Annotated in this window: 46 protein-coding genes, 4 tRNA genes and 2 riboswitches (1 of these 52 running past the window's edge); of the genes, 31 read left to right on the top strand and 19 right to left on the bottom strand. The window is 39.0% G+C overall.

Annotated elements, in window-relative coordinates:
- The 3 genes from pcnB to E0709_RS09320 all read left to right on the top strand — a co-directional run.
- Positions 1-159: the 3' end of a polynucleotide adenylyltransferase PcnB gene (gene pcnB, locus E0709_RS09330; protein ID WP_391540696.1), read on the top strand. Its footprint begins 1,263 nt before the window's first position; the window shows 159 of its 1,422 coding nt (coding positions 1,264-1,422); the start codon falls outside the window, past its left edge; its stop codon occupies positions 157-159.
- 3 nt (positions 160-162) lie between these two features.
- Positions 163-651: a 2-amino-4-hydroxy-6-hydroxymethyldihydropteridine diphosphokinase gene (folK, locus tag E0709_RS09325; protein WP_132300444.1), complete on the top strand. Its 489-nt coding sequence runs from the start codon at positions 163-165 to the stop codon at positions 649-651.
- Between the two features lie 280 nt (positions 652-931).
- A complete protein-coding gene (locus E0709_RS09320) occupies positions 932-2,851 on the top strand; it encodes an ABC transporter ATP-binding protein (protein WP_132300446.1) in 1,920 nt (639 codons plus the stop codon).
- Between the two features lie 48 nt (positions 2,852-2,899).
- On the opposite strand, the gene E0709_RS09315 is transcribed toward E0709_RS09320, so the two are convergent.
- Positions 2,900-3,283, bottom strand: a complete 384-nt coding sequence (locus tag E0709_RS09315; RefSeq protein WP_243640847.1) for a hypothetical protein — start codon at positions 3,281-3,283, stop codon at positions 2,900-2,902.
- 336 nt (positions 3,284-3,619) lie between these two features.
- Between E0709_RS09315 and E0709_RS09310 the strand changes: the two genes are divergently transcribed.
- From E0709_RS09310 to E0709_RS09280, 7 genes are all read left to right on the top strand, one after another.
- Positions 3,620-3,928: a helix-turn-helix domain-containing protein gene (locus tag E0709_RS09310; protein ID WP_132300448.1), complete on the top strand. Its 309-nt coding sequence runs from the start codon at positions 3,620-3,622 to the stop codon at positions 3,926-3,928.
- A gap of 120 nt (positions 3,929-4,048) precedes the next feature.
- Positions 4,049-5,968, top strand: a complete 1,920-nt coding sequence (gene parE / locus E0709_RS09305; RefSeq protein WP_132300450.1) for a DNA topoisomerase IV subunit B — start codon at positions 4,049-4,051, stop codon at positions 5,966-5,968.
- 104 nt (positions 5,969-6,072) lie between these two features.
- Positions 6,073-8,334, top strand: coding sequence for a DNA topoisomerase IV subunit A (gene parC, locus E0709_RS09300; protein ID WP_132300452.1), 2,262 nt, complete (start codon positions 6,073-6,075; stop codon positions 8,332-8,334).
- A gap of 101 nt (positions 8,335-8,435) precedes the next feature.
- Positions 8,436-8,996 carry a CDP-diacylglycerol--glycerol-3-phosphate 3-phosphatidyltransferase gene (pgsA, locus tag E0709_RS09295; protein WP_132300454.1) on the top strand — a complete coding sequence of 187 codons (561 nt, stop codon included), beginning with the start codon at positions 8,436-8,438 and terminating at the stop codon, positions 8,994-8,996.
- Between the two features lie 133 nt (positions 8,997-9,129).
- Positions 9,130-9,205: transfer RNA gene (locus E0709_RS09290), tRNA-Gly, on the top strand.
- A 31-nt stretch (positions 9,206-9,236) separates the two neighbouring features.
- Positions 9,237-9,323: transfer RNA gene (locus E0709_RS09285), tRNA-Leu, on the top strand.
- Positions 9,324-9,365: 42 nt separating this feature from the next.
- Positions 9,366-9,439: transfer RNA gene (locus E0709_RS09280), tRNA-Cys, on the top strand.
- A 151-nt stretch (positions 9,440-9,590) separates the two neighbouring features.
- On the opposite strand, the gene grxB is transcribed toward E0709_RS09280, so the two are convergent.
- From grxB to E0709_RS09255, 5 genes are read right to left on the bottom strand one after another with little or no spacing between them, the layout of a single operon-like run.
- Positions 9,591-10,241 carry a glutaredoxin 2 gene (gene grxB / locus E0709_RS09275; RefSeq protein ID WP_132300456.1) on the bottom strand — a complete coding sequence of 217 codons (651 nt, stop codon included), beginning with the start codon at positions 10,239-10,241 and terminating at the stop codon, positions 9,591-9,593.
- Positions 10,242-10,268: 27 nt separating this feature from the next.
- Positions 10,269-10,979 carry a tRNA pseudouridine(65) synthase TruC gene (gene truC, locus E0709_RS09270; RefSeq protein ID WP_132300458.1) on the bottom strand — a complete coding sequence of 237 codons (711 nt, stop codon included), beginning with the start codon at positions 10,977-10,979 and terminating at the stop codon, positions 10,269-10,271.
- The gene (locus E0709_RS09265; RefSeq protein WP_132300460.1) at positions 10,973-11,299 is read right to left on the bottom strand and encodes a YqcC family protein; all 327 of its coding nucleotides are present in this window, start codon (positions 11,297-11,299) and stop codon (positions 10,973-10,975) included. The genes truC and E0709_RS09265 overlap by 7 nt, the downstream gene beginning before the upstream one ends.
- A gap of 4 nt (positions 11,300-11,303) precedes the next feature.
- On the bottom strand, positions 11,304-11,660 hold the full coding sequence (locus tag E0709_RS09260) for a HepT-like ribonuclease domain-containing protein (protein WP_132300462.1): 357 nt from the start codon (positions 11,658-11,660) through the stop codon (positions 11,304-11,306).
- A complete protein-coding gene (locus E0709_RS09255; protein ID WP_132300464.1) occupies positions 11,657-11,950 on the bottom strand; it encodes a nucleotidyltransferase family protein in 294 nt (97 codons plus the stop codon). Before E0709_RS09255 ends, E0709_RS09260 begins: the two co-directional genes overlap by 4 nt.
- Positions 11,951-12,063: 113 nt before the next feature.
- On the opposite strand from E0709_RS09255, the gene E0709_RS09250 reads away from it, so the two are divergent.
- From E0709_RS09250 to cydC, 5 genes are all read left to right on the top strand, one after another.
- Positions 12,064-12,843, top strand: coding sequence for a Zn-ribbon-containing protein (locus E0709_RS09250; protein ID WP_132300466.1), 780 nt, complete (start codon positions 12,064-12,066; stop codon positions 12,841-12,843).
- Between the two features lie 9 nt (positions 12,844-12,852).
- Positions 12,853-13,701: a co-chaperone YbbN gene (locus E0709_RS09245; RefSeq protein WP_132300468.1), complete on the top strand. Its 849-nt coding sequence runs from the start codon at positions 12,853-12,855 to the stop codon at positions 13,699-13,701.
- Between the two features lie 46 nt (positions 13,702-13,747).
- Positions 13,748-14,701 (top strand): thioredoxin-disulfide reductase, encoded by a 954-nt coding sequence (gene trxB / locus E0709_RS09240; protein ID WP_132300470.1) that lies wholly within the window; start codon positions 13,748-13,750, stop codon positions 14,699-14,701.
- 81 nt (positions 14,702-14,782) lie between these two features.
- The gene (gene cydD / locus E0709_RS09235) at positions 14,783-16,552 is read left to right on the top strand and encodes a heme ABC transporter permease/ATP-binding protein CydD (protein ID WP_132300472.1); all 1,770 of its coding nucleotides are present in this window, start codon (positions 14,783-14,785) and stop codon (positions 16,550-16,552) included.
- Positions 16,553-16,562: 10 nt separating this feature from the next.
- Positions 16,563-18,284 carry a heme ABC transporter ATP-binding protein/permease CydC gene (gene cydC / locus E0709_RS09230; protein WP_132300474.1) on the top strand — a complete coding sequence of 574 codons (1,722 nt, stop codon included), beginning with the start codon at positions 16,563-16,565 and terminating at the stop codon, positions 18,282-18,284.
- A 62-nt stretch (positions 18,285-18,346) separates the two neighbouring features.
- Here cydC and pepT read toward each other — a convergent pair whose 3' ends face one another.
- Entirely contained in the window at positions 18,347-19,585 is a 1,239-nt protein-coding gene (gene pepT, locus E0709_RS09225) for a peptidase T (RefSeq protein WP_132300476.1), read from the bottom strand.
- Positions 19,586-19,868: 283 nt separating this feature from the next.
- Between pepT and potA the strand changes: the two genes are divergently transcribed.
- From potA to E0709_RS09205, 4 genes are all read left to right on the top strand, one after another.
- The gene (potA, locus tag E0709_RS09220; protein ID WP_165867202.1) at positions 19,869-20,984 is read left to right on the top strand and encodes a spermidine/putrescine ABC transporter ATP-binding protein PotA; all 1,116 of its coding nucleotides are present in this window, start codon (positions 19,869-19,871) and stop codon (positions 20,982-20,984) included.
- The gene (potB, locus tag E0709_RS09215; RefSeq protein WP_132301074.1) at positions 20,965-21,825 is read left to right on the top strand and encodes a spermidine/putrescine ABC transporter permease PotB; all 861 of its coding nucleotides are present in this window, start codon (positions 20,965-20,967) and stop codon (positions 21,823-21,825) included. Before potA ends, potB begins: the two co-directional genes overlap by 20 nt.
- The gene (gene potC / locus E0709_RS09210; RefSeq protein ID WP_132300479.1) at positions 21,825-22,595 is read left to right on the top strand and encodes a spermidine/putrescine ABC transporter permease PotC; all 771 of its coding nucleotides are present in this window, start codon (positions 21,825-21,827) and stop codon (positions 22,593-22,595) included. The genes potB and potC overlap by 1 nt, the downstream gene beginning before the upstream one ends.
- 141 nt (positions 22,596-22,736) lie before the next feature.
- Positions 22,737-23,840, top strand: a complete 1,104-nt coding sequence (locus E0709_RS09205; protein ID WP_132300481.1) for an extracellular solute-binding protein — start codon at positions 22,737-22,739, stop codon at positions 23,838-23,840.
- A 60-nt stretch (positions 23,841-23,900) separates the two neighbouring features.
- Here the strand turns inward: E0709_RS09205 and cpdB are convergent, their stop codons facing one another.
- On the bottom strand, positions 23,901-25,883 hold the full coding sequence (gene cpdB, locus E0709_RS09200; RefSeq protein ID WP_132300483.1) for a 2',3'-cyclic-nucleotide 2'-phosphodiesterase: 1,983 nt from the start codon (positions 25,881-25,883) through the stop codon (positions 23,901-23,903).
- 244 nt (positions 25,884-26,127) lie between these two features.
- Positions 26,128-27,312, bottom strand: a complete 1,185-nt coding sequence (locus E0709_RS09195) for a type III PLP-dependent enzyme (protein ID WP_207905220.1) — start codon at positions 27,310-27,312, stop codon at positions 26,128-26,130.
- Positions 27,313-27,462: 150 nt separating this feature from the next.
- Between E0709_RS09195 and argA the strand changes: the two genes are divergently transcribed.
- The gene (gene argA, locus E0709_RS09190; protein ID WP_132300487.1) at positions 27,463-28,779 is read left to right on the top strand and encodes an amino-acid N-acetyltransferase; all 1,317 of its coding nucleotides are present in this window, start codon (positions 27,463-27,465) and stop codon (positions 28,777-28,779) included.
- 65 nt (positions 28,780-28,844) lie between these two features.
- Here argA and rsgA read toward each other — a convergent pair whose 3' ends face one another.
- Positions 28,845-29,891, bottom strand: a complete 1,047-nt coding sequence (gene rsgA / locus E0709_RS09185; protein WP_132300489.1) for a small ribosomal subunit biogenesis GTPase RsgA — start codon at positions 29,889-29,891, stop codon at positions 28,845-28,847.
- A gap of 92 nt (positions 29,892-29,983) precedes the next feature.
- Between rsgA and orn the strand changes: the two genes are divergently transcribed.
- Positions 29,984-30,532, top strand: a complete 549-nt coding sequence (gene orn, locus E0709_RS09180; RefSeq protein WP_132300491.1) for an oligoribonuclease — start codon at positions 29,984-29,986, stop codon at positions 30,530-30,532.
- Positions 30,533-30,640: 108 nt separating this feature from the next.
- Positions 30,641-30,716, top strand: a tRNA-Gly gene (locus E0709_RS09175).
- A gap of 120 nt (positions 30,717-30,836) precedes the next feature.
- On the opposite strand, the gene thiP is transcribed toward E0709_RS09175, so the two are convergent.
- The 4 genes from thiP to uvrD all read right to left on the bottom strand — a co-directional run bounded on the left by thiP (position 30,837) and on the right by uvrD (position 36,821).
- Positions 30,837-32,522, bottom strand: a complete 1,686-nt coding sequence (gene thiP / locus E0709_RS09170; RefSeq protein WP_132300493.1) for a thiamine/thiamine pyrophosphate ABC transporter permease ThiP — start codon at positions 32,520-32,522, stop codon at positions 30,837-30,839.
- A complete protein-coding gene (gene thiB, locus E0709_RS09165; RefSeq protein WP_132300495.1) occupies positions 32,498-33,505 on the bottom strand; it encodes a thiamine ABC transporter substrate binding subunit in 1,008 nt (335 codons plus the stop codon). Before thiB ends, thiP begins: the two co-directional genes overlap by 25 nt.
- A gap of 54 nt (positions 33,506-33,559) precedes the next feature.
- Positions 33,560-33,675: riboswitch (TPP riboswitch) on the bottom strand.
- Between the two features lie 39 nt (positions 33,676-33,714).
- Positions 33,715-34,602, bottom strand: coding sequence for an EamA family transporter RarD (gene rarD, locus E0709_RS09160; RefSeq protein ID WP_132301076.1), 888 nt, complete (start codon positions 34,600-34,602; stop codon positions 33,715-33,717).
- Positions 34,603-34,622: 20 nt separating this feature from the next.
- Positions 34,623-36,821, bottom strand: a complete 2,199-nt coding sequence (uvrD, locus tag E0709_RS09155) for a DNA helicase II (protein ID WP_132300497.1) — start codon at positions 36,819-36,821, stop codon at positions 34,623-34,625.
- Positions 36,822-36,939: 118 nt separating this feature from the next.
- Positions 36,940-37,082: riboswitch (TPP riboswitch) on the top strand.
- A 90-nt stretch (positions 37,083-37,172) separates the two neighbouring features.
- Between uvrD and E0709_RS09150 the strand changes: the two genes are divergently transcribed.
- Complete coding sequence (locus tag E0709_RS09150) at positions 37,173-38,243, top strand: ABC transporter substrate-binding protein (RefSeq protein WP_132300499.1); 1,071 nt, start codon at positions 37,173-37,175, stop codon at positions 38,241-38,243.
- Positions 38,244-38,280: 37 nt separating this feature from the next.
- On the opposite strand, the gene fdhD is transcribed toward E0709_RS09150, so the two are convergent.
- Positions 38,281-39,111 carry a formate dehydrogenase accessory sulfurtransferase FdhD gene (gene fdhD, locus E0709_RS09145; protein ID WP_132300501.1) on the bottom strand — a complete coding sequence of 277 codons (831 nt, stop codon included), beginning with the start codon at positions 39,109-39,111 and terminating at the stop codon, positions 38,281-38,283.
- A 436-nt stretch (positions 39,112-39,547) separates the two neighbouring features.
- Here fdhD and fdnG point away from each other — a divergent pair, with 436 nt between their 5' ends.
- The 8 genes from fdnG (at position 39,548) to hemH (ending at position 50,807) form a co-directional block, all read left to right on the top strand.
- Positions 39,548-42,601, top strand: a complete 3,054-nt coding sequence (gene fdnG / locus E0709_RS09135) for a formate dehydrogenase-N subunit alpha (RefSeq protein ID WP_165867203.1) — start codon at positions 39,548-39,550, stop codon at positions 42,599-42,601.
- Between the two features lie 8 nt (positions 42,602-42,609).
- Positions 42,610-43,590, top strand: coding sequence for a formate dehydrogenase subunit beta (fdxH, locus tag E0709_RS09130; protein WP_132300507.1), 981 nt, complete (start codon positions 42,610-42,612; stop codon positions 43,588-43,590).
- The gene (locus tag E0709_RS09125; RefSeq protein ID WP_132300509.1) at positions 43,590-44,291 is read left to right on the top strand and encodes a formate dehydrogenase subunit gamma; all 702 of its coding nucleotides are present in this window, start codon (positions 43,590-43,592) and stop codon (positions 44,289-44,291) included. Before fdxH ends, E0709_RS09125 begins: the two co-directional genes overlap by 1 nt.
- A 67-nt stretch (positions 44,292-44,358) precedes the next feature.
- On the top strand, positions 44,359-45,258 hold the full coding sequence (gene fdhE, locus E0709_RS09120) for a formate dehydrogenase accessory protein FdhE (protein ID WP_132300511.1): 900 nt from the start codon (positions 44,359-44,361) through the stop codon (positions 45,256-45,258).
- A 26-nt stretch (positions 45,259-45,284) separates the two neighbouring features.
- Complete coding sequence (locus E0709_RS09115) at positions 45,285-46,100, top strand: pyridoxal phosphatase (RefSeq protein ID WP_132300513.1); 816 nt, start codon at positions 45,285-45,287, stop codon at positions 46,098-46,100.
- A gap of 223 nt (positions 46,101-46,323) precedes the next feature.
- The gene (gene ydiJ / locus E0709_RS09110; protein WP_132300515.1) at positions 46,324-49,416 is read left to right on the top strand and encodes a D-2-hydroxyglutarate dehydrogenase YdiJ; all 3,093 of its coding nucleotides are present in this window, start codon (positions 46,324-46,326) and stop codon (positions 49,414-49,416) included.
- A 7-nt stretch (positions 49,417-49,423) separates the two neighbouring features.
- Positions 49,424-49,849 carry a hotdog fold thioesterase gene (locus tag E0709_RS09105; protein WP_132300517.1) on the top strand — a complete coding sequence of 142 codons (426 nt, stop codon included), beginning with the start codon at positions 49,424-49,426 and terminating at the stop codon, positions 49,847-49,849.
- Positions 49,842-50,807 (top strand): ferrochelatase, encoded by a 966-nt coding sequence (gene hemH / locus E0709_RS09100; RefSeq protein WP_132300519.1) that lies wholly within the window; start codon positions 49,842-49,844, stop codon positions 50,805-50,807. Before E0709_RS09105 ends, hemH begins: the two co-directional genes overlap by 8 nt.
- A gap of 37 nt (positions 50,808-50,844) precedes the next feature.
- On the opposite strand, the gene E0709_RS09095 is transcribed toward hemH, so the two are convergent.
- The 4 genes from E0709_RS09095 to aceE form a co-directional block, all read right to left on the bottom strand.
- Positions 50,845-51,378 (bottom strand): NlpC/P60 family protein, encoded by a 534-nt coding sequence (locus tag E0709_RS09095; RefSeq protein ID WP_132300521.1) that lies wholly within the window; start codon positions 51,376-51,378, stop codon positions 50,845-50,847.
- A gap of 207 nt (positions 51,379-51,585) precedes the next feature.
- A complete protein-coding gene (gene lpdA / locus E0709_RS09090; RefSeq protein WP_132300523.1) occupies positions 51,586-53,010 on the bottom strand; it encodes a dihydrolipoyl dehydrogenase in 1,425 nt (474 codons plus the stop codon).
- A 56-nt stretch (positions 53,011-53,066) separates the two neighbouring features.
- Positions 53,067-54,668 (bottom strand): pyruvate dehydrogenase complex dihydrolipoyllysine-residue acetyltransferase, encoded by a 1,602-nt coding sequence (aceF, locus tag E0709_RS09085; protein WP_132300525.1) that lies wholly within the window; start codon positions 54,666-54,668, stop codon positions 53,067-53,069.
- 70 nt (positions 54,669-54,738) lie between these two features.
- A complete protein-coding gene (gene aceE, locus E0709_RS09080; protein WP_132300527.1) occupies positions 54,739-57,396 on the bottom strand; it encodes a pyruvate dehydrogenase (acetyl-transferring), homodimeric type in 2,658 nt (885 codons plus the stop codon).
- Positions 57,397-57,671 lie beyond the last annotated feature (275 nt).

The raw sequence follows: 57,671 nt of genomic DNA, 5'->3' as shown, positions 1-57,671 counted from the left end.
GAAATTGAAGGCGGTGAGAGCATTGAACTAGCCAAATGGTGGCATGAATATCAATTCAGTAATGCGGAACAACGAATCGCCTTGCTGAAAGAGCAAGATAAAAATGCACCAAAACCGAAAAAACGTTATTATCGGAAACGCTCGACTAAGAAGGATTAAATCATGGCTATTGCTTATATCGCCTTAGGTAGTAACTTAAATCAACCAGTACAACAACTTGATTCTGCACTAAATGCTATGGCTAATTTACCGCAAACACAAATATTAGCGGTCAGTTCTTTTTATTGTAGTAAACCGCTAGGACCGCAAGATCAACCTGATTATATCAATGCCGTTGCAAAAATTGAAACGACACTTGAACCTATTGCTTTATTAGATGCGTTACAACAAATTGAGCTAGAACAAGGTCGAGTACGTTTACGTCATTGGGGTGAGCGTACTTTAGATCTTGACATATTGCTTTATGATCAACTGGTGATAAAATCAGAAAGATTAACTATTCCCCATTATGATATGCACAATCGGGAATTTGTCATTGTGCCACTTTATGAAATCGCGCCAGAATTAACTTTATCATCAGGGGAAAAAATATCTGAACTAATAAATAATTTTAAAAATATTCAAATGGAGCTTGTAATTAAAACTAAATAAGTTATAATTGTGAGCATCTTAAGTAATCCCTAATGCTTAAGGTAATTTCACTTAATTGTGATTCCAAAATAAGTGAAAATTTTGTTCATAAATCCTAAACATCCCTAATGAAAATGCAACTGAGAGGTTGCATTTTTTTAATCCCTGAATAATAATATCATTAGTTTATATATTCGTTTATGCATCATAAACAAAATGAACGACTTAACTCAATCAAAGCTACAAATTCCTCCCAAAAACTGCTAAAATCTCTGCAATTTTTTCAATTTAATCAATCATTATGGCATTAATCAGTTTAACCAACGGCTATCTTTCCTTTAGCGATCATCCTTTGCTGGATCACTGCGATTTACATATTGAACCTAACGAGCGAGTTTGTTTGGTGGGACGAAATGGAGCAGGAAAATCCACTCTACTAAAAATTTTGGCTGGCGATGTGACAATGGACGATGGCAAATTGCTGTTGAGCCAAGATTTGGTGGTGTCTCGTTTGGAGCAAGATCCGCCACGTAATGCGTCGGGCAATGTGTTTGATTATGTCGCAGAAGGCATCGGGCATTTGGCGGATCTCTTAAAAGAATATCATCATCTTTCTATCCAATTTGAACAGAATTACAGCGATAATCTGTTAAACAAATTAGCTAGCGTACAAGCCCAATTAGAACACGCTAACGGTTGGCAATTTGATAATAAAATCAAGGAAGTATTGATAAAACTCAATCTGAATCCTGAAACCAAACTGGCGGATTTATCCGGCGGTTGGTTACGCAAAGCCGCATTAGCTCGAGCATTGGTATGTAATCCTGATGTGTTGCTATTAGACGAACCCACTAACCATTTAGACGTCGATGCCATTGAGTGGTTGGAAGACTTTCTGCTAGCGTTTAAAGGCAGTATTGTGTTTATCTCGCATGACCGTTCCTTTATCCGCAAAATGGCGACACGCATTGTGGATCTTGACCGTGGACAACTGGTGTCCTATTCGAGCGATTACGATAATTATCTCACCACCAAAGAAGAAAACCTTCGAGTGGAAGAATTGCAAAATGCCCTATTTGATAAAAAACTCGCCCAAGAAGAAGTGTGGATTCGGCAAGGCATTAAAGCTCGCCGAACCCGTAACGAAGGGCGTGTAAAAGCCTTAAAAGCTTTGCGAGAAGAACGCCGTCAACGCCGTGATCAACTGGGTACAGCCAAGTTACAACTGGATCAATCCAGCCGTTCGGGCAAAATTGTGTTTGAAGTGGAAAATGCCAGTTTTGATATTGACGGCAAAAAATTACTCACCAACTTTAGCACCATCATTTTGCGTGGCGATAAAATTGCTTTAGTGGGTGCCAATGGTTGTGGAAAAACGACTTTTATTAAACTATTACTCGAACAACTTAAACCCACTTCAGGAAAAATCCGTTGTGGCACCAAATTAGACATTGCCTATTTCGACCAATATCGGGTGGATCTTGATCCCGAAAAATCTGTTATGGATAATGTGGCAGACGGCAAGCAAGATATTGAAGTCAACGGCATTAAACGCCACGTGTTAGGCTATTTACAAGATTTCTTATTTCCACCCAAACGAGCCATGACCCCTGTCAAAGCCCTATCGGGCGGTGAACGTAATCGCTTATTGTTGGCAAAATTATTATTAAAGCCGAATAATTTATTAATTCTGGACGAACCAACTAACGATTTAGATGTGGAAACACTTGAATTATTGGAAGAAATTCTCGCTGATTATCAAGGCACGCTACTCATCGTCAGCCACGACCGTCAATTTATTGATAACGTTGCTACCGAATGTTATATGTTTGAAGGCGATGGTGTGTTGAATAAATATGTGGGTGGTTATTTTGATGCTAAACAGCAACAAGCCAATGTGTTGGCTCAAAAAGCCACAAACGCCCCCATTAAAACGGAAAAAAGTGCGGTAAAAAATGCCGAAATTTTAACAAAACCGAAAAAACAGGCGGTAAAACTTTCCTATAAAGAACAGCGTGAGCTGGAGCAATTACCAGAATTATTGGAAAACCTAGAACAACAAATCACTGCCCTTCAAGGGGAAGTGGGTAGCCCTGAGTTTTTTCAACAAGATCACAGTTATACCGCTGAAAAATTGCAACAATTAGCCGATCTTGAAACAGAATTGGAACAGGCGTTTGAACGGTGGGAAGCGTTGGAAGAGAAGAAGAATAATAGTTAATCGAAATTTTGAGAGCCTATAACAATCCTGATTATAGGCTCTAGAATGTTATTTTTTTGTATTACTTTGGATTTTATCTATATATTCTAGTGTTCGTTCTTGAGTTTTATCCAGCATTTCACCTGAATCTAATTTATCACCCCATTCCGTTACCTTATTATTTAATAAGGTAACAGACAAACGATCTTGAGATAACATTTGATTATCAACAACATTAAACCCAACCAATACAAGTCCCCAATAGCTTAAAACTTCTACTTGCCCCTTATTAGTACTTCTAGCAAATACTTTCTTTGGTTCGCCCAATAAGTTAATGACTTCCTGCTTAGTCATACCCATTTGTAAATTCATTGCCAATTGATTATATGATGGTTTATTTGCACAACCGACCAAAAAGCAAAATATGACCGTTATCATCCATTTCTTCAACATAAAAATATCCTATAGGTTAATTGTTAATGTTTATTTGGTTGTTATGTCAATAACAACCAAAAAGAGTATACTCTTTTGAAAAATTTGGCGATTCAGTACGTTCTTTCTTCTTATTTTTGTGATCTTGATTCCAAAATCTGCGGTGAAAAAATTCCAAAGGAATTTTCAACGTTGCGTAGCAACGGGGACGAAGCCCCGAACAATCCTATTAAGGATTGTGAGTAAAAATTGCTGAATTTTCTACATTGGTATAGATTTCCTGATACCCCCCCATACTTGTCTGTTGTGGAATGATAAACTATAATCTACGGAGAAATTTGTAATTGGAGAATAAGGATGAAAGGCTTTACGAATTTTAAAGATATCTTAGCTGAGTTACCTATTGAACGCCAAGAAAAAATAAAACAAGAAACCGAACGTATGTTGATAGATCTTACTCTTGATCAGATTCGTGAAGAATTGGAACGCTATCAACAACAACTTTCTAACGCTCTCAATATCAGTTCACCACGTGTGACGCCAATAGAAAGACAGGGTGATAATATTTACCTTTCATCAGTTAAGCGTTATGTGGAGGCAATGGGGGGACAGCTTAGTCTTTCAGTGGCGTTGCCAACAGGGAAGACGGTTTCTTTTGCGTTATAGAAGAAAATTAACGCTCCCTAATTGTAGGGGCGTATTGCATACGCCCAAATCTACGCTCCGTCAATCATAAGGGCGTATGCAATACGCCCCTACAATAAATCATAAAATATATTATACACTATGACCGAAAAACAATACGACTCAATAAACATTCAGGTTCTCAAAGGCTTAGAACCTGTGCAGGTTCGCCCAGGGATGTACACCGATACCACTCGCCCAAATCATTTAGGGCAAGAAGTCATTGATAACAGCGTAGATGAAGCTCTTGCAGGTTATGCCACTAAAATTGAAGTGATTTTACACAAAGATCAATCTTTAGAAGTCACCGATAATGGTCGAGGGATGCCAGTGGATATGCACCCAACCGAAAAAATGTCAGGGGTAGAAGTGATCTTGACTAAACTACACGCAGGCGGAAAATTTTCCAATAAAAATTATGAATTTTCTGGCGGTTTGCATGGTGTAGGAATTTCTGTAGTGAATGCCCTTTCCGAACGGGTGGACGTGACCATTAAACGTAACGGCGAAGTGCATCATATTGCCTTTGCTAATGGAGAAAAAGTCGAAGAACTTGAAGTTGTTGACAGTTGTGGACGGCGAAATACAGGAACAACCGTCCATTTCAAACCTAATCCCAAATATTTTGACAGCGATAAATTTTCCGTTTCTCGGTTGCGTCATTTATTGCGGGCAAAAGCTGTGTTGTGTTCGGGGTTGGAAATTAAATTTATTGATAAAGTCAACGGTACCGAAGATATTTGGCTTTATCAAGATGGTTTATCTGATTATTTAAGTGAAGCCGTCAATGGTTTTAATACTCTACCTGAAACGCCGTTTGTAGGCGAATTTAAGGCCAATTACGAAGCGGTTTCTTGGGCTTTATTATGGTTACCTGAGGGGGGCGAATTACTCGGTGAAAGCTATGTAAATTTAATTCCGACTGTTCTAGGAGGCACCCATGTCAATGGCTTGCGTCAAGGTTTGCTTGACGCTATGCGAGAGTTTTGTGAGTTCCACAATTTATTGCCACGCAATGTTAAACTTACGGCTGATGACCTGTGGGATCGTTGTGCCTATGTGTTGTCGCTAAAAATGCATGATCCGCAATTTTCAGGGCAAACCAAAGAACGCTTATCTTCTCGTCAAAGTGCGGTATTTATTAGCGGTGTGGTGAAAGATGCTTTCAGTCTTTGGCTGAATAATAACGTAGAACAAGCTAAAGCCTTGGCGGAAATGGCGATTAGTTCGGCACAAAAACGCTTAAATGCAGCGAAAAAAGTGGTGCGTAAAAAACTGACATCAGGTCCTGCACTACCCGGTAAATTGGCAGATTGTTCGCAGCAAGATTTGGATCGCACCGAGCTGTTTTTAGTGGAAGGGGATTCTGCGGGCGGTTCCGCCAAACAGGCTCGGAATCGAGATTATCAAGCGATTTTGCCATTACGAGGTAAAATTCTAAATACTTGGGAAGTGGCTTCTGATCAGGTGTTAGGCTCGGAAGAAGTGCATAATATTGCGGTGGCACTGGGGATTGACCCCGATAGTGATGATTTAAGTCAACTCCGCTATGGCAAAGTCTGTATTCTCGCTGATGCGGACAGCGATGGTTTACATATTGCTACCCTACTTTGTGCATTATTTTTACGCCATTTTCCAAAACTCGTACAACAAGGACATGTTTTTGTAGCAATGCCACCGTTGTATCGCATTGACTTAGGCAAAGAAGTTTATTATGCCCTTGACGAAAGCGAAAAAGAAGGGATTTTAGATCGTCTCAAAGGTAAACGTGGACAACTTAATGTACAACGTTTCAAAGGGTTAGGAGAAATGAATCCAAGCCAGTTACGGGAAACGACAATGGATCCAAATACTCGCCGTTTGGTACAATTAACTTATCAAGTAGAAAGCGCGGTAGAAAATAATAATGTTTTGCCAAACGACACCTTTGAGTTAATGGATATGTTACTCAATAAAAAGCGAGCAGATGACCGTAAAAACTGGTTGCAAGAGAAAGGAGATTTGGTAGATTTGACGGTCTAACACTCATATTATTGTAGGGGCGGACCTATGTGTCCGCCCGCCAAAAACGGAGCGTAATTTTCGGGCGGGACACATAGATCCGTCCCTACGGAATGAATAAAAATATGACAGAAAATAACTCAACAATCAACTATGAAGGCATTGAACAAATGCCACTTCGCACTTTTACCGAAAGTGCTTATTTAAATTATTCCATGTATGTAATCATGGATCGTGCCTTGCCGTTTATCGGTGACGGTCTTAAGCCTGTACAACGTCGCATTATTTATTCCATGTCGGAACTTGGTTTAAACGCCAGTGCAAAATATAAAAAATCTGCTCGTACCGTGGGTGATGTATTAGGTAAATTTCATCCACATGGTGACAGTGCTTGTTATGAAGCCATGGTATTAATGGCTCAATCTTTTTCTTATCGCTATCCATTAGTGGACGGACAAGGTAACTGGGGATCAGTGGACGATCCAAAATACTTTGCGGCAATGCGTTATACGGAATCACGACTTGCCAAAATATCTGAAGTATTACTTGGAGAATTAGGGCAAGGCACGGTAGATTATCAACCAAATTTTGATGGTACATTACAAGAACCGCAATATTTACCTGCTCGCCTACCGCATATTTTGTTAAATGGTACAACAGGCATTGCGGTGGGAATGGCAACAGATATTCCCCCCCATAATATCAATGAAATTGCCGATGCGTGCATTATGTTATTAGAGAATCCAAAGGCAACGCTAGATGATTTATTAACCATTGTACAAGGTCCTGACTTCCCAACCGAAGCCGAAATTATCACGCCGAAAACGGATATTCGCAAAATTTACCAGCAAGGGCGTGGTTCAATAAAAATGCGTGCAACATGGAAAAAAGAAGACGGCGAAATTATCATTACTGCCGTGCCACATCAATCGTCACCAACCAAAATTCAAGCGCAAATTGCCGAACAAATGAATAGCAAAAAGCTGCCAATGTTGGAAGATATGCGTGATGAGGCGGATCAAGATAACCCTGTACGAATCGTGTTGGTGCCACGTTCTAACCGTGTGGATGTGGATGCCGTAATGGCACATTTATTTGCGACCACCGATCTGGAGCGATCTTATCGCGTGAATATGAATATGATCGGTCTCGATCATAAACCTGCAGTGAAAGGCTTGTTGGCAATATTAACCGAATGGCTTCAATTCCGCCGCACTACCGTGACTCGTCGTTTACAACATCGGTTAGACAAGGTGTTGGCAAGATTACATATTTTAGCGGGGCTAATGATTGCTTATCTCAATATTGACGAAGTGATTGAGGTTATCCGCCACGAAGATGACCCCAAACCCGAACTTATCGCCCGATTTAACTTGAGTGAAGAACAAGCGGAAGCCATTTTAAACTTGCGTTTACGCCATTTAGCCAAATTGGAAGAACAAGAATTAAAAGCAGAACAGGATAAACTTGCCGAAGAACGGGAACAATTAGAGCTGTTACTCAGTTCTGAACGCCGTTTAAATACGCTGATTAAAAAAGAAATTCAACAGGATGCCAAAACCTACGCTAGCCCACGCCGTTCACCATTAGTTGAACGTGCGGAAGCCAAAGCCATTTCAGAAGCAGAAATGTTACCTGCTGAAGCGATCACCGTGATTTTATCAGAACAAGGATGGGTACGTTGTGCTAAAGGTCATGAAATTGATGTGACAGGGTTAAATTACAAAGCTGGCGATAAATATCTTGACCACGCTCAAGGTAAAAGTAATCAGTCTGCAGTGTTTATTGATAGTACGGGTCGAAGTTATGCACTGGATCCATTAAGTTTGCCATCGGCTCGTTCACAGGGAGAACCTCTTACCGGCAAACTTACCTTGCCTAGCGGAGCAAATGTAGCGCAAGTATTAATTGAAAATAACGATCAAGCTTTATTAATGTCATCCAGTGCGGGTTATGGTTTTATTTGTCAATTTGATGATTTAGTCGCTCGCAATAAAGCGGGTAAAGCGGTAATTAGCTTACCGGAGAATGCTAAAGTGCTACCGATCGAAATTCTGCCAAAAAACACCGCGCTTTTAGTGGCATTAACTCAAGCTGGACGCATGTTAATCTTCCCCGTGGCGGATTTACCACAGCTTGCCAAAGGTAAAGGTAATAAAATTATCACAATATCTGCTGCCGATCTGAAAGCGGATAAAGATAGCCTGGTGAAATTGCTGTTAATTTCCGAACGAGCCAGCTTGGTATTTTATTCGGGTAAACGTAAAATCACCTTAAAACCAGAAGACTTGCAAAAATTCCGTGCTGAACGAGGTCGCAAAGGGTCAAATTTACCACGTGGTTTACACAGTGGTGTAGAAATTAAAGTAATCGAACCAGCAGAATAGTATAAAAACAACATAGGGGAAAATTTCCCCTATTTTCCATTTTCCAAATGACAAAATATGCTTTAGAATAAAACAAAATTCTAACACGACATTGTTATGCTATGAAACTAAATTTTCCAACCCTATTAACGATTTTCCGAGTAATATTAATTCCATTTTTTATTATTGCTTTTTACTTGCCCGCCTATTGGACCAATATTGTTACCACAGCAATTTTCTTTGTAGCATCTATCACTGATTTATTTGATGGTTATTTAGCTCGTAGATGGAAACAAACTACTCGGTTTGGGGCTTTCTTAGATCCGGTGGCAGATAAAGTAATTGTATCCGCGGCGCTGATTTTAATTGTAGAATACTATCATGTCTTTTGGATTACGATACCCGCTATTGTGGTTATCTCAAGGGAAATTATTGTTTCCGCTTTACGTGAATGGATGGCTGAAATCGGTAGTCGTACTAAAGTGGCAGTATCTTGGATTGGTAAAGTCAAAACTACCGCTCAAATGTTGGCACTTGGTGGATTGTTATGGCGTTATAATGAATTAATGGAATATTCTGCTATTGCACTACTTTATATAGCTGCAATTCTAACTATTTGGTCAATGATGCAGTATTTAAACGCGGCAAAAGAACCTTTATTACAAGATCATAGCCATGAATAATTAACTTGTTTACAAAAAATCAAGAAATCGACTTAAAATTAGTCGCTTGAATTTATTATTGAAAATAACATTTGACTAGGATCAGAAAATCCGTAAAATTCACTTCCGTTAACAGCAACAAGCTGACGACAAAGCGGGAATAGCTCAGTTGGTAGAGCACGACCTTGCCAAGGTCGGGGTCGCGAGTTCGAGCCTCGTTTCCCGCTCCAAATTAACCTAATCAGTTAGGAAATGCGTTTGGCCCGAGTGGCGGAATCGGTAGACGCAAGGGATTTAAAATCCCTCGCCTTTCGGGGCGTGCCAGTTCAAGTCTGGCCTCGGGCACCATAAATTATTCAATGAAATCAACCAATTATAATTCTTGTCTAGGGTATGTTAGCAAAGCGGTTATGCACTGGATTGCAAATCCATGTAGCTTGGTTCGACTCCGGGACATACCTCCAGTAACTCAAGTAAAATCATTAAAAGCTATATAAAGGCTTAATAGACAAAAGTGTTGCTAAAGAAATAAAAAATAATCATTAGCAACTATTTTGCCTACTATGCCCAATTTTACTAGGAAAATCAAAAAAGTGCGGTATTTTTTGCTGGTTTTTAAATTGCTCTATCAAAATAAAGATCAATTCCACTTAATTTCGCCATGGTATGAATATAATTTTCAATACGGCTTGGGAATTTCACGCCTTTCACACAAGTTAAATTACGCAACATCGGGAACAGCATAATATCTTCAATAGACAGTTGTTGACCATTGGCTTTATCTCCCGCCAAAATCAAGGTTTCAAGCATAGGCAAATCTTGCTGTAATCTTGCTAAATATTGCTCCGTTTGAGCCAAATTTTCAGTAAAATCACCGATAGATACCGATTTCTTATTAACGAAATAGTCTAATGCACTTTGCGTTTTATATTCTGGCAAACCTAGCTGCACAAAACGTGGCAAAAGAAGATGATTATAATAGCTACCGATTTGCTTAATCATGGTTTCTAATTCAGGGCGGACCTGATCAGACAAACATTTTTCACCATAATGTTGATCCACATAACGCACAATATCTAAACTTTCTGGCATAGCAGAACCATCATCTTTCAATAAAATAGGGACGGCTTTTTTACCAATTAACCCTACAGGTGTGGCTTCATCATCATTTTGAATATAAACCAATTCAACAGGAAGCTGTTTAAAACCAAAAATCATTCTGGCACGTACACAATAAGGGCAGTGATCGTAAACATAAAGTTTCATCTTTTTCTCCTTTCATTCATCATCATATTACCATTTAAATATTTCAAACAGGGTTTTCCATTGTTCATCTAACCCTGCTTTCACCTGAACTAACTCATTTGTGACAGAGTGACTAAATTCAAGTTTTTCAGCATGTAACATCAACCGACTGACGCCTGTTTTTTCTGCCAACGCCCGATTTTGGTGTAAATCACCATATTGGGTATCACCTAAAATTGGGTGAAAAACATGCTTCATGTGACGGCGTAACTGATGTTTTCGCCCTGTTTGTGGGGTTAAACGCACCAACGAATAACGAGCCGTTTGATATTTTCCTACCGCATAAGGCATTTCAACCGTTTTTAAGCCTTGATAATCCGTGATTGCCGATTGTGGTTCTTTATTCTCTTGAGCAAATTTATCCGCAATTTTATCTAATTGAATTTTAAGTGGATAATCAATGCGTTCTTCCCCTGTTAAATAACCACGCACCACCGCTAAATAGCTTTTCTGTACGGTTTTATTTTCAAATTGCTGACACATCAAATTGGCGATGTCACTATTTAAGGCGAATAACAATACACCCGACGTAGGACGATCCAAGCGATGAATCGGAAAAACATGTTGACCAATTTGATCTCGCAAGGTTTGCATCACAAACTGCGTTTCATACCTATCTAACCAACTGCGGTGTACCAACATTCCCGCAGGTTTATTCACGGCAACTAAATATTCATCTTGATATAAGATTTCTAGCATTGGCTTAACAGCTTTTCAATTTCAATGATCGGTCTTAACAATTCGCCTAACCGCTCTTGCTCTTTTAACGCTTCTTCCACATAAGGTGAAATTGCAATTTTGCTCGGCAACACTGCCCCACTTTCTAATAACGCCCACATTCTCGGGATAAAAATCCACTGTAACCATTCGTGAGCTTGCATATAGTCAATGGCAAAAGGCTCTTGACTGGCAAAGGCTTGTTTAGACGGTGGCACCGTTTGCCATAGGTCTAGTTCTTGTAGGATTTTTTGTAAATTGCGTAAATGGATTTTGGTTTTGTGATGTAAGAGTTGAGCCATTTATTCATTTTCCTTGATTGACCAAATCTACTAGTCTAGGAATCTGCTCAAGCAATTTTGGCACTTGATGATTTAACGTTTCCCATACTAACAAAGGATCAATTTCATTATAACCATGAACTAACCTATGTCGCATTCCTGCAATATCTTTCCATGGAATAAAATCTGTCAATAACAAAAAATCAGGTTCCTTTTGTTTTAATGTAGTGCTAATTTCGCCTAAAGTGATCAGATTAAGGGTAACTGCTTGCTGTGTTTTGCGATCTTTTAAAAAATCCGCTTCCGTCATCCCCTCTATAAATAACAAGGCTTCTTCCGCATAGCATTGCAAATCGTTTATATAGCTCAATAATCTATTCATACTGAAATCGCTTCTCGTAATACTTTTTCTTTAAATTTCAAAGGTAAACTACTTTCTTCCATTAAATCAAAATTCTCACCAAACACTTCTTGTAAATCAGAGCATAACCCCCCAATATCAAACAAACTTGAACCAGGTAAAACTTCTACTAAAAAATCAATATCACTATTTTCTGTATCTTCACCACGAGCAACGGATCCAAATACCCTTAAATTTTTTAATTTAGGATAAGTGGAAAAAATTTGTCTTACTTTTGTTCTGTTTTGATTTAGAATTTCGGAAGGTTTCATTTTAGTTTACCTAGTTGTTTTATCAACATAACTTATTATAGGGACTGTTGTTCTCGATCTCAATCTCAAATTAAGGTAACATAACCGCTATTTTAATTAAATTTTTAGCAAAAATGTACCTTATCGACATCTTTTTACAAAACCAACAACCCGAATATCATCAACAGCAATTTATTCTACTGGGTGAATTAATTGACGAGTGGCGGTATAACGGGCAAATTCTCGGGCGGGAAATTCCTGTGTTTCAAGCAGAACAAGAAGACCAGCAAGGCTTTGGGCTCAAAGTTATTTGCCCTGAACAACATAGCCTATTACCTGAACATAACAACAGCGAAGTTAATCGTTGCCTTGAAAATTTGCAAAAGTGCGGTGTTTTTTTGCAAAGTTTTCAGATTGTGGCAGACGATTTAATGTCAGATCAAACCAACCAAAACGATCCAACATGGCAAGTGCTTTACACCACTTATTTACGCTCTAGCTCACCTGTGGTGAATGGCGATAATCTTGCCCCAATTCCACTGTATAAAATCGCTCAAAACCAACCGCACTTAAGTCTTGATTTAATTAAATGGTTGGAAGATTGGCAAGCCTGCGATCAGTTGCAGATGAATGGTTCAGTATTAGAAAAATCTGCCCTACTTGAAATTTCAGATATTAATAGCCATTTAAGTAAACACGGTCGGGCATTATGTCAAGAAGTGGAACAGGTTTCAGGCGTGCCAACCTACTATTATCTTTACCGTATCGGGGGTGATAATTTGAGTGCTGAACAACAACGTTGTTGCCCCTGTTGTGGTGGTGAATGGCGGTTAAATACCCCCATTGCAGACGTGTTTTATTTTAAATGTGATCATTGCCGTTTAGTGTCAAATTTATCGTGGAATTTTTTATAAGGAAACAATATGCAAGACTATATTATTGAAATTAATCAACAAAATATTACAGAAACGTTACAACTTTCCCAACAAACACCATTAGTTTTGGTATTTTATGCTCCAAGCCACGAAACTTCGTTAAATTTCACCGCACTTTTAACCCGTTATGCAGATAAATACCAAGGGCAATTTTTACTCGCTAAAGTCAACTGTGAAACAGAACAACAAGTTGTGATGCAATTTGGTATTCAAGCCTTGCCAACCACTTATTTATTTAAAGAAGCACAAGCAGTAGATGCTTTCCAAACAGCATTGCCAGAAGATCAACTTGAACAACATTTAGCCTTGATTTTACCCAAAGAAGAAGAAATTAAATTTAATTTGGCATTGGATTTCTTACAGGCTGAAAACTATGAAGCCGCCTTACCCTTATTAAAAGAAGCATGGCAAGCATCAGAACAAAAAAATAGTGATATAGCCCTACTCTATGCGGAAACCTATATTACCATGAAAAAAACCGAACCCGCACAAGAGATTTTGAATAAAATCCCCTTACAAGATCGTGATAGTCGCTGGCAAGGCTTGCAAGCTCAAATTGATTTATTAATCAAAGCTGCCGACACGCCAGAAATCCAGCAATTACAACAAGATTATGCACAGAATCCACATCCTGATATTGCGTTAAAATTAGCGGTACAACTTCATCAGGCTAACCGAAATGAACAAGCATTAGAGTTATTATTTAGCATTTTGCGACAAGATTTGAGTGCAGAAAACGGGGAAGTAAAAAGACTATTTTTGGAAATTATTGCAGCACTAGGCAGTGATCCTATAGCTAATAAGTATCGCCGATTGATTTATTCGCTATTATATTAAAAAAATTTGTTATAATGAACAAGCTTTATAAATAAACGGAGTTATTATGTCAGAAATTAAACACAGTAAATTATTAATTTTAGGTTCAGGTCCTGCTGGTTACACAGCGGCAATTTATGCGGCTCGTGCTAACTTGAAACCCGTTTTAGTGACCGGTTTACAACAAGGTGGTCAACTCACCACAACAACGGAAATTGAGAACTGGCCGGGTGATTTTGGCGATACCACTGGTCCAGAACTAATGCAACGTATGTTGCAACATGCGGAAAAATTTGATACAGAAATTATCTTTGATAATATTGCCACAGTAGATTTATCTCATCGCCCATTTAAACTTTATGGTGATGTGCAAACTTTCTCTTGCGATGCCTTAATTATTGCTACTGGAGCCTCCGCTCGTTATCTTGGATTGCCATCCGAAGAAGCGTTTAAAGGACGTGGTGTATCGGCTTGTGCCACCTGCGATGGTTTCTTTTATCGTAACAAACCGGTTGCCGTGATTGGTGGGGGCAATACGGCGGTGGAAGAAGCCTTATATTTAGCCAATATTGCCAGCGAAGTGCATTTAATTCACCGTCGTGATAGTTTCCGTGCGGAAAAAATCCTAATTGACCGTTTATACAAAAAAGTGGAAGAAGGCAAAATTATTCTGCATATACACCGCACTTTAGATGAAGTATTGGGCGATAATACTGGCGTAACGGGTGTTCGCTTGAAAGATACGCAATCAGACAACACCGAAGAATTAAAGGTTGATGGGGTATTTGTAGCGATTGGTCACGCACCAAATACAGAGATTTTTAAAGATCAGTTAACCCTGAATAACGGCTATATTGTGGTGAAATCAGGCTTAGATGGCAATGCTACGGCAACTAGTGTAGAAGGTGTTTTTGCTGCAGGTGATGTGATGGATCATAATTATCGTCAAGCAATCACTTCTGCTGGAACGGGCTGTATGGCAGCATTAGATGCGGAACGTTTTTTGGATGCATTAGAATAGTATGTTAAGTGGATTTATCCAACCTTTAAACTTTGAGTAATTTCGGGCGAACATTTGTTCGCCCCTAAAATTTTATAAAAAATGGAAAAACAACGTCAAAAATATCTGTTTAAATGGTTGCGACAACAACAGAAACCGATAAAAAAATTATTAACCCTAAATGTGGGACTTGCAACTTTATCATCTTTGATTTTAGTGGGACAAACTTGGTTGCTGGCGAGTCTTTTGCATCATTTTATTATGCAACAAACGCCACGATCGGAACTCTTGCCCTATTTTATCGGTTTGATTGTTGGTTTTGCATTGCGAGCATTGATCTTATATCTGCGTGAAAGAATCGGCTTTAACTGTGGTCGGCAATTACGCAATATTATTCGTCAACAAATTTTAGATAAAATCCATTCTGTTGGTCCAGCCACAATTAATGGCAAGCCAGCTGGTAGCTGGGCAAGTTTAATGTTGGAACAAGTGGAAAATCTACATAATTTTTATGCTCGTTATTTACCGCAACAAATGCTGTCAGCGATTGTTCCCGTTATTATTTTAATTGCTGTTTTTCCGCTTAATTGGGTGGCTGGTTTAATTCTCTTATTCACCGCTCCACTCATTCCTGTTTTTATGATTTTAGTCGGTTTAGCAGCATCGGATAAAAATCAGCAAAATATGGCAATCCTAGCCAAATTAAGCGGGCAATTTCTCGACCGCTTACGTGGGCTAGAAACGCTACGCTTATTTAATCGTGCAGAAGAACAAACCGAGTATATTGAAAAATCCACTGAAGATTATCGCATTAGCACCATGGATGTGTTAAAAATGGCCTTTTTATCGTCTGCCGTGTTAGAATTTTTTACCTCTATTTCCATTGCCATTGTTGCGGTGTATTTTGGTTTTAGTTATCTCGGACAAATTGACTTTGGCAGTTTTAGTGATAACACTGGAATTACCCTATTTGCAGGCTTTTTCTGTTTAATTCTCGCCCCTGAATTTTATCAACCGTTACGTGATCTTGGTGTGTATTATCACGACCGAGCCGCCGCTATTGGGGCAGCGGATGCTATTGCAGAATTTATTGAAACTGACTATCAAACGGTACAACCTGATCACGACCAGCACATTCCCAATCAAAGTGCGGTGGAAATTGTGGCAGAAAATTTGGTGGTCTTGTCACCGCAAGGCAAAACACTCACTCAACCGCTTAATTTTCATTTAGCTAAACAATCTCATACAGCGTTGGTGGGACAAAGCGGAGCAGGAAAAACCTCATTAATCAATGTATTACTCGGTTTCTTGCCTTATCAAGGTAGCCTAAAAATTAATGGTATAGAACTCAATCAAGCCGATCTTACCCAATGGCGAAAACAAATTGCATGGGTCGGGCAAAATCCGTTGTTATTGCAAGGCACGATTAAAGAAAATCTGTTACTCGGTGATATTCAAGCCTCGGACGAACAAATTGATATAGCATTAAGCCAAGCTAACGCCAAAGAATTTACCCATCATATTGGCTTAAATGCAGAAATTAAAGATGGCGGTGTGGGTATATCGGTAGGACAAGCCCAACGCTTAGCGATTGCTCGAGCCTTATTGCGTCAAGGTAATTTGTTGTTATTAGATGAACCAACAGCCAGCTTAGATGCTAAATCTGAAACGCAAGTGTTGACAGCATTAACCCAAATTAATCAAGCCCAAACCACCTTGATGATCACCCATCGTATTGAAGATTTAAAGCAATGTGATCAGATTTTGGTGATGCAACAGGGGCAACTGGTGCAACAAGGACACTTCGAACAGTTGCAACAGCAAGGTTATTTTGCTGAACTTTTAGCCCAACGTCATCAAGACGTACAATAAGAGAGAAAATATGCGTTCACTACTTCCTTTTTTACCCTTATTTAAACAGGCAAAATTTCCGCTGTTTTTAGGTGTGGTGTTGATGATTGGCGGGCTTGCTTGCAGTATTGGCTTGCTCACGCTATCAGGCTGGTTTTTATCGGCTACTGCCATTGCAGGGGCTGGAGCGTTATTTAACTATTTTTATCCATCATCAAGTGTACGCGGTTTAGCGATTGGTCGCACCGCAATGCGTTATGCTGAAAAAATTGTGACTCACGATGCCACTTTCCGTATTTTGGCTAAATTACGTGTTCAGGTATTCAGCAAAATTATTCCACTTTCCCCAGCGGTATTAAATCGTTATCGTAACAGTGATTTACTCAACCGTTTGGTGGCAGATGTGGATACGCTTGATAGCCTGTATTTACGCTTAATTGCACCTTTTATTAGTGCCATTACCGTAATTGGCATGATGACGTTGGCACTGAGTTTATTTAATCTTTCACTCGCCTTATTAATTGGTGCAATCCTGTTGATTTTATTATTGATTATTCCAATGGTATTTTATTTTTTAGGTTTAACTTTTGGTAATAAACTCACCCAATCTCGCTCGCTATATCGTATGCACTTTGTCGAATTTATCCAAGCTCAAGCAGAATTATTGCTGTTTAATGCGCAAGATAATCTGCAACAAAAATTAAATCAAACAGAACAACAATGGCAGAATTATCAACAACGTGAAAGTAATTTATCCGGATTTTCCACCTCCGTTTTAATGTTTGCCAATGGCTTATTAGTGGTGTTGACTTTATGGATTTCATCTAACATTGAATTTGCTATTGAAGAATATCGTCTTGCATTTATTGGCTTATTTACCCTATCCGCATTAGCCTCTTTTGAGATTTTAATGCCGTTAGGCGCAGCATTCTTGCATATCGGACAAGTGATTTCATCTGCTCAACGTGTCAGCGAAATTATCGACCAAGCACCGCTGGTACAATTTGATGGAACAGAAACTGCGGTGAATTTTTCCAATATTTTATTTGATCTTAAAAATATCAGCTTTCGTTATCCTGAACGGCAAGATATTGCCTTAAAACAGGTGAATTTACAGATTAAACCCAAACAAAAAGTGGCGATTTTAGGCAAAACTGGCAGTGGTAAATCTACGCTGTTACAGCTTTTAGTAAGAAACTATGACCCCATATTAGGCGAAATTCATTTCGGCGACAAACAGCTTTCCGCTTACCGTGAAAGCACCCTACGCCAACAAATTTGCTTTTTAACTCAACGGGTACATATTTTCAGTGACAGTTTACGTAACAATTTGCAATTTGCCACGACAACACCTCTTTCTGATAAAAAAATAATGAATGTGTTGACGCAAGTTGGCTTACCAAACTTAGCAGAACAAGGTTTAGATCAATGGTTAGGTGATGGTGGTCGCCCTCTTTCAGGCGGTGAACAACGCCGTTTAGGCTTGGCGAGAATTTTATTGAGTGATGCACCAATTTTATTATTAGATGAACCCACCGAGGGCTTAGATCGCGAAACTGAACGTCAAGTATTAAAACTAATTTTACAACATTGTCAAAATAAGACCTTAATAATGGTGACCCACCGGTTAACCGCTATTGAGCAATTTGATAATATTGTAATGATTGATAATGCTGAACTTGTAGAACAAGGAAATTATACTGAATTATACCAACAGCAAGGATATTTTCATTCTTTAGTGCAACGAATTTAAGGCATAAAAATACCGCACTTTATTGATTCTCTGTGATCTGTCGCTTAAAGTGCGGTATTTTTTTAATCTTTTTCTACAGCTAACTCCACAATTTTCAAAATCACTTGCACCGCACTTTCCATGCCTTCAAGACTAATCAGTTCATGAATACTATGAAAATTATAACCGCCGGTGAAGATATTTGGACAAGCCAATCCTTGCTCCGCTAACCAAGCACCATCAGTCCCGCCACGAATTGGTTTATGATTTGGTGTAATGCCACATTCACGCATCGCTCGATCTGCCAAAGCAATAGATTGTGGTACTTGACGGATACAGTTATACATATTTTTATAACTATCTTGCAGCTCAAGTTGAATCGGCTTATGCAGATCTTTTTGTTGATTAAATTGCGCTACCGCATTAATTAAGAACGTTTTACGTTGCTCAAAGTTGTCACTATCAAAATCTCTAATTAAATAATGCAGTTCCACTTTATTAATATCACCCACGAAACGATTTAAATGGAAAAAGCCTTGTTTATCGGCGGTTTTTTCTGGTACCTCATCAGTAGGTAATAGTTGTTGAAACTCACAAGCTAAGGTTAACGCATTAATCATTTTATCTTTAGCATAACCGGGATGAATGCCGTTGCCAAAAATTGTCACCGTGGCACCACCCGCATTAAAGTTTTCATATTCCAGTTCACCTACGGCTCCACCATCAATGGTATATGCCCAGTCACAAGGAAATTTATCTATCTGGAAAAATTGCATTCCTAAGCCGATTTCTTCATCTGGCGTAAACGCGACACGAATATTACAGTGGGCTTGTTCGCTGTTTTTTAGTATAGAAAGTGCGGTCATAATTTCCGCAATGCCAGATTTATTATCTGCCCCTAATAAGGTTGTGCCATCCGTCACAATCAATGTTTTGCCAATTAACTGATGCATAAAAGGGAACATCACTGGACTAATAAATTGTTCCCCTAAACCTAAGGCAATATCTCCCCCACGATAATTTACAATCACTTCGGGATTGACATTTTTGCCACTACAATCTGGTGATGTATCTAAATGTGCAATTAAACCGATAGTAGGTGCATTCATCACATTACTTGGTAAATAAGCGGTTAAAATGCCATTTGGTGAAAGATTAATCTCTTTTAGCCCCAATGCTTGTAATTCTTGTGCTAAATATTTAGCTAATTTCAATTGACCCGGTGAGCTAGGTGAATACTTTGCACCGATTTTAGCTTGCGTATCAAAAGAAACATAATTCAAAAATCGTTCAAGTAAGTAATTACGTTCATACGTTGACATGGTATTCTCCTTTTAACCCTTTGTTTAATTATGCAAAAACAAAATTTTCAATGCAATTTTTTTCTAAAATTTATACCCGAAGTTTTATCTAAATCAATTTTTGCGCATTTACATCTTTATAAATAAAAAAATTTGGCTAAAAAGACATTATTCCCTTTTCATTAGCTAACAATAGCTATATTATAAGCGTTTAAAAATTCGGTACTTACTTGTCGTTAAGTAAGTGTGGTACTTCTATTTAACTAAACTCCATATTCGTTTTTCAGGGAGAAAACCAAAGCTAGTGGAAAAAACGACTAAACCTATCGTTGAGCTGCGCTCTCTTACTAAATCCTATGGTGATAACACCATTATCAAAGACTTCAATTTAACCATTAATAATGGTGAATTTGTGACCATTTTAGGGCCTTCCGGCTGTGGCAAAACTACCGTTTTACGCTTGATTGCAGGTTTTGAAGAAGTTAACGGCGGTCAAATTATTCTTGATGGCGAAGATGTGACTAATATTCCAGCAGAACATCGCCATGTGAATACGGTATTCCAAAGTTATGCTCTCTTCCCACATATGACGATTTTTGACAATGTGGCATTTGGATTACGTATGCAAAAAGTACCCGAAGTGGAAATTAAGCCCAGAGTACTGGATGCTTTGCGTATGGTACAATTAGAAGATATGGCGGAACGTAAACCAAGCCAACTTTCAGGCGGTCAACAACAACGTATTGCTATTGCTCGTGCGGTGGTTAATAAACCGAAAGTGTTATTACTAGACGAATCTTTATCGGCGTTGGATTACAAATTGCGTAAACAAATGCAAAATGAATTAAAATCGCTTCAACGTCAATTAGGCATTACTTTTATTTTCGTGACCCACGATCAAGAAGAAGCCTTAACCATGTCAGATCGTATTATCGTATTGAAAACAGGGAATATTGAGCAAGATGGTTCACCACGTGAAATTTACGAAGAACCGAGTAATTTATTCGTGGCGAAATTTATCGGTGAAATCAATATTTTTGATGCGGTGGTATTACACCGTGTTGATGAGCAACGTGTTAAAGCCAATGTGGAAGGTCGTATTTGCGATATTTATGTTGAACAACAAGTTCATGAGGGTCAAAAATTAAAAGTATTATTACGTCCTGAAGATGTATTATTAGAAGAACTTGATGATAATGAACAATCAAGTGCGATTATTGGATATATTCGTGAACGTAATTACAAAGGTATGACCCTTGAATCTACCGTGGAACTAGAACATAACGGAAAAATGGTGCTGGTTAGCGAATTCTTTAACGAAGACGACCCGAATATCGATCACTCATTAGATCAAAAAGTGGCGGTCACTTGGATTGAAAAATGGGAAGTGGTATTGAATGATGAAAATGACAACCAATAAATTCCAGAAAGTGACTGTCGGCATTATTTTTGCTTGGCTTATTTTCTTTGTTTTTGCACCTAATTTCTTGGTGTTTATTGTCAGCTTTCTCAGTAAAGATGCCAGCAATTTCTATGCGCTACCATTTACTTTCGAGAATTACACACGCTTATTTGAGCCATTATATGGCACCGTGGTATGGAATTCCTTATATATGTCGGGCATTGCTACGATTTTATGTCTGCTGATTGGTTATCCATTCGCTTTTATCATGACAAAAATCAACGAAAAATACCGTCCGTTTTTATTATTCCTACTGGTGTTACCATTTTGGACCAACTCACTGATTCGTATTTACGGCATGAAAGTGTTTCTTGGGGTAAAAGGGATTTTAAATAACTTCTTATTATCCATTGGTATTATTAACGAACCTATTCGTATTCTTAATACGGAAGTAGCCGTTATCATCGGCTTAGTCTATTTGCTATTACCTTTTATGATTTTGCCACTCTATTCATCTATTGAAAAATTAGATCTTCGTTTATTAGAAGCTGCCAAAGATTTAGGTGCTAACACGGTACAGCGTTTTATTAAGATCATTATTCCATTAACCATGCCGGGTATTGTCTCTGGTTGTTTATTGGTATTGTTGCCAGCGATGGGTATGTTCTATGTCGCCGACTTATTAGGCGGGGCGAAAGTCTTGTTAGTAGGTAACGTAATTAAGAGTGAATTCTTAATTTCGCGTAACTGGCCATTTGGTTCAGCAATTAGTATTGGCTTAACCATTTTAATGGCATTATTAATTTTCGTTTACTACAAAGCGAATAAATTACTGAATAAGAAAGTGGAGTTAGAATAATGGGTCGTATCCTGCGTAGTGGTTTTATGTTGGTGGTATATGCCTATTTATATATCCCCATCGTGATTTTAGTCGGTAACTCATTCAACGGCGACCGTTATGGTTTAAGTTGGAAAGGGTTTACTTGGAACTGGTATGAGCGTTTATTTAACAATGATACACTGATTCAAGCAGCGATTCATTCGGTGGTGATTGCGGTGGTCGGCGCAACTTTTGCTACCATTATTGGCAGCTTAACCGCTATTGCCTTATATCGCTATAAATTCCGTGGCAAACAAGCTGTGAGCGGTATGTTATTTGTAGTAATGATGTCACCTGATATTGTCATGGCGGTTTCATTGTTAGCGTTATTTATGATGGTGGGTATTTCCTTAGGTTTTTGGTCGTTATTATTAGCACATATTACGTTCTGTTTGCCTTATGTGGTGGTCAGTGTCTTCTCTCGCTTAAAAGGTTTCGATTTACGTATGCTTGAAGCAGCTCGTGATCTTGGTGCAAGTGAAGTCACTATTTTACGTAAAATTATTTTACCATTAGCGTTACCTGCCATTATCTCAGGCTGGTTGTTAAGTTTCACATTATCATTAGATGATGTGGTTGTTTCTTCTTTCGTCAGCGGTGCAAGCTATGAAATTTTACCATTGAAAATCTATTCCTTGGTAAAAACTGGCGTAACCCCAGAAGTGAATGCATTAGCCACCATTATGATTGTGCTTTCTTTATTGTTAGTTGTGATTGGTCAGTTCATCAATAAGAAAGAGAAAATCTAGACAAAATTAGCATTTCAGCATAGAATAACGCCCGACCCAAAGCTAGTCCCTAGCCCAAAGTCAGGCGTTTTTTTATGTCTTTCTATTTGAATAAATAAAAAGACGGATACTCTTAATTACTCTCAACGGAGAAAATCTTAAATGAAAAAATTAGCAGGTCTTTTCGCAGCTAGCTTAGTTGCTGTTGCTTTGACTGGTTGTAACGATAAAGAAAGCAAAACTGAAACTTCTACAGCCCTTGCGGCAACCCCAGCAGCAAGTGAAGATAAAGTGGTAAACCTTTACACTTGGACAGAATATGTACCAGATGGTCTATTAGATGAATTCACTAAAGAAACAGGCATCAAAGTCAACGTATCAAGCCTTGAATCTAACGAAACTATGTATGCCAAAGTGAAATTACAAGGTGCAGGTTCTGATGGTTACGATGTAATTGCTCCGACAAACTACTTTGTGTCAAAAATGGCTCGTGAAGGTATGTTAAAAGAGTTAGATCACAGCAAATTACCTGTGATTGCTGAACTTGATCCAGACTGGTTAAATAAAGACTATGATAAAGGCAATAAATACTCCTTACCACAATTATTAGGTGCACCGGGGATTGCGTATAACGTCAAAACCTACAAAGGGTCTGATTTTACATCTTGGGGCGATTTATGGAAACCTGAATTTGCGGGTAAAGTGCAATTATTAGATGATGCTCGTGAAGTGTTTAACATTGCTTTACAAAAATTAGGTTTAAACCCTAATACTACTAACCCAGATGAAATCAAAGCAGCTTATGAAGAATTATTGAAATTACGTCCCAATGTACTTTCTTTCAACTCTGATAACCCTGCAAATGCTTTCATTTCTGGTGAAGTGGAAGTAGGTCAATTATGGAATGGTTCAGTACGTATTGCCAAAAAAGAATCACCAGATACCATTGATCTAGTGTTCCCAAAAGAAGGTCCTGTATTGTGGGTTGATACCTTAGCGATTCCTGCGAATGCAAAACACCCAGATGCAGCACACAAATTAATTAACTATATGTTAAGTGAAAAAGTGGCTGAACAATTAACCTTAGAAATTGGTTATCCAACATCTAACGTGAAAGCTAAAGCAAAACTTCCAGCAGAGATCATTAATGATCCAGCAATTTACCCATCAGCAGAAATTTTACAAAAATCTGTATGGCAAGATGATGTTGGCGAAGCAGTTGAATTATATGAAAAATATTATCAAGAGCTAAAAGCAGCGAAATAATATTATAAACTTATTAAAGGCTTTCAAATGAAAGCCTTTTTCATCTCTAACACATCATCATCACTGCGTTAAATCAATTTGATATATCGCGAACCCAACCTCATCAACGCCTTTATCCACTAACGGATAAACAGATCTCGTTTTGATAAAGTTTTTTGCCTGTTCACTTGGTGAGGTTTCAAACCGAATATCCAGTGGTTTATCACTTTCAATTTTGGCTAAACGCCAATTTTTATCGGCTGTTGGTGTAATCGCGCCCTGTAACTTGGTTTGTTTAGTAATATAATTTGCTAATACTTGACGATTTTCATCTGGGGCAAGGAATGCCACAAATTCTTCACCCGTTCCTGAGAATTTAGCACTATAAGCACGATAATTATTACTTGCAATTAAGAAATCTGCGTCTAAATCAATAGGTTTACCATTAAATTGTAGATTTCTAATTCGTTCACTATTGGCATTAATCAACTCACATTCACCGTTATAACGAGCTGGTTGCGTCACATCAATTTCATAGCTTAATCCGTCAATCACATCAAAATTATAGGTACGAAATCCCTCCCAATTAATTAGTCCTTGTGGTTCAGTTTTATTCGGATCAATTTGATTAAACATACCCGCCGAACATTCTAGCCATTCTTTAACATGATGCCCTTTCACTTTTAGTGTAGCAAGAATATTAGGGTAAAGATAAAGATCCGCTGCATTACGGAAGGTTAAATCCCCTTTAGCGACTTCAACAAAAGAAGTGGGATCATTTTTACGTCCACCAACTTTAAACGGTGCCGCCGCAGAAAGCACGGGAATATCTTTTAATTCAGGAATACTCTTAATATAGTTTTCTACATAATCTTTTTGTGCTTGATTAACAATTTGCACGGTCGGATCATCTTGCACTAAAGCAAGATAGCTATACATATCATCTAACGATTTGCCTATTGGCTGTGCCACAAATTTCCGTGTTGCTTCATGTACGGGCTGTAAAAGTGCGGTGATTTCTGGCTTATTTTCTACCGTAGCCGCTTTTTTCTCATTATCATAAATTGGTCGAATATGTGCAGTGGCATGATTCACCACCCATTTTCCGTTAAGGTAATAAAGTTGCAAATCAATCACACCGATATTGTTCCCCCAATAACCTGACATATTTTCTGGCACACCATTTACTGTACCATTCAACATATCCACCAATGTACTGGTGGTTTGGAAAGATTTATGCGGGAATAAACCGTGAGAATGCCCAAATACGATAGCATCAATCCCTTTCACATCAGCTAAATGAAAAGCGGCATTTTCTTCACCTACCACATATTCTTTATCACTCGGTCCAGTATGCGCTAAACAAATCACCAGATCCGCCCCTGCTTTTTTCATTTCTGGCACAAATTTTTCTGCGGTTTGCTTAATATCTTCCACATACACTTTACCGTCTAAATTGGCTTTATCCCACACCATAATTTGCGGTGGCACAAAACCGATATAACCGATTTTTATCGATTGTTTATTACCTTGTTCATCAATTAACTGGCGTTCCTGAATAACGTATGGGGTATAACGATTTTGTTTGGTTTTTACATCATAAACATTGGCATTAATAATCGGAAACGTTGCTTCTTTTAACACATTATCCAGAAACTCAAGTCCATAATTAAACTCATGATTTCCCAACGTTCCCACTTCATACTTCATCAAATTAAGGACTTGTACTGAGGGGTGAGGCTTGCCTGCTTGATAACCTACCGCCGCTTGATAATCCGCAATGGGATTACCTTGGATTAAATCACCATTATCCACTAATACGCTATTTTTCACTTCTTGACGAGCTTGCTCAATAAGTGTTGCGGTACGACTAAAACCAAATTTCTCAGTAGATGCATCTTTATAATAGTCAAAATCCGTTAAGAAACCATGTACATCCGTAGTTGAAACAACACGTAAATTAAACATATTGTGATTTTTGCTTTGTTCAGCGGAAAGCACTTTATCACTACTAAGAGCAAAAACACAGAAACTAGATAATTGTAGAAAACGTCTTCGATCCATTTTGAACTCCTTCTTTATTTAATAAAAATACATTACAAAATATTGAATTTAATCGTTCAATCTACAAAAACAAAGTAGAATGAAAAGAATGTGTTTATAAAAATGTGATTAATATCAAATATTTTTATATCGCCAAAACTTTTTAACAAAGTGAAATCATAAAAATCTGCACCTTAATCGTTAGTTGTTAGTCCAACTTTTGGGGTGCTGATCATTTTTCTCACCGTGTTTTGTAGTTTGTGCGTTATTCCTTATCTGTATCCGTATAAATTACTGTTAACGGTGGAAAACCATTAAACTCCACGGAAGAATAAGAATTCGTGTAAGCGCCTGTGGTCAGCCAATACACTTTATCGCCCACTTCTAAATTTTGTGGCAATTTATAGCCAGCATTTTCATACATAATGTCCGTACTATCACAAGTAGGTCCAGCTAAAATAACCGTGCCTTGCTCGTTTTCTGTTTCCATTTTTGGCGTATAAATCGGGTATTTAATAGCTTCCCCCAAGGTTTCAATTAAACCACCAAACAACCCTACATCCAAATACACCCAACGGGTTAAATCGGTACGCGATTTGCGACTAATAAGCACCACTTCCGACACCAACACGCCTGAACCACCTACCAACGAACGCCCCGGCTCCAAAATAATGTCAGGCATTTCATCTTCATCATAATCTTCTTGTAAATAACGATGAATTTCTTGCGCATAAATCTTAATCGGGTTTACTTCGCTTAAATAATTGGTCGGAAAACCACCGCCCAAGTTAATCATTTTCAACTTAATATCTTCTTCATATTTCATCCAGTCAAACATGTATTTGACTTTCGCCAAAGCATCGTCCCACGCTGCCACATCTTTCTGCTGACTACCCACATGAAAAGAAATACCGTAAGGTTCTAACCCTAATTTTTGGGCTTGCACTAACAAATCCACAGCCATATCAGGGTGACAACCAAATTTACGCGACAACGGCCACTCCGCGGTATCCGAGCCTTGCACCAAAATTCTCACAAAAATCTTTGAACCCGGTGCATATTGAGCAATATTTTTTAAATCTGCTTTGGAATCCGTAGCATATAAACGAATGCCTTTTTCATAGGCATATTGCACATGGGCTGGCTTTTTAATGGTATTACCATAAGAAATACGCTCAGGCTCCACCCCACAGCCTAATACCCGATCCAACTCATAAATAGATGCACAATCGAAGTTTGAACCAAGATCGGCGAGTAAACTTACCACTTCCACCGCTGGGCTAGCTTTCATGGCATAATGAATTTTGGCTTTCGGAAACAGGCTAATCATTTCCGCATATTTTTCCTTGATATAAGCCAAATCAATCACTAAATAAGGTGTTTGTTTCTGCTCCCCAGCTTGCAATAATTTTTGCCATTTTTGCTGGGTAAAATATTGACTAATTTTCATGATGCTCCCCCTTTATAAAATATAATGATAATCAAATACAATTATAACATAGATAGCAATAAAATATCTTATAAAAATTTTACTTGCATATTTATCCAAATGCATATAAATTCAAAATAGTTGAATAAATATTTAAAGAGAAGCCCTATTATGCACAGTACTGAATTAGTCCATTGGTTTCGTCAATCCACCCCTTATGTTAACATGCATCGTGGCAAGACCTTTGTCATTATGCTAGATGGCGATACTGTTGCAAGTAACAATTTCATTAAAATTATCAATGATATAAGATTACTACACAGCCTCGGTATTAAATTAGTTATTGTTTTTGGTGCTAGAGTGCAAATTAATCAACTATTACTTGAACATCATATTGAACCACAATACCATAAAAATATTCGTATTACTGATCAAAAAACCCTCGATCTAGTCAAACAAGCCGCGGGAAAACTGAACTATGATATTAGCTCAAGACTTTCTATGCGTCTCCCGCACTCCCCTTTGCTCAATGTGGTGAGTAGTAACTTTATTCTAGCACAGCCAATAGGTGTAGATGACGGCGTGGATTATCTATTAAGTGGCAAACTTCGTCGGATTGAAGTAGAAAATATTCAACAACAACTAGAACGTGATGCCATTGTATTAATCGGACCTGTTGCACCATCCGTTACGGGGGAAAGTTTTAATTTGCCCTTTGAAGAAATTGCCACACAAGTCGCTATCAAAATTAAAGCCGAAAAATTGATTGGCTTTTGTTCTACACAAGGCATTTTAGATCCACAACAACAAACCATTTCTGATTTATTACCGCAAGATGCTGTTGGATACCTGCAAGGGTTTATTCAGAACGATCTCTATCACAGTTCGCAAGCTCGCTTTTTACAAGCTGCCATTGATGTTTGCCGAGCAGGGGTTAAACGTTCACATTTATTAAGTTATGAAGAAGATGGTTCATTACTACAAGAATTATTTACCCGTGATGGTGTGGGTACGCAGCTTTCAATGGAAAATTCCGAAGACATTCGCTTGGCGACCATTCGTGATATTCCAAGTTTATTAGAACTTATTCAACCATTAGAACAACAAGGTATTTTAGTCAAACGTTCTCGTGAACAATTGGAAATGGATATTGAAAAATATACAATTATTGACCGAGATGGCATCATTATCGCTTGTGCCGCATTAAATATTTACGAACAGGAAAAAATGGCAGAAATGGCTTGTGTCGCTGTTCACCCCGATTATCGTAACTCCTCTCGCGGTGATATTATATTAGAAGCCATTCAAAAACGCGCAAAAAATTTAGGTATTGAAAAATTATTTGTCCTCACGACCAGAACCGTTCATTGGTTCCAAGAACGTGGATTTAGCGCAGCCAATGTAGAAGATCTGCCACAGGAAAAACGAGAACATTATAATTATCAACGTCGATCTAAGATTTTGATTCAGGATTTAACCCTGCACTGACGTACAGGGTTATAATAGTAACGATGCTCCTCATCTTTTATAGCTAAAGAGTAGCTACACCATACTTAACCTACAAAATATCGTTGTGATTTTGTTTCATCACGGCTTAATATCAAACGGTGATAATTTTCAAAACGTACCGGGTGAATTTTGCCTTGTTCAACGGCTTCTCGTAAAGCACATTGTGGATCGTCCAGATGCTTACAATCACGGAATTTGCAGGTGCCGAGAAAATATTGAAATTCACGATAACCCCGGGTAATTTGCTCAGGTTCTAAATGCCATAAACCAAATTCACGAATGCCGGGGCTATCAATTAGATTTCCTCCTTGTGGCAAATGATATAAGCGTGATGAGGTGGTGGTATGTTGTCCTAAGCCTGAATTTTCACTCACCTCATTGGTTGTCGCATTGACTTCAGGCATAATTTGATTGACCAAACTGGATTTTCCTACCCCCGATTGTCCGACAAAAATAGACGTGCCAGAAGATAAAAGTGCGGTTAATTTTTGCATATTTTTGCCCGTTTGAGCGGAAATCATCAGAGTTTGATAACCAATATCTTGGTAAATTTTCAGCTGTTGTTCTGCTTCAGCGAATTCTTGTTCAGAAAGTAAATCCACTTTATTTAACACAATTACTGCAGGAATATTCGCCGTTTCGCAAATCACTAAATAACGATCAATAATATTCAACGACAGGGTTGGCAACACAGCAGAAACAATAATAATGCGATCAATATTGGCTGCCATGACTTTTAAACCATCATAATAATCTGGGCGAACCAATTCATTTTGGCGAGGCTGTACCGCTTCAATCACGCCACTAATCCCCTGTAATTGCTCCAGCACTGATCGCCAAATTACTCGATCACCCACCACCACACTTGACAAGGTTCGACGTAAATTACAACGGAAAAGATTTCCTTGCTCATCTTCCACATCAGCGTGCATAGAATAACGTGTCACCACCACCCCATCTTGCGTATCCCCTAGCATATCATCTTGCCAATCTATTTGTTTTTTCTGCTGACGTTGATGACGATCTAGGGCTTTTGCATTATTACGATGAATACGGCGTTTTTGGTTTTGAGTCAATTTTTGCTTTGCCAATGAGATTCCCTTAACAGTGCGGTGATTTTTAATAAAAATTTTTAACGAATTTTGCTACAATAGCACAAATTTTACATAGGATACTTAATATTATGCCACAAGATAAAGAAAATCTCATTTGGATCGATCTGGAAATGACGGGATTAGATCCTGAACAAGAACGGATTATTGAAATCGCCACGATCATTACCGATAAAAATCTGACTATTTTAGCCGAAGGCCCCGTATTAGCCGTCAAACAATCTGATGAATTACTCAACAAAATGAGTGATTGGTGTGTTAAAACGCATACAGAAAATGGCTTAATTGAACGCGTCAAAATAAGTAAGCTCACCGAACGAGCCGCAGAATTGCAAACCCTCGACTTTTTAAACAAATGGGTACCAAAAGGACAATCTCCTATCTGTGGCAATAGCGTGGCACAAGATAAACGTTTTTTATTTAAATATATGCCCGATTTAGCCGATTATTTCCACTATCGTCATTTGGATGTCAGCACACTAAAAGAACTGGCTCGCCGTTGGAAACCTGAAGTTTTAGCAGGATTCAAAAAACAAAATACCCATTTAGCTTTAGATGATATTCGAGAAAGTATTAAAGAACTCGCTTATTATCGTGAACATTTTATTAAATTAGACTAGAATTTCTGCAAACAAACAGAAAATAAAAATTTCTGCTTGCGAACAATCAAAATCTTCGTATAATAAGCCTTGTTTTCAAGATTCGTTGTTGATATTAAATGTCGCTTTGCGGGAATAGCTCAGTTGGTAGAGCACGACCTTGCCAAGGTCGGGGTCGCGAGTTCGAGCCTCGTTTCCCGCTCCAAATTCTCTAAAGATGCTTTAATCGCATCTTTTTTTATTCTATTTTATCTTTATCGACTACATCACATTTAATGTTTATCACACCATTATTTAAGTAGTTGTACTTATTGCAATTGCTATCTTAATAAGCAAATGTATTCTCCTCTCTCTTTATTTTTTCGACCACTGAGAACACGCCAAAACAACTTACTAACAGCACCAACGCCGTCACTGCGCCTTCTTCACCTCTATAACTACCTAATTGTTGATACAACAAATACGGCAATGAACTAAAATCTTGATTGCCAAATAAAGCGATAGCAGTGAAATCACCTAGTGATAAACAACTGGCTAAGGCAAAGGCATATTTAACGGGTTGGCGCAAAGCTTGCCATTCTATTCGTTTAAATCGCTGCCAACCTGTGATGCCTAAGGATTGACAAAGACGTTCATAATAGGTCAGATTATTTTGCATTGGCACCGCTAAAATACGGATGACAAAAGGTAACGCTGCCATTGCGTTACATAAAATGATCAACAAAAATAATTGTGCGGTGGAAAATTGCCAGTCTTTTAACCATAAGAATAACCCAGTTGCCAACATTAACATAGGAACAGCAAGAATCACCATGGTGATATTAATTAAGCTGTTAGAAAGGCGGCGTAAACCTAACCAATGTAATCGGCGTGATGCCAATAACAAACCAAATGCCAATAATAAAGCTAATAACGCAGATAAAGGGGCGATAGTGAAAGAATATACCATGGCTTGCCATAAGGCAGATTGTCTCCATGCCGTAAAAATTGCCGAAGAAAAAACCGCACTTAGCACCGTGTTAAGCAACGGTAACAGTAAAAATGCGGAGAGCAATATTAAGCAAAAAATTTGCCACATTTTCACGCCACTAGACTGTTTAGCAAACCACCAAACTGTTTGAGTTAATTGCGTTTCCGTACTTCGGCTAAACAATGAGCTTAAGGCAAATAAGGCAAAAAAACAGATAAATTGCAACAGCGCAAATTGAGCAGATTTGGCTAAATCAAAATCAAAGACAATAGCTTGATAAATAGCGACTTCTAGCGTGGTAAATTTGGGACCTCCACCGAGAACCAATACAATAGCAAAGCTAGTAAAGCAAAGCATAAAAATTAACACGAAAATCGGTAAAATCTGCTCACGTAAGTAAGGCAATTCAATCCAGCGAATAAATTGCCAACGACGAATTCCCAGTTGAGCGGAAAGTTGATGTTGTTGTACGGGAATAGATTGATAGGCTTGTAAAAACATTCGCGTGGCTAAAGGAATATTGAAAAAAAGATGAGCGATTAAAATACCAGTTAATCCGTAAATATCCGGTCGCCATGCTATACCGAATCTGGCACAAAATTGAGCCACCCAACCCGATGCACCATAAACCCCTAAAATACCAAATACTGCAACCAAAGAGGGCAACACAAAAGTAAGTGAGAAAATGCGCAACAACCACGTTTTTCCCCAAAAAGATTGATAAAAAAACGCGCGAGCAAACAACCAACCCAACAATACTGACAATAATGCCGATAATCCAGCCTGCCAAAAGCTAAAAAAAATAACCTGTCGAACATAGCTATTTTGTGCTAAAGCTTGCCATAATCCTTGCCACAAATGTCTGTGCGCATTTTCATCACCAAAAGTAAATACCGCCAATAAGCTGTTAGCATATAGACCAAATAACAAGCCTAACACCCATAACCCAGCAATATAATGTCGCCATTTTAACTGGCGACCTATTTGTTTGGCTTGAACGCAAAAGGAAGATAAGGCTATTGACTGAGTACCGCTTGCCATTTTTCTGTCCAAGCTTTAATATCTTGCTCACTGACCTTGTCCGTATTGATCGCTTTTACTTCAAATTGATGTGCTTTCAACTCATCAAAGTGCGGTTCAATTTCTGCTGAACTTACGGAAAGCATAACATTTTTCGGAATTAACACTTTTTGAGCCTCTGGACTAATCATAAATTGAATAAAATGATCCGCACATTGGTTGACTTGCTCTTTTGCTATTTTGGAAATGGTATCCACTTGATACACTGCTCCGTCACTAAATTCTGTTGCGGCATATTGATCGGTTTTATCATGCAACTGGTGATAAATCGGTGATGTGCTATGGCTAAACACCACATCAGATTCGCCTTTTAAAAACGCACCATAGGTTTCAGTCCAACCTTTACCGACAGTTACCGTATGTTTTGCCAAGGTTTTCCACGCCTGCTCCACTTGATCTTGCGAATAAACTTGATTTAACCACACCAAAAAGCCACGCCCCATGCTGCTAGTGCGTGGATCTTGATAAATCACGCGCAAATCTTGGCGTTCTACCAATTCTTTTAAGGTTTGCGGTGGATTGGTTAATTTGGTTTTATCATAAATAAAGGCAAATTGTCCAAATTCATAAGGAATAAAGGTTTGATCTTGCCAGTCAAACGGCAAAGAAAGTGCGCTTAAATCTACCGCAGTTTTGGCAAAAAGCCCGGTTTTTGCTGCTGATTCTTTTTGGAAATTATCCAAACCAATCACGATATCCGCTGGTATTTTTTTGCCCTCTAAACGAACACGGTTAAACATTGTATTACGGTTATCAAACACTTTATAAATTACTGTACATTGTGGATTTGCCTTTTCAAACAAGGCTTTTACTTCATTTCCCGGTCCCCAGTCGGCGCCAAAAAATTCTTCGGTATAAATAGTAAGCGGTTGAAGTGATGCCAACGCACTGGTAGAAATCGCACAAAGTGCGGTTAAAAAAGAGAGAGTTTTTAGTTTAGACATAAAAAATCCTTTAATATGAATTAAAGGAATTTAAGCAAGGTCAAAGATATAATTTTTTTGACGTTTCTCAAATCCCTACGCTGATATTACTCGGTTCAGGTTCTACGGGTATTTTCTCAGCTTTGTTAAAATTAGCATTAAAATCAACATCAGCACCCCGATGAGAACAATAGTAGTTTAATCTTTTTTAGGATAAATTTGCAACTGAATTATAAAATATTCATCTTTGGTTTTTGCCAGACACGAAAGGATCCATCAAGTACTAATAAAATAATCGCAATAAATAAACAAATCATTAAAAGATAAGAGTCATTTGCTAATCTCTCACCGATTAAGAAAGATACCGTAAACATGGTAACTGGTTCCAAATAGCTTAATAGCCCAAATAAATTCATCGGTAAAGTCTGACTTGCAAGTACATAAACGCCTAACGCTACGGCTCCCACTATACCTAATACCGCTAACCATAAATAAATATTGGAATTTTGCGTTTGAACCCATGCCATATCGACTTGATTGGCAAAATAAAATGAAATCGGTAACAGTAAGATCATTTCGACCACAAAACTGGAGAAATGCAATATATTAAACTGGCGTCGAATCACAAAATAGAGTGGATAACCAAGGCAAGCTAAAATACTTTCCCAATAAAAAGATCCTGAAAGAATAATTTTACTTAATACACCGACAGTCGCAAATAAAATTGCATACGCCTTAATTTTAGAAATCCGTTCTCTATATAAAAAACGTCCAATTAACACCATAATCAATGGCATTAATAAATAGCCCATAGAAACTTCAATGGCTCGATTATTGACTGGTGCCCATAAAAATAACCACATCTGTACTCCCATACTTGCACTGGTGACCAATAGCACGAGTAATAAATACGGTTGATTTTTGAGTTGAACAATAAACTGTAAAAAAACGTTGTGTTGTTTAATCAAATAAAGCAATACAAATAAAAATGGTAATGTAACCAATATTCGCCAACCTAATAACGCTTCTCCAGACATGGGTTGCAAAACTGTAGAAAGGTAATAAATTACGCCAAATAATAATGACGCACTCACTGAAAAGATTACACCTTTAATCATGTATTTCACTTTTATCTGTATTAAACCTGTTCCAACTTCGCCAAATGTGCAATCAACCATTTAATGCCTTGCCCCTGAAAGGCAATTTGTAAGCGAGTATTATTCTCTGCGCCTTCAATATTAATGATCGTACCTTGCCCGAATTTAGCATGTTTAACTTTTTGTCCCTTTCTCCAGCCGCTGTTATTTTGCTCAAAAATACTGCTATTTTGCACCGCACTTTGATCGACTTTTTGTTGGTTATAAGCTCTTGTCACCGTACCTCGCAAGCGGACTGTTTGAATACATTGTTGCGGTAATTCGTTGATAAAACGAGATGGAACATGGCGTTCTTCCGTGTTGTATAAACGGCGACTTTCAGCATAGCAAATAGTTAATTTTTGTTTGGCTCGCGTAATGCCTACATAGGCTAAACGGCGTTCTTCTTGTAAACGATCATCATCAAATAAAGATTGTTTACTTGGGAAAATGCCTTCTTCTACCCCCACCATAAACACGCGAGGAAACTCTAAACCTTTAGCCGAATGTAAAGTCATCATTTGTACACAGGATTGGTGTGGGCTGGCTTGTTCTTCCCCAGCTTCAAGAGATGCATGGGTTAAAAACGCAGTTAAGTCAGACATCTCCTCCGCTTCCGCTGGCTTAATAAATTCTCGAGTAGCAGAAACTAATTCTTCTAAGTTTTCGATCCGTACTTCGCCTTTTTCCCCTTTTTCTTGCTCATACATTTGGTATAACCCTGAATGCTTAATCACAAAATCGGTTTGAACAAATAATGGCATTTCGACAGTTTCTAAGGCAAGAGAATTGACTAATTCTACAAAACGTAATAATGCTGTCACGGCTCGTCCAGCCAGTTTATTATCCGTAATGGCGACTTGTGTGGCTTGCCATAAGGTAATTTGACGTTCGCGCGTCAATTGACGTAAAGTTTCTAGCGTGCGTTCTCCAATACCACGAGCGGGGGTATTAATTACTCGCTCAAATGCCGCGTCATCATGACGATTATTCACTAATCGCAAATAGGCTAACGCATCTTTAATTTCTTGTCGTTCAAAGAATCGCATGCCTCCATAAATACGATAAGGAATATCAGATCGAATTAGCGCTTCTTCCAACACCCGAGACTGGCTATTACTACGATACAGCACCGCACAATCATGCAATTGTCCACCATTTTCTAACCATATTTTAATTTGTGATGTCACAAATAGCGCTTCGTCTAGCTCATTAAATGCGGCATAAATGCCAACAGGTTCACCTTGTTCACCGCTGGTCCACAAATTTTTACCTAACCGATTGGCATTATTGGCAATTAACTGATTAGCAGATTGTAAAATATTGCCGGTAGAACGATAATTTTGTTCTAGTCGAATGGTTTGAACTTGGCTAAAATCTTGACTAAAACGTTGAATATTTTCAATTTGAGCACCACGCCAACCGTAAATAGACTGGTCATCATCGCCCACAATCATCACGTTACCTGTTTTACCCGCTAACAATTTGATCCAAGCATATTGAATAGTGTTAGTATCTTGAAATTCATCCACTAGAATTTGACTAAAACGACGTTGATAACTTTGTAAAATTAACGGATTTTTAGCAAATAATTCATAGGCTCGCAATAAGATTTCGGCAAAATCCACTAATCCTGAGCGATCACAAGCTTCTTGATAAATCTGATAAATACGTACCCACTCTTTAGTTTCTCGATCATGCATATCATCTATTTGATGGGGGCGTAACCCATCATCTTTCTGTTTATTAATAAACCAACAAGCATGTTTGGGAGGGAAATTTTTATCATCATAATTGTGCAATTTTAATAATCGTTTGACTAAACGAAGCTGATCTTCACTGTCTAAAATTTGAAAATCTTGCGGTAATTTGGCATCGGCATAATGAGAACGCAGCAAACGATGAGCGATGCTATGAAATGTGCCAACCCACATTGAAAATAAATGTTGTTGAGAATGTTGAGCTAGCGTAGCTTGAATCCGTTGACGCATTTCTGTTGCCGCTTTATTGGTAAAGGTTACTGCCATGATACTTCCTTCGGAAATACCTTCCACCGCAACCAACCATGCAATACGATGCGTAAGTACTCGTGTTTTTCCACTGCCCGCCCCAGCGAGTACAAGATAATTGCCTAATTTGGCTGCCACTGCATCACGTTGTTTATCATTTAAGCCATCAAGTAATTCTGAAATATCTGCCATAATTATTCATTTAATCTGTTTTTATTTACAGTGAATTATAGCTATTTTTGAGACGTAAAACAATGAGAATTTTAACTATCCTGTTATTTACAAATGAAACATTACGTATTATAGTGCATTACGTTAGTCGGGGTGCCGTTCAGAAGACAGATGACAGATGACAGATGACAGAAAGTTAATGTCGGATGAAAAAACGGCTGAGAAAATACCCGTGAACCTGATACAGTTAACGCTGACGTAGGAAACTAACGGAAGAAAAAATTAACCTGAATTAGTTTTTCCTTTTCTGTTTAATATACATTCCTTTTAGGTGTTAGCTTATTTTACTCATCAAATATAAGGAATAAGTTAATGAAAAACCACTTTAAATCTAATCTATTCACTCTCACTAAAAAGCATAAAACTTCGCTAAAAATCACCGCACTTTGTGGTATATTAGGGACATTATTTAGCCTAAATGCTTTCGCAGACGGAAAATTAACCGTTTATTGTAGCGTACAGAATACGACCTGTGAAAAAGTGACTCAGACGTTCTCAAAAAAATATAACGTGGAAACCCAATTTGTACGTAATAGCACTGGTACAATTCTTGGCAAAATTAAAGCAGAACACAATAATCCTCAAGCAGACGTTTGGTACGGCGGCACATTGGAACCCCATTTACAAGCCGCCGATCAAGGTTTACTAGCATCCTATCGTTCCCCCTTACAAAAAGAAATCATGCCAAGATTTAATCAACTAATGCAACAGCGTGGTGATTTTATTTCAATCATTTATTTAATGGAATTAAGTATTGGGATAAATACCGAAAAATTAGCCAAACTGGGGAGCACTGAACCTCAGTGTTTTAACGATTTACTTGATCCTGTTTTTAAAGATCAAGTGCAATATGCCGATCCTAGAGTATCTGGCACCGGTTACTCTTTCCTAACGACATTAGTACAACTTTGGGGAGAGGAAAAAGCTTTTGATTATTTCAAAAAACTCCACGGCAATGTGTCACAATATGCTAAAAGTGGATTAGCCACCGCCAATTTATCCACAGGAGAAGTGGCAGTGGATGTCAGTTTTATGCATAGTTATGTCAGAGAAAAAGATAAGGGAGCGCCGGTAAAAGGAATTTTGCCTTGTGAGGGTATTGGCTATACTTTAGGGGCTGCCAGTATTATTAAAGGGGCGCGTAATTTAGATAATGCGAAATTATTTATTGATTATGTGTTAAGCAAAGAAGCACAAGAAATTCCTTGGCGAGAAGCAGATTCCTATCAGCTCCCAACCAATATCTACGCTCAGCCATCGCCAAAAGCCAGTGATCCAACAAAATTAAAATTAATTGATATTGATTTTATTCGCTTCGGTTCAAATGAAGAAAGTAAACGGTTATTAGAAAAATGGTTTGAAGCCACTAAAGCCGATAATTAACATTAGGTTAGCCTGTTTTAAAAGGGATTTAAACAGGCTAAAACTCGCCTAAAATTAACCGCACTTCGCCACTATAAATTGTCGCTCGCCCTGTTCGTGCAAAACCGATCAGAGTAAGATCACAATCTTCAGCCATTTTCACCGCAAGATCAGTGCTAGCAGAAATCGCTATCAGCATTTCGATGCCACAAGTTACGGTTTTTTGTACCATTTCATAGCTGGCTCGACTGGTTACTAACACCAAACCTTGTGGTTTACCCGCCTTGGCGTGCCAGCCTAGCAATTTATCCAATGCAACATGTCGCCCCACATCTTCCCGAATAGCCAGCAAATTACCCTGTGGATCAAAAAAAGCCGCTGCATGAGTTGAGCCTGTTTGTTGTCCGAGAATTTGAGCGGTGTGAATTTTTTCTAGACAATCATCAAGGTGGTTTAAATGAAAGGTCAAAGTGCGGTGTAATTTCGCCAATTTTTTGCTGACTTGGCTTAATTGCTCCGAACCACAAATCCCACACCCTGTTCTGCCAGTCAATGTGCGGCGAAGTTCTTTTAACCGTACAAAACAGCGGGTCGCCAGTTCAATTTGCACTTCAATACCTTGGCAACTGACAATAATGTCAATGCCATAAATATCACTTGGTTGATCAATAATACCTTCGGTTAAAGAAAAGCCATAAGCAAAATCTTCAAGCTCCGTTGGGGTACACATCATCACAGTATGAGAAATACCGTTATAGACTAAAGCGACGGGGGTTTCTAGGGCTAAACAATCCACCTGTTGTCGAATATCCAGTTGTTGAATTGGGGATTTTTTAACCGTATTAATGGTACGTTTTTGGTATGGGAGAAATGAAAACGTTTGCGACATATTGCGTATCCATCGGCAAATTGAGTTGGGGGAATTTTACCGTTTAATGCTTTAAACTGCAAATTGTGACATAAGCTGAAAATTGCCTAATACTCACATACAATGTTAGGAATGTAACGCCACACCGTGACTAGACGATACAAGATGCGGAGCATCGTTACCATGCCTAGCCCTGTATGTCAGCACAGGTCATGGTAATTTAATTGATAACTATTCTTATTTCATTGATTTATTAGAGAATTTAATTTGTTTTTTTGTGATCTATATCAAAATAATTTTCTTGTATAAGGTAGATTTAGCCCTTTGATTATTGTATTCTATACACCGATTTTTAACTTTTTATTAACAATCAAAGGCAATAAATCATTTTATAATATCTCTATAACTTAACCTATTTTCTACCTATATTTCCAAATTTCTTGGATAAGGATTATCTATGCAGATCTCAAGACGTAAGTTCTTTAAAGTCTGTGCAGGTGGTATGGCTGGGACTTCTGTGGCGGCGTTGGGCTTGATGCCTGCGACTGCGATGGCAGCGCCTCGCGAATATAAACTTTTGCGTGCAAAAGAAACACGCCAAACCTGTACTTATTGTGCGGTCGGCTGTGGGATGTTGATGTACAGTCTGGGTGACGGTGCAATGAACTCTCGTGGCAAACTGACCCATGTTGAAGGTGACCCTGACCATCCTGTTAGTCGCGGTGCATTGTGTCCGAAAGGGGCAGGTGTATTAGACTATGTCAACAGTCCAAATCGCTTACAATACCCTGAATATCGAGCCCCAGGTTCTGACAAATGGGAACGCCTTTCTTGGCACGATGCCATTCATAAAGTTGCTCGTTTATTAAAAGATGACCGTGATGCCAACTGGGAATCGGTCAACGAAGCAGGGACACCTGTGAATCGTTGGACCACCACGGGCATGTTAGCCGCTTCGGCTGCCAGCAATGAAACCTGTTTAATGACCCATAAATTTGGGCGTGCCTTGGGGATGCTGGTATTAGACAACCAAGCGAGTACCTGACACGGACCAACGGTAGCAAGTCTTGCTCCAACATTTGGTCGCGGTGCCATGACAAATCACTGGGTTGATATTAAAAATGCCGATGTCATTATCGTAATGGGCGGTAACGCTGCTGAAGCTCACCCTGTGGGTTTCCGTTGGGTTATTGAAGCCAAAAAACACAATAAAGCCAAATTAATGGTGGTCGATCCTCGCTTTAACCGTACTGCTGCGGTGGCGGATTTTTATACGCCTATTCGTTCTGGTACGGATATTACATTATTATTAGGTGTGATTAAATATTTGTTAGATCACGATAAAATTCAACACGAATATGTTAAACATTATACCAATGCCAGTTTCTTAATTAACGATGGCTTTGGATTTGAAGATGGTTTATTCACGGGCTATGATGAAGAGAAACGGAGCTATGATAAATCCACTTGGTCCTATCAATTAGATGAAAACGGTCAGCCAAAACGGGATATGACGTTGCAACATCCACGTTGTGTGATCAATTTATTGAAAAAACATGTGGAGCGTTACACCCCTGAAATGGTGGAACGCATTTGTGGTACGAAACAAAAAGCCTTCTATGAATTTGCCGAAAGCATTGCTTCCACTGCTGCCCCTGATCGTGCGGCTTCTTTCTTGTATGCCTTAGGTTGGACACAACACACCGTGGGTACACAAAATATTCGTTCTATGGCAATGATTCAATTGTTATTAGGCAATATTGGCGTATCTGGCGGTGGCGTGAATGCTTTGCGTGGACACTCGAATGTTCAGGGTTCAACGGATATGGGCTTGTTCCCGACTATGTTGCCGGGCTATATTCCGTTGCCAACGGAAAATGATGTGAGCCTTGAGGCGTTTTTAAATCGCATTACGCCGAAAACCACCATTGAAGGGCAAACTAACTATTGGCAAAATACCCCGAAATTTATGGTGAGTATGTTGAAAGCCTTTTATGGTGAAAATGCCACTAAAGACAATGAATTTGGCTACCATAATTTGCCGAAACAATACAAAACCAAGCTCGATCATTTGCAATTTATTGATTTAATGGATCAAGGCAAAATCAACGGTTATATCTGTCAAGGCTATAATCCGCTCGCCTCTTATCCTGATAAAAATAAAATTGCAAGTGCGTTGAAAAAATTGAAATTTTTGATTATCTGCGATCCACTCGCTACCGATACTTCTGAATTTTGGAATTATCATGGTGAATTTAATGATGTCAATCCTGCAGATATTCAAACGGAAGTGATCCGTTTGCCGACGATTTGTTTTGCCGAAGAAGATGGCTCAATTGCAAACTCTGCCCGTTGGTTACAATGGCACTGGAAAGCGGCTGAACCACCGAAAGAAGCCAAACCAGATGTGGATATTATGTCAGAAATCCGTGAAGTGATGCTAGAAATGTATCATAAAGAAGGTGGTCCTTCCATTGATACTATTGAAGCCATGACATGGAATTATGCTAATCCACTTGAGCCAAGAGCGGAAGAATTAGCCAAAGAAAGCAATGGTTACGCCTTAGAAGATCTCTATGATGCACAAGGCAATTTGATTGCGAAAAAAGGCGAATTGCTGTCTAGTTTTGCTCAGTTGCGTGATGACGGTTCAACCTCCTCTGCTATTTGGATTTATACAGGGCAATGGACGGAAAAAGGCAATATGATGGCGAATCGAGATAATAGCGATCCGTCAGGTTTAGGTAATACGCTCGGTTGGACATTTGCTTGGCCAATGAACCGCCGTATTGTGTATAACCGTGCATCAGCAGATTTATCTGGTAAACCTTGGAATCCAAAACGTCAGCTAGTGAAATGGAACGGCAAAAACTGGAACTATGTGGATATTGCCGACTTTGGCACTGCTCCACCAAATAGCAATGTGTCGCCGTTTATTATGCAACCAGAGGGCGTAAGCCGTTTATTCTCTTTGGATAAAATTGTGGAAGGTCCATTCCCAGAGCATTATGAACCCATTGAAACGCCAATTGGTACGAATCCATTGCATCCTAATGTGATTTCAAACCCTGTGGCTCGGATTTTGGAAAATGATAAAGCAAGTTTCGGACATTCTGATGAATTTCCTTATGTGGGAACGACTTATCGCTTAACAGAGCATTTCCACTTCTGGACCAAACAAGCCATGTTAAATATGATTGCTCAACCCGAGCCATTTGTGGAAATCAGCGAAGACTTGGCTACAGAAAAAGGCTTGAAACAAGGCGATACCGTCAAAGTGAGTTCCAAACGGGGCTTTATTAAAACCAAAGTGGTGGTCACCAAACGGGTGAAATCCCTTGAGGTAGACGGCAAGAAAATCCACACTGTCGGTATTCCGATTCATGGTGGATTCTCTACAGTAGGTAAAAAATCTTACCTTATCAATACGTTAACCAGCCGTGTGGGCGATGCTAATACGCAAACGCCTGAATATAAAACGTTCCTTGTGAACATTGAGAAAGTCGCTTAGGAGGTTATATGACAGTACAAGATCAAAACATTGTTAAAAGCTCTGCGACATCTTTTGTCACCCCCCCACCACAAGCTCGTTCGCACGTGGTGGAAGTGGCAAAACTGATTGATGTCACGACCTGTATCGGTTGTAAAGCCTGTCAAGTGGGTTGTTCCGAATGGAATGATATTCGTACCGCCCCTCAGGAATGTGTGGGCGTGTATGATAACCCAGTGGATCTTGATGCAGAACAATGGACAGTGATGCGATTCCAAGAAGTGGAAGAAAACGACCGCTTGGAATGGTTGATCCGTAAAGACGGCTGTATGCATTGCACCGAACCGGGTTGTTTAAAAGCCTGTCCGTCACCGGGGGCGATTATTAAATACGCCAATGGGATTGTGGATTTCCAATCAGATAAATGTATCGGTTGCGGTTATTGTATTGCGGGTTGTCCGTTCAATATTCCACGTATGAACGAAAAAGACCACCGAGTTTATAAATGTACCCTTTGTGTGGATCGGGTCAATGTGGGACAGGAACCTGCTTGTGTGAAAACCTGTCCAACCGGTGCAATCCGTTTTGGTTCAAAAGAAGACATGTTGCATTATGGCGAAGAGCGGGTACAAGAACTTAAATCTCGTGGTTACGAAAATGCAGGCATTTACGATCCTGAGGGCGTTGGTGGTACACACGTTATCTATGTGTTACATCATGCCGATAAACCTGAACTTTATTCAGGTTTGCCAAAAGATCCAAAAGTGGATATGTCCGTTGAACTTTGGAAAGACGTATTAAAACCAGTAGCTGCGGTCGCTATGGGCGGTTTATTACTAGCTGAAGTCGCTCACTATGTGAGTGTAGGTCCAAACGTGGAAGAAGATGTGGAAGATCATTCCGAGCAGTTTGAACGTGAAGATCGTGAAGAAGCGGAACGAAAAGCACAGAAAAAACGCGAAAAAGCAGAGAAAAAAGCAGCCCAAAAAGCTGACAAAGGGGGTAAATAATGAGCGAACAAAAAAAACTCACTGAAATTACGCAAGATACTCGTATTATTCGCCATAAAGCCCCTGCTCGTGTGGCACATTGGTTGTTGGTAATTTGCTTTTTCATCACAGGTCTATCTGGCTTGGCGTTCTTCTTCCCCGATTTTGCGTGGCTAACCTACATTCTGGGTACACCTGCCATCGCTCGTGCGGTGCATCCGTTCACGGGGATTATTATGTTTATTGCTTTTATCATCATGGTATTAACTTACTGGCACCATAACATTCCTGAAAAGAATGATATTCGCTGGCTAAAAGGTACCAAGCAAGTATTACTCGGCAATGAACATGCGGTAGCTTACAATGGTAAATATAATCTTGGACAAAAAATGTTATTCTGGACATTGATTCTCGCTATGTTTACATTATTAATCACAGGACTAATAATGTGGCGACAATATTTCAGTCATCATTTTTCGATTCCCGTAATTCGTATTGCGATTCTACTCCACTCCGCCAGTGCTTTTGCCTTGTTTACTGGAATTATGGTACACATGTATATGGCATTCTGGGTAAAAGGTTCTATCCGTGGCATGGTGGAAGGTTGGGTAACCGTGCGCTGGGCGAAAAAACATCACCCGAAATGGTTTAAAGAAGAAGTATTACCTAAACTTGAAAAAGAAGTGGCAGAAAATACTAAAGCAACTCAAACTACTGAATAAAAAATTCAACAAAAATACTCAAAAGTGCGGTAAAATTAACCGCACTTTTTTATTAAAAGAGAACCCTATGGCAATCCGAATTCTACCTGAAAATGAAATCAAACAAATGGCAAGTTCCTTTCAACAGCCATCCTTATTATTTGCAAATGTGAAAAATCTGTACGAACGCCGAGCAAAACGCTTGCGTGATTTAGCGAAAGATCACCCATTTGCTGATTACCTTGAATTTGTGGCAAAAATTGTAGATACCCAACTGCTCATTTTACAAGAAAATCCACTTATCAAACCCAACGACATCACTTCTGATGTACAGCCATTAAATGTAAAAACTTGGCAACGCAGCTCTCAATGGCGTGATTATTTAACCGCACTATTAAACGAAATCAAACCCTATGCCAATGAACAAATACTTGGCACTATAGATTGGCTAGAAAAAGCATCTACTGATGAATTAGAACAATTAGCCGATAAATTACTGGCTCAAGATTATACCAATGTTGGTAGTGATAAAGCTGTCTTTATTTGGGCGGCACTGTCTCTTTACTGGTTACAACTCACCCAATATCTTTCCCATAATACTCGGCAAGAAAGTAGCGAAGGATTACACTACTGTCCTGTTTGTGGCTCATCACCGGTGGCAAGTATTATTCATTTTGGTACAGAACAAGCATTACGTTATTTGCATTGCGCTTTATGTGAAAGCGAATGGAATGTAGTAAGAGCCAAATGTTCAAACTGTGATCAATCTAAAGCGTTAAATTATTGGTTATTAGATAATGAACAATCTGCTGTACGATCTGAAAGCTGTGGCGAATGCCATAGCTACTTAAAAATTCTCTATCAAGAAAAAGATCCCTATGTAGAACCTGTGGCAGATGATCTTGCCAGTCTTTTTCTTGATATTGAAATGGAAGATAAGGGCTTTGCTCGTAGTGGAGTGAATCCTTTTATGTTTCCTGCAGAATAGTTTCAATTAAAATTAAGGATACACTTATGACATACAAAGTAATCGCATTTGATTTAGACGGTACACTACTCAATGGTAAAGGACAAATTTTAGACAGTAGTAAACAGGCTATTGCTGATGCTCGTGCGAAAGGTATTAAAGTAGTGATTGTAACAGGTCGCCATCATACTGCGGTAAAACCTTACTACCACGAATTGCAATTAGATACACCGATTGTGTGTTGTAATGGCACTTATATTTACCATCCTACAACCGACAAAGTGGAATTAGCTAATCCGCTTTCAGCCAACCAATGTGAAACCGTATTGAAAATTGCGGAAAAATATCAGTTAGATTTATTGATGTATAGTCGTAATACGATGAATTATGAGAAACTTAATGCGCATATGACAAAATTCACCCAATGGGTTGCCAGCTGCCCTGAAAATGTTCGTCCTGATGTGCGTCAAGTGAGCAATTTTGAAGAAATTTTCCATAATCCAAATGAGCAAATTTGGAAATTTGTGATTAGCTCGCAGAATCGCCAAGATATGGAAAGTGCGGTGGAAAACCTACCCGTTTCTGAATTTAGTTGCGAATGGTCGTGGATCGATCGCGTAGATATTGCCAACAATGGCAATAGTAAAGGTGGCAAACTATTAGACTTACTCAAACAATGGCAAGTTGAGCCACAAGAGGTTATCGCATTTGGTGATAATCATAATGATACTAGCATGCTGACTGCAGTAGGTTATGGCGTAGCGATGGGAAATGCAGAACAAGAAGTCAAAGATCAAGCAAAGTTTATCACTACCGACAATAATACAAACGGAATTGCAGAAGTCTTAGCACATTTACTTTAATTATTAAAATAATTTTATCAATTCTATGTAACAAAGAAAAATTTGGTAAAAAGTTCATTGTATTACCTAATCCTACTAATCCTAATTATAGCGACTGGGAAGGTGAAAAAAATGATGGCACAAGGCTTAAAACTTGTGCCATTATTATAAAACTTATGCTTTTCTATTCCGTCTAATATGCTAAAATCCTGTCTGTTTACTTTTTATTTTACTCGAGTGATTTATGCTACCCCGTTTGAAAGATGTTCCTCAACTTAATCCCCTTGTTATTGATTATTTAAAGGATTTACAACTGCAATCCTTTGAAGGTGACATTGTATCTAATTACGCTGATCGATTAAGCCTTGCCACCGATAATAGTGTTTATCAGCTTTTACCACAAGGCATTTTATTTCCAAAATCGGTAGCAGATGTAGTACGTTTAACTAAGTTAGCCCAACAAGAAAAATATCAATCTCTGACTTTTACACCGAGAGGAGGAGGAACGGGGACAAATGGTCAATCGCTTAATAATAATCTGATTGTCGATCTCTCTCGCTATATGACCGGTATTTTAGAACTCAACGTAGAACAACGTTGGGTGCGTGTGCAAGCGGGTGTAGTGAAAGATCAGCTTAATCAATATCTTAAACCTTATGGTTTATTTTTTTCCCCTGAACTCTCCACCAGCAACCGTGCCACGCTAGGCGGTATGATTAACACCGATGCCTCAGGGCAGGGATCTCTGCAATATGGTAAAACTTCCGATCATGTTTTGGGGTTGCGTGCGGTGTTGATAAATGGTGAAATTTTAGACACAAGTGCGGTGAAAACAGACGGATTTTTGGATAATTTACCTGACAATCTGTCCGCTCAAGGTCGCCTGCTACATCAGGAAATTTTTAGCCGTTGCCATGACAAACGCCAAACCATTATGCAGGATCTACCGCAACTTAACCGTTTTCTCACAGGTTATGATCTCAAAAATGTGTTTAATCAAGACGAAAGTGAATTTAATCTCACCCGAATTTTAACCGGATCGGAAGGGTCGCTGGCGTTTATCTGCGAAGCTGTATTAGATTTAACCCCAATTCCTCAATATCGCACACTAATTAATGTAAAATATCGTTCCTTTAATTCCGCATTGCGTAATGCCCCCTTTATGGTAAAAGCCAATGCGTTGTCAGTAGAAACGGTGGACAGTAAAGTATTAGGTTTGGCAAAAGAAGATATTGTGTGGCATTCAGTCAAAGATTTGCTGACAGAAAACAAAGATAATCCGATTTTAGGCTTGAATATTGTCGAATATGCTGGCGATCATCAAGCAAAAATTCAGCAATTTGTCACCGCACTTTGTAAACAATTAGATCATAAAATCGCCCATCAGGAAGATGATATTATCGGTTATCAAGTGACCAACGATTTGGCTTCTATTGAACGAATTTATGCGATGCGAAAAAAAGCAGTCGGGCTTTTAGGCAATGCTAAAGGTTGGGCGAAACCCCTTCCTTTCGTAGAAGATACTTGTGTGCCTCCTGAAAATTTAGCTGATTATATTTTAGAATTTCGAGCATTGCTCGACAGTCATAATCTACAATATGGTATGTTCGGACACGTTGATGCAGGTGTATTGCACGTTCGCCCAGCGTTAGATTTAACCGATAAAGCACAAGTTAAATTATTCAAAGAAATTTCTGATAAAGTTGCCAATCTGACCAGAAAATACGGTGGTTTAATTTGGGGCGAACACGGTAAGGGTATTCGTTCTTATTATGGTGAGAAATTTTTCACGCCTGAACTTTGGCAAGAATTACGCTATGTGAAACATTTATTTGATCCACAAAATCGTTTAAATCCGGGGAAAATCTGTACACCGTTGGGTTCTCAAGACAAGCTTTATGGTTTGCTGTCACCAATGCGCGCTGATCAGGATCGTCAAATTCCGATTAAAATGCGGGAAGAATTTTCAGGTGCAATGAATTGCAATGGTAATGGTTTGTGCTTTAATTTTGATGTGCATAGTATTATGTGTCCGTCCATGAAAGTGAGCAAAAATCGTATATTCTCACCGAAAGGGCGTGCCGCCATGATACGTGAATGGCTACGTTTAATGGCAAATGAACAGGTACAACCTGAGCAATTAGATTTCAAAAAATCGCATATCAAACTATCTGAATTTGTGCAAAAAATTCGCCATACGTTCAAGCAAAAGCAGGAATACGATTTTTCCCATGAAGTAAAATTTTCGATGGATAACTGTTTAGCTTGTAAGGCCTGTGCCAGCCAATGCCCAATTAAAATTGACGTGCCAAGTTTCCGAGCTAAATTTTTCTATTTTTATCATCAACGCTATTTGCGTCCACCGAAAGATTATGTGGTAGCAAATTTAGAAGTGGTTGCTCCTTATATGGCAAAAGTACCACGGTTTTTTAATTTTTTCACTAAGTTAAAACCCGTGCAAACCATGGTGGAAAAAACCTTAGGAATGACTGATTTGCCGTTGCTCTCGCAACCGAATTTACAGCAGCAATTAGTCGAAATCGGTTATCAAGGACAATCACTCGAACAGCTTGAAAGCCTGTCTGAAGCAGATAAAACCAATCTGGTGTTAATTGTGCAAGATCCTTATACGTCCTACTATGATGCCAAAGTAGTTCGTGATTTTGTCGCACTTTGCCAAAAACTCGGCTATCAAGCGGTATTATTGCCGTTTAAACCGAACGGCAAGGCTCAACATATTAAAGGTTTTTTAGGGCAATTTGCTCGCACGGCAAAAAATCAAGCGGAAATGTTAAACCGAATGGCAAAATTAGGTGCGCCGTTGGTAGGCGTGGATCCTGCTATTGTATTGTCTTATCGTGATGAATATAAAGAAGTGTTAGGCAAAGAAAGGGGCGATTTTCAGGTGATTACCGCTCACGAATGGTTGTGTTCCCAATTAACTTCTCCGTTAATAGAAACCGCGCTGAAAAACTTAAAAAATTCTCACCGCAGTTTAAATGAGCCAAAAGAAAGCTGGCACTTATTCCCACATTGTACGGAAACCACATTTATGCCAACTAGCCCACAACAATGGCAACAAATTTTCGCGACATTTGGCGAAACCTTGCAAATTCAAAATGTGGGTTGTTGTGGCATGGCTGGCGTATTTGGTCATGATGTGAAGAATCAAACTATGTCAAAAGAAATTTATGATGTTTCTTGGGCGGTCAAACTCCAAAACAAAAACCCTGAACACTGTTTGGCAACGGGATATTCTTGTCGTAGCCAAGTCAATCGTTTTGAACAATTTAAACCCAAACACCCAGTTCAGGCTTTATTAACTTTATTTAAGTAGGCGTATTATGCAAATTTGGAAACGAGAATTTACACTTGATGATTTAAATCAAGCTTGTATCGGTTGTGCAGTACAACATTTAGGTATTCAATTTAGTGTTAAAGGTGATGACTGGTTAGAAGCCACCATGCCTGTTAACGAAAAAACCATGCAACCAGTAGGTATTTTGCATGGTGGCATTTCTGCCGCATTGGCGGAAACGGTGGGATCTGCAGCGGGGCATTGTTGCACCGAAAATAATCAAGCCGTAGTCGGGGCAGAAATTAATGCCAGTCATTTACGCCCTGTGTATAAAGGTGAAACTGTAACTGCTCGAGCAACGGCAGTGAAAATCGGTCGTACCTTGCATATTTGGCAAATTGACATTCGCAATGAAGAACATAAACTTTGCTGTGTTTCTCGCTTAACCCTTTCGGTGATTAATCATGAATAAAAAAATAGGGGTTATTTTAGCCAATTTAGGTACACCAGATGCCCCAACACCACAGGCAATTAAACCCTATTTACGTCAATTTTTAAGCGATCCAAGAGTGGTCGATTTACCAAAATGGCGATGGCTACCATTATTAGATTTTATTATTTTACCTAAACGTTCAAAACATATTGCTAAAACCTATCAATCGATTTGGACAAAACAAGGATCACCTTTACTGGCAATCAGTAAACAGCAGCAACAGGCATTACAAAACTATTTTAATCATCAAAATCAAAATGTGATGGTTGAACTAGGCATGACTTATGGCAATCCGAGTATGCAGACAGCAGTGCAAAAATTAACAGATCTGCAAGTAGAAAAAATCATTGTACTCCCCCTTTATCCACAATATAGTAGCACCACCACAGCTCCCGTATTCGATGCCTTTGCCAATGCGTTAAAAGCACAACGAAATATCGTACCGTTTGAATTTATCCATTCTTATCATTTAGATCAACGATATATTAATGCATTGGTTAATTCTATTAAAACTAAAATGCGAGATGATGAATTTTTACTGTTTTCCTATCACGGTATTCCTGTGCGTTATGAAAATTTAGGTGATTATTATCGTGAGCATTGTCGTCAAACCACGCTCGCAGTCGTGGATAAATTAGGTTTGCTGGAAACCCAATGGACAATGACATTCCAATCGCGTTTTGGCAAACAAGAATGGCTACAACCCTATACGGATAAATTTATGCAAAAAGCAGCCCCAAAAGGTATTGAAAAATTAGCGGTCATTTGTCCGGGATTTTCTACTGATTGTTTGGAAACCTTAGAAGAAATTGATGAAGAAAATCGGGCATATTTCTTGCAAAATGGGGGAAAAAGTTATCAGTATATTCCTGCGTTAAATGCCACACAGGAACATATTGAAATGATGGCAAAGTTAGTTATAGATAAAGTAAATTAGAATTAATTATAATGAGCCTAAAAAGTATAACGATTTTCTACAACACGCGGCGAGATTGTGTATAAGTTCTCGCCCAGTAGGCTTCACTTAACGAGCTAATCGTCACCCCTTGACTGGAGCTAGAATGCATAAATTGTCCATTCCCTATATAAACCCCCACATGACGGTTTTTACGGAAAAATACTAAATCACCTTGCTTCAATTCACTTTTCTGAATACGTTGACCTAAACGTTGCTGTTCCGATGTTGAACGTGGCAAACTCATACCAAAAGCAGCGGCAAAGGTTTCTTGCATAAAAGCAGAGCAATCAATCCCACGAGAACTTGTTCCTCCCATACGATAACGTGTTCCAGCCCATTGATTATAAACTAGCGCTAAATCTTTATTTAGACCAGAAGCATGAGATGAACTTTGCGACATGCTGAGACTTGGTTTGTTGGTTCTCAGACCATTCATCGAAGTTGTCAGTTGATCATTATTTTGTTGACTAACTACACCAGCCTGTCTTGATGTATTTGAGCAAGCCGCGAGAACGGTAACACTTGCTATAATTAAAATCTTTTTTAACATTATTATTATTTATTTAAAATCAAAAACGTTCTGATACTAACCTATTACAAAGATGATTTCCAGTTTTTATTCAATATTTATGCAAATTTTATATTAGCTCTTTCCTTTTTATGCAATTTATTCATTAAATAAAAAAGAAAAATCTAAAAAAATCACCGCACTTTAAAAGTGCGGTGCATATTTCTATTATTCTTACAACGAAGAAAATTATTTTTTCTTCGCTTTAGCATTTGGTAAGTCTGTAATTGACCCCTCAAATACTTCTGCCGCTAACCCGACAGATTCATGTAAGGTTGGGTGAGCATGAATGGTTAATGCAATATCTTCTGCATCACAACCCATTTCAATGGCTAAGCCGATTTCACCTAATAATTCACCGGCATTTGTACCAACAATTGCACCACCTAAAATACGATGAGTTTCTTTATCGAAAATGAGTTTCGTCATCCCTTCTGAACAATCAGATGCAATGGCACGACCTGATGCCGCCCAAGGGAAGTTCGCCACTTCATATTTAAGGTTTTCGGCCTTACATTCTTTTTCTGTTTTACCCACCCAAGCGACTTCTGGCTCAGTATAAGCAATGGATGGAATCACTTTCGGATCAAAATAATGTTTTTTGCCTGCAATCACTTCTGCCGCCACATGACCTTCGTGTACCCCTTTATGTGCCAACATTGGTTGACCCACAATATCACCAATAGCATAAATATGTGGTACGTTGGTACGCATTTGTTTATCAGTACGAATAAAACCACGTTCATCCACTTCAACCCCTGCTAAATGCGCATCAATCAATTTGCCATTTGGTGTACGGCCAATTGCGACTAACACTGCGTCATAAACACGAGTTTCACTACCTGATTTGCCTTCCATAGAAACATGAATGCCATCATCTTTGGCTTCTACCGCAGTGACTTTAGTTTCCAGCAATAAGGTGAATTTTTTCTCAATTTGTTTGGTATAAATCTTAACAATGTCTTTATCAGCTGCTGGAATCACTTGATCGAACATTTCTACTACATCAATTTGTGAACCCAAAGCACTGTAAACAGTACCCATTTCTAAACCGATAATCCCTCCCCCCATGACTAACAAGCGTTTTGGTACTTCACGTAATGCAAGCGCATCGGTTGAATCCCAAACGCGTGGATCTTCATGTGGAATAAAAGGCAATTGAATTGGACGAGAACCCGCCGCAATAATTGCATTATCAAATTTAATTGTGGTTGGATTGCCTTCTCGATCTTTGGCGACTAACGTGTTTAGATCAGTGAATTTAGCTAATCCTTCAACCACGGTCACTTTACGCATTTTTGCCATGCCTGCCAAACCACCGGTTAAACGGCTAATCACACCATCTTTACCCGCACGGACTTGATCCAGATCAATGGTCGGTTCACCAAAAGAAATACCATGATGTTCAACATGTTTGGCATCTTCAATCACCTTAGCGACATGTAGTAATGCCTTAGATGGAATACAACCTACGTTTAAACATACCCCACCGAGCGTTGAATAACGTTCAACTAAGACAGTTTCTAAACCTAAGTCAGCACAACGGAAAGCCGCAGAATAACCCGCTGGACCCGCACCTAAAACGACAACTTGTGTTTTAATTTCTTTACTCATGTGTTCTCCTTGTATAAAAGCGCGGTGAAAAATACCGCACTTTTGTATACCGTTAATTACATTGCCAAACGGCGTAAATCTGCTAATACGCTACCAATAAAACTAATAAATCTCGCTCCATCGGCACCATCAATTACACGGTGATCGAAAGATAATGATAAAGGTAACATCAAGCGTGGGGTAAATTCTTTACCATTCCATACTGGTGCCATGTCAGATTTAGATACGCCTAAAATAGCGACTTCTGGGGCATTCACAATCGGAGCAAAATGGGTAGTTCCCAAACCACCAATACTAGAAATAGTGAAACAACCACCTTGCATATCAGAAGCTGTTAATTTACCTGCTCGTGCTTTTTTCGATACTTCCATTAATTCACGAGAAAGCTCAATAATACCTTTTTTATTCACATCTTTGAACACTGGTACCACTAAGCCATTTGGCGTATCCACTGCCACACCGATATTAACATATTTTTTCAAGGTTAACCGTTGACCATCTTCTGAAATAGAACTGTTGAAACGTGGATAGGCTTCCAATGCTTTAGCAGCCGCTTTCATAATGAATACTACTGGGGTAATTTTCACATCTAATTTTTGTTTTTCCGCTAATTTGTTTTGCTCTTTGCGGAACGCTTCCAAATCAGTGATGTCGGCACGATCGAAGTGGGTAACATGTGGAATCATCACCCAGTTACGATGTAAGTTTGCACCAGAGATCTTGTTGATACGAGTTAATTCAACTTCTTCCACTTCACCAAATTTGCTGAAATCGACTTTCGGCCATGGTAATAAACCTAAACCTGCACCGTTTGCAACACCAGAACTTGCCGCAGCCCCACTTTCAAGGGCAGCAATGGCAGCTTTAACATAGGCTTGCACATCCTCTTTTAAAACACGACCTTTACGACCTGTACCCTTGACTTTATCAAGGTTAACACCGAACTCACGAGCTAAACGACGAACCACTGGAGTTGCATGTGCAAAGGTGGCACTGGCGGTAACCTCTTCTTGGTTGGCAACTGGGGCAGTAGTTGGAGCAGGGGCAGATTCGGCTTTTGGTGATTCGGCTTTTGGTACATCAGCAACCGGAGCAGATTGTGTTTGGGATTGAGCAGGTACAGAATCTGATTCAAATTTCATGATTAATTTGCCAGTAGTCACTTTATCACCCACCGCAATCAAGATCTCTTTCACCACGCCAGCAATTGGTGCGGGTACTTCCATTGAGGCTTTATCGCCCTCGACATTGATAATAGATTGATCTACTTCAACCGCATCACCTACTTTGACCATAATTTCGGTCACATTTACTTCATCAGAACCAATATCTGGCACATTCACATCTACGACAGCAGAGGCTGTTGGTGCAGCAGCTGGTGCTGGTGCAGCTTCAGCTTTTGGTGCTTCGGCAGCTGGAGCAGTACCTGCAGCTTCTAATTCAAGCATTGGCGTACCCGTAGAAACCTTATCGCCGACTTTCACTAAAATCGCTTTTACCACACCGGCCTCAGGTGCGGGTACTTCCATAGAGGCTTTATCGCCCTCAACATTAATAATAGATTGTTCTACCTCAATGGTATCACCCACATTCACCATAACTTCCGTTACTGTGACCTCATCGCTACCAATATCTGGTATTTGAATTTGTTTTGACATGTTAATCTTCCTTATTTGTGCTGAAACTGCGGTGAAAAACTGCGTTATTTTTCACCGCGATTTTCCTTTATTATGCGTATAATGGGTTCACACGTTCTGTTTTTAAACCATATTTTTCAATGGCTTGCTCAACCACTTTCACATCTACTGTGCCGTCTTTAGCTAATTGAGCTAATGCCGCAACGACCACATAATACTCGTTGACTTCAAAGTGTTCACGTAAATTTTCACGACCATCTGAACGACCAAAACCGTCTGTACCTAACACGTGATAATGCTTACTTGGGACATAAGCACGAATTTGCTCTGCATAAAGTTTCATATAGTCAGTGGATGCCACCGTTGGTAAATCAGCTAACACTTGCGCTACATAAGGTACACGTGGGGTTTCGGTTGGGTGTAATAAATTCCAACGTACCGCATCTGCTCCGTCACGCCCCAATTCATTGAATGATGGGGCACTAAAGACATCTGCTGTCACGCCATAGTCATTAGCTAAGATTTGAGCTGCCGTACGCACATGACGCATAATTGCACCAGAACTTAACAATTGAACATGACCTTTGCCTTTACCTTGTACCGTTTCAAATTTATATAAGCCTTTACGGATACCTTCTTCTGCACCGGCTGGCATCGCTGGTTGTTCAGTCACTTCATTTAAGGTGGTGATGTAATAGAATACGTTTTCTTGTTTTTCACCATACATACGGTTAATACCGTCTTGGATAATCACAGCGACTTCAAAGGCAAATGATGGATCATAAGTCACGCAGTTTGGAATCACGCTAGCTTGAATATGGCTATGACCATCTTCATGTTGTAAGCCTTCGCCATTTAAGGTTGTACGACCTGATGTACCGCCGATCATAAAACCACGTGCTAATTGGTCACCTGCTAACCACATCATATCGCCCACGCGTTGGAAACCGAACATAGAATAATACACGAAGAATGGAATCATCGGACGGTTATTCACAGAATAAGATGTTGCCGCCGCAATCCAAGACGCTGTTGCCCCTAATTCGTTAATACCCTCTTGTAATACTTGACCATCAGTCGCTTCACGATAGTACGCCACTAAATCACGATCCGATGGCACATAGTTTTGACCTTCTGGGCTGTAAATACCGATTTGGCGGAATAAACCCTCCATACCAAAGGTACGAGCTTCATCTGCAATAATTGGCACAATAGTTTTGCCGATATTTTTGTCTTTTAATAAGGTGTTTAACACACGGCTAAATGCCATGGTAGTGGAAATGCCACGTGGCTGTTCCTCTAACAATGCTTGGAATTCAGACAAGGCAGGCACTTTATATTCGACATCAAATTTCTGGCGACGAGCTGGTACATAACCATTTAAGGCTTTACGATGGTGGTGCAGATATTCATATTCTTCTGAACCTTCGGCAAATTTAATATATTCTAATTTTTCGACTTGTTCATCGGTTAATGGTAAATGGAAATGGTCACGGAAACCTTTAAGACTGTCTAATGACATTTTTTTAGATTGGTGAGCGGTATTTTTACTTTCTGCTTCTGGAATTTTATAACCTTTCACCAGATGAGATAAAATCACTACTGGTTTATCCGATTTTTGTGCTTTCGCAAAAGCAGCATACATTTTTTCACTATCATGTCCGCCACGACGTAACGCCCAAATTTCATCATCTGTCCAATCAGCTACTAATGCGGCGGTTTCAGGGTAACGACCAAAGAAGTGTTCACGTACATAAGCACCATTCTTTGATTTGAATGTTAGATAATCACCATCAACCACTTCCATCATTAATTGCACTAATTTACCCGAAGTATCTTTAGCGAATAATTTATCCCAGCTGGTACCCCATAATACTTTGATCACCTCCCAACCAGCACCACTAAATAGACCTTCTAATTCTTGTACAATTTTACCATTACCATTTACTGGACCATCTAAGCGTTGTAAGTTACAGCTAATCACAAAAATTAAGTTATCTAATTTTTCACGCGCAGCGACAGTAATGGCCCCTTTAGATTCAATTTCATCCATTTCACCATCGCCTAGAAACGCATAGACTTTTTGGTTAGATGTATCTTTTAGATTACGATTATGTAGATATTTTAAGAAACGTGCGCTATAAATAGCATTGACCGGACCTAATCCCATGGAAACCGTTGAAAATTGCCAAAAGTCAGGCATTAATTTGGGATGTGGATAAGATGAAAGGCCATCGACAAAGGCTTCTTGACGGAAATTATCTAATTGTTCTTCTGTTAAACGACCTTCGACAAAGGCTCGGGCATAAATCCCCGGTGCAGCATGCCCTTGAGAGAAAATTAAGTCACCACCATCTTTGTCTGTGGCCGCTTTAAAAAAATGGTTATAACAAACTTCATACATGGATGCCGCAGATTGGAATGTAGAAATATGACCACCTAAATCCAAATCTTTTTTCTGGCTACGCAATACCATTGCAATAGCATTCCATCGTACGGCAGAACGAATACGGCGTTCAATGTCTTTATTACCTGGATAAGGAGGTTGTTCAGATACTGGAATGGTATTTACGTAAGCTGTTGTTACACCAGCAGATAAAGGCACTGCCTGACTACGTGCGTGTTTCATTATTTGTTCAACAATAAACTGGGCTCGCTCTGTCCCCTCTTCACGGATAAGTGAATCAATAGCCAATAGCCAATCTTGTGTTTCGATTGGATCTACGTCATTCTTTACAATTTCTGACATAGTCTTTTCCTTATTTTGATGTTAATAAAATTATGTTTAGCCCATTGCTAAACGGCGAGTTGATAGCTAAATCTTAAAATAGGTGATTTGCTGATGAGTCACTACTCATTTATTTAAAAAATTTTTATAAATTTTATTAGATTTTTTTATTGACATCCTCCCCGCCCTAAAGGATGGGGATTCCTACTAGCTCCCCCTTTCGGGGGCTACTCTCGGTGGGTTCTTGCTGCTGATCTCTAATGAGATTCACTTCACAAGCTCTACGGGTATGTCCT

It is taken from the genome of Lonepinella koalarum (assembly GCF_004565475.1).
In the GTDB taxonomy this organism is placed as follows: domain Bacteria; phylum Pseudomonadota; class Gammaproteobacteria; order Enterobacterales; family Pasteurellaceae; genus Lonepinella; species Lonepinella koalarum.
Note: the sequence above shows the minus strand (reverse complement) of the source record. Positions and strands in the feature narration are given on the sequence as shown.

Coding starts and splice junctions, on each gene's coding strand:
- folK (WP_132300444.1), top strand. CDS start 163: ATGGCTATTGCTTATATCGCCTTAGGTAGTAACTTAAATCAACCAGTA.
- E0709_RS09320 (WP_132300446.1), top strand. CDS start 932: ATGGCATTAATCAGTTTAACCAACGGCTATCTTTCCTTTAGCGATCAT.
- E0709_RS09315 (WP_243640847.1), bottom strand. CDS start 3,283: ATGTTGAAGAAATGGATGATAACGGTCATATTTTGCTTTTTGGTCGGT.
- E0709_RS09310 (WP_132300448.1), top strand. CDS start 3,620: ATGAAAGGCTTTACGAATTTTAAAGATATCTTAGCTGAGTTACCTATT.
- parE (WP_132300450.1), top strand. CDS start 4,049: ATGACCGAAAAACAATACGACTCAATAAACATTCAGGTTCTCAAAGGC.
- parC (WP_132300452.1), top strand. CDS start 6,073: ATGACAGAAAATAACTCAACAATCAACTATGAAGGCATTGAACAAATG.
- pgsA (WP_132300454.1), top strand. CDS start 8,436: ATGAAACTAAATTTTCCAACCCTATTAACGATTTTCCGAGTAATATTA.
- grxB (WP_132300456.1), bottom strand. CDS start 10,241: ATGAAACTTTATGTTTACGATCACTGCCCTTATTGTGTACGTGCCAGA.
- truC (WP_132300458.1), bottom strand. CDS start 10,979: ATGCTAGAAATCTTATATCAAGATGAATATTTAGTTGCCGTGAATAAA.
- E0709_RS09265 (WP_132300460.1), bottom strand. CDS start 11,299: ATGGCTCAACTCTTACATCACAAAACCAAAATCCATTTACGCAATTTA.
- E0709_RS09260 (WP_132300462.1), bottom strand. CDS start 11,660: ATGAATAGATTATTGAGCTATATAAACGATTTGCAATGCTATGCGGAA.
- E0709_RS09255 (WP_132300464.1), bottom strand. CDS start 11,950: ATGAAACCTTCCGAAATTCTAAATCAAAACAGAACAAAAGTAAGACAA.
- E0709_RS09250 (WP_132300466.1), top strand. CDS start 12,064: ATGTACCTTATCGACATCTTTTTACAAAACCAACAACCCGAATATCAT.
- E0709_RS09245 (WP_132300468.1), top strand. CDS start 12,853: ATGCAAGACTATATTATTGAAATTAATCAACAAAATATTACAGAAACG.
- trxB (WP_132300470.1), top strand. CDS start 13,748: ATGTCAGAAATTAAACACAGTAAATTATTAATTTTAGGTTCAGGTCCT.
- cydD (WP_132300472.1), top strand. CDS start 14,783: ATGGAAAAACAACGTCAAAAATATCTGTTTAAATGGTTGCGACAACAA.
- cydC (WP_132300474.1), top strand. CDS start 16,563: ATGCGTTCACTACTTCCTTTTTTACCCTTATTTAAACAGGCAAAATTT.
- pepT (WP_132300476.1), bottom strand. CDS start 19,585: ATGTCAACGTATGAACGTAATTACTTACTTGAACGATTTTTGAATTAT.
- potB (WP_132301074.1), top strand. CDS start 20,965: ATGAAAATGACAACCAATAAATTCCAGAAAGTGACTGTCGGCATTATT.
- potC (WP_132300479.1), top strand. CDS start 21,825: ATGGGTCGTATCCTGCGTAGTGGTTTTATGTTGGTGGTATATGCCTAT.
- E0709_RS09205 (WP_132300481.1), top strand. CDS start 22,737: ATGAAAAAATTAGCAGGTCTTTTCGCAGCTAGCTTAGTTGCTGTTGCT.
- cpdB (WP_132300483.1), bottom strand. CDS start 25,883: ATGGATCGAAGACGTTTTCTACAATTATCTAGTTTCTGTGTTTTTGCT.
- E0709_RS09195 (WP_207905220.1), bottom strand. CDS start 27,312: ATGAAAATTAGTCAATATTTTACCCAGCAAAAATGGCAAAAATTATTG.
- argA (WP_132300487.1), top strand. CDS start 27,463: ATGCACAGTACTGAATTAGTCCATTGGTTTCGTCAATCCACCCCTTAT.
- orn (WP_132300491.1), top strand. CDS start 29,984: ATGCCACAAGATAAAGAAAATCTCATTTGGATCGATCTGGAAATGACG.
- thiP (WP_132300493.1), bottom strand. CDS start 32,522: ATGGCAAGCGGTACTCAGTCAATAGCCTTATCTTCCTTTTGCGTTCAA.
- thiB (WP_132300495.1), bottom strand. CDS start 33,505: ATGTCTAAACTAAAAACTCTCTCTTTTTTAACCGCACTTTGTGCGATT.
- rarD (WP_132301076.1), bottom strand. CDS start 34,602: ATGATTAAAGGTGTAATCTTTTCAGTGAGTGCGTCATTATTATTTGGC.
- uvrD (WP_132300497.1), bottom strand. CDS start 36,821: ATGGCAGATATTTCAGAATTACTTGATGGCTTAAATGATAAACAACGT.
- E0709_RS09150 (WP_132300499.1), top strand. CDS start 37,173: ATGAAAAACCACTTTAAATCTAATCTATTCACTCTCACTAAAAAGCAT.
- fdhD (WP_132300501.1), bottom strand. CDS start 39,111: ATGTCGCAAACGTTTTCATTTCTCCCATACCAAAAACGTACCATTAAT.
- fdxH (WP_132300507.1), top strand. CDS start 42,610: ATGACAGTACAAGATCAAAACATTGTTAAAAGCTCTGCGACATCTTTT.
- E0709_RS09125 (WP_132300509.1), top strand. CDS start 43,590: ATGAGCGAACAAAAAAAACTCACTGAAATTACGCAAGATACTCGTATT.
- fdhE (WP_132300511.1), top strand. CDS start 44,359: ATGGCAATCCGAATTCTACCTGAAAATGAAATCAAACAAATGGCAAGT.
- E0709_RS09115 (WP_132300513.1), top strand. CDS start 45,285: ATGACATACAAAGTAATCGCATTTGATTTAGACGGTACACTACTCAAT.
- ydiJ (WP_132300515.1), top strand. CDS start 46,324: ATGCTACCCCGTTTGAAAGATGTTCCTCAACTTAATCCCCTTGTTATT.
- E0709_RS09105 (WP_132300517.1), top strand. CDS start 49,424: ATGCAAATTTGGAAACGAGAATTTACACTTGATGATTTAAATCAAGCT.
- hemH (WP_132300519.1), top strand. CDS start 49,842: ATGAATAAAAAAATAGGGGTTATTTTAGCCAATTTAGGTACACCAGAT.
- E0709_RS09095 (WP_132300521.1), bottom strand. CDS start 51,378: ATGTTAAAAAAGATTTTAATTATAGCAAGTGTTACCGTTCTCGCGGCT.
- lpdA (WP_132300523.1), bottom strand. CDS start 53,010: ATGAGTAAAGAAATTAAAACACAAGTTGTCGTTTTAGGTGCGGGTCCA.
- aceF (WP_132300525.1), bottom strand. CDS start 54,668: ATGTCAAAACAAATTCAAATACCAGATATTGGTAGCGATGAGGTCACA.
- aceE (WP_132300527.1), bottom strand. CDS start 57,396: ATGTCAGAAATTGTAAAGAATGACGTAGATCCAATCGAAACACAAGAT.